45 protein-coding genes, 1 tRNA gene, 1 other RNA gene and 2 riboswitches are annotated in these 45,814 nt (G+C 52.5%); of the genes, 14 read left to right on the top strand and 33 right to left on the bottom strand.

Going from position 1 to position 45,814, the window contains the following annotated elements; translation table 11 throughout:
• Nucleotides 1-335 precede the first annotated feature (335 nt).
• The 14 genes from C173_RS09965 to rpoE all read right to left on the bottom strand — a co-directional run bounded on the left by C173_RS09965 (nucleotide 336) and on the right by rpoE (nucleotide 13,230).
• Complete coding sequence (locus tag C173_RS09965; RefSeq protein ID WP_036724463.1) at nucleotides 336-602, bottom strand: pro-sigmaK processing inhibitor BofA family protein; 267 nt, start codon at nucleotides 600-602, stop codon at nucleotides 336-338.
• Between the two features lie 28 nt (nucleotides 603-630).
• Nucleotides 631-897: a DUF2508 family protein gene (locus tag C173_RS09960; RefSeq protein WP_036724462.1), complete on the bottom strand. Its 267-nt coding sequence runs from the start codon at nucleotides 895-897 to the stop codon at nucleotides 631-633.
• Nucleotides 898-1,100: 203 nt separating this feature from the next.
• On the bottom strand, nucleotides 1,101-1,700 hold the full coding sequence (gene recR, locus C173_RS09955) for a recombination mediator RecR (protein ID WP_036698882.1): 600 nt from the start codon (nucleotides 1,698-1,700) through the stop codon (nucleotides 1,101-1,103).
• A gap of 36 nt (nucleotides 1,701-1,736) precedes the next feature.
• Nucleotides 1,737-2,048 carry a YbaB/EbfC family nucleoid-associated protein gene (locus C173_RS09950; RefSeq protein ID WP_036698884.1) on the bottom strand — a complete coding sequence of 104 codons (312 nt, stop codon included), beginning with the start codon at nucleotides 2,046-2,048 and terminating at the stop codon, nucleotides 1,737-1,739.
• A gap of 49 nt (nucleotides 2,049-2,097) precedes the next feature.
• Entirely contained in the window at nucleotides 2,098-3,867 is a 1,770-nt protein-coding gene (gene dnaX / locus C173_RS09945) for a DNA polymerase III subunit gamma/tau (protein ID WP_036724460.1), read from the bottom strand.
• Between the two features lie 214 nt (nucleotides 3,868-4,081).
• Nucleotides 4,082-4,350: signal recognition particle sRNA large type (gene ffs, locus C173_RS33350), an RNA gene on the bottom strand.
• 47 nt (nucleotides 4,351-4,397) lie between these two features.
• Nucleotides 4,398-4,595 carry a 50S ribosomal protein L31 gene (rpmE, locus tag C173_RS09940; protein ID WP_036724459.1) on the bottom strand — a complete coding sequence of 66 codons (198 nt, stop codon included), beginning with the start codon at nucleotides 4,593-4,595 and terminating at the stop codon, nucleotides 4,398-4,400.
• A 125-nt stretch (nucleotides 4,596-4,720) separates the two neighbouring features.
• Nucleotides 4,721-5,998, bottom strand: a complete 1,278-nt coding sequence (locus tag C173_RS09935; RefSeq protein ID WP_036724458.1) for a radical SAM protein — start codon at nucleotides 5,996-5,998, stop codon at nucleotides 4,721-4,723.
• A 25-nt stretch (nucleotides 5,999-6,023) separates the two neighbouring features.
• The gene (gene rho, locus C173_RS09930; protein ID WP_036724456.1) at nucleotides 6,024-7,382 is read right to left on the bottom strand and encodes a transcription termination factor Rho; all 1,359 of its coding nucleotides are present in this window, start codon (nucleotides 7,380-7,382) and stop codon (nucleotides 6,024-6,026) included.
• A 146-nt stretch (nucleotides 7,383-7,528) separates the two neighbouring features.
• Nucleotides 7,529-8,782, bottom strand: a complete 1,254-nt coding sequence (locus C173_RS09925; RefSeq protein ID WP_036724455.1) for a UDP-N-acetylglucosamine 1-carboxyvinyltransferase — start codon at nucleotides 8,780-8,782, stop codon at nucleotides 7,529-7,531.
• Nucleotides 8,783-8,976: 194 nt separating this feature from the next.
• On the bottom strand, nucleotides 8,977-9,831 hold the full coding sequence (gene fba / locus C173_RS09920) for a class II fructose-1,6-bisphosphate aldolase (RefSeq protein WP_036724454.1): 855 nt from the start codon (nucleotides 9,829-9,831) through the stop codon (nucleotides 8,977-8,979).
• A gap of 205 nt (nucleotides 9,832-10,036) precedes the next feature.
• The gene (locus C173_RS09915; RefSeq protein WP_036698896.1) at nucleotides 10,037-10,423 is read right to left on the bottom strand and encodes a response regulator; all 387 of its coding nucleotides are present in this window, start codon (nucleotides 10,421-10,423) and stop codon (nucleotides 10,037-10,039) included.
• A gap of 293 nt (nucleotides 10,424-10,716) precedes the next feature.
• Nucleotides 10,717-12,324 carry a CTP synthase gene (locus C173_RS09910; protein WP_036724451.1) on the bottom strand — a complete coding sequence of 536 codons (1,608 nt, stop codon included), beginning with the start codon at nucleotides 12,322-12,324 and terminating at the stop codon, nucleotides 10,717-10,719.
• A gap of 342 nt (nucleotides 12,325-12,666) precedes the next feature.
• Nucleotides 12,667-13,230: a DNA-directed RNA polymerase subunit delta gene (gene rpoE / locus C173_RS09905; RefSeq protein WP_036724449.1), complete on the bottom strand. Its 564-nt coding sequence runs from the start codon at nucleotides 13,228-13,230 to the stop codon at nucleotides 12,667-12,669.
• 445 nt (nucleotides 13,231-13,675) lie between these two features.
• On the opposite strand from rpoE, the gene C173_RS09900 reads away from it, so the two are divergent.
• Nucleotides 13,676-14,920 (top strand): S8 family peptidase, encoded by a 1,245-nt coding sequence (locus C173_RS09900; RefSeq protein ID WP_081751108.1) that lies wholly within the window; start codon nucleotides 13,676-13,678, stop codon nucleotides 14,918-14,920.
• Nucleotides 14,921-14,989: 69 nt separating this feature from the next.
• Here the strand turns inward: C173_RS09900 and argS are convergent, their stop codons facing one another.
• The 5 genes from argS to C173_RS09875 form a co-directional block, all read right to left on the bottom strand.
• Nucleotides 14,990-16,675 (bottom strand): arginine--tRNA ligase, encoded by a 1,686-nt coding sequence (argS, locus tag C173_RS09895; protein ID WP_036724447.1) that lies wholly within the window; start codon nucleotides 16,673-16,675, stop codon nucleotides 14,990-14,992.
• Complete coding sequence (locus tag C173_RS09890) at nucleotides 16,672-17,115, bottom strand: DUF1934 domain-containing protein (protein WP_036724444.1); 444 nt, start codon at nucleotides 17,113-17,115, stop codon at nucleotides 16,672-16,674. Before C173_RS09890 ends, argS begins: the two co-directional genes overlap by 4 nt.
• A gap of 115 nt (nucleotides 17,116-17,230) precedes the next feature.
• Nucleotides 17,231-17,899, bottom strand: a complete 669-nt coding sequence (locus C173_RS09885; protein WP_036724443.1) for a hypothetical protein — start codon at nucleotides 17,897-17,899, stop codon at nucleotides 17,231-17,233.
• Nucleotides 17,900-17,937: 38 nt separating this feature from the next.
• The gene (locus C173_RS09880) at nucleotides 17,938-18,606 is read right to left on the bottom strand and encodes a GNAT family N-acetyltransferase (protein ID WP_036724441.1); all 669 of its coding nucleotides are present in this window, start codon (nucleotides 18,604-18,606) and stop codon (nucleotides 17,938-17,940) included.
• Nucleotides 18,607-18,621: 15 nt separating this feature from the next.
• A complete protein-coding gene (locus tag C173_RS09875) occupies nucleotides 18,622-19,479 on the bottom strand; it encodes a carbon-nitrogen hydrolase family protein (protein WP_036724439.1) in 858 nt (285 codons plus the stop codon).
• A gap of 261 nt (nucleotides 19,480-19,740) precedes the next feature.
• On the opposite strand from C173_RS09875, the gene C173_RS09870 reads away from it, so the two are divergent.
• The 3 genes from C173_RS09870 to C173_RS09860 all read left to right on the top strand — a co-directional run bounded on the left by C173_RS09870 (nucleotide 19,741) and on the right by C173_RS09860 (nucleotide 23,340).
• Nucleotides 19,741-21,813, top strand: a complete 2,073-nt coding sequence (locus tag C173_RS09870; RefSeq protein WP_036724436.1) for a transglycosylase domain-containing protein — start codon at nucleotides 19,741-19,743, stop codon at nucleotides 21,811-21,813.
• Between the two features lie 98 nt (nucleotides 21,814-21,911).
• Nucleotides 21,912-22,589, top strand: coding sequence for a DNA-3-methyladenine glycosylase (locus C173_RS09865; RefSeq protein WP_036724434.1), 678 nt, complete (start codon nucleotides 21,912-21,914; stop codon nucleotides 22,587-22,589).
• 268 nt (nucleotides 22,590-22,857) lie between these two features.
• A complete protein-coding gene (locus C173_RS09860; protein WP_036724433.1) occupies nucleotides 22,858-23,340 on the top strand; it encodes an AbrB/MazE/SpoVT family DNA-binding domain-containing protein in 483 nt (160 codons plus the stop codon).
• Between the two features lie 94 nt (nucleotides 23,341-23,434).
• Here the strand turns inward: C173_RS09860 and C173_RS09855 are convergent, their stop codons facing one another.
• Nucleotides 23,435-23,941, bottom strand: a complete 507-nt coding sequence (locus C173_RS09855) for a YwhD family protein (RefSeq protein ID WP_036724431.1) — start codon at nucleotides 23,939-23,941, stop codon at nucleotides 23,435-23,437.
• A gap of 104 nt (nucleotides 23,942-24,045) precedes the next feature.
• Between C173_RS09855 and C173_RS09850 the strand changes: the two genes are divergently transcribed.
• The 6 genes from C173_RS09850 to C173_RS09825 all read left to right on the top strand — a co-directional run bounded on the left by C173_RS09850 (nucleotide 24,046) and on the right by C173_RS09825 (nucleotide 29,976).
• Nucleotides 24,046-26,061 carry a M1 family aminopeptidase gene (locus tag C173_RS09850; RefSeq protein WP_036724429.1) on the top strand — a complete coding sequence of 672 codons (2,016 nt, stop codon included), beginning with the start codon at nucleotides 24,046-24,048 and terminating at the stop codon, nucleotides 26,059-26,061.
• 9 nt (nucleotides 26,062-26,070) lie between these two features.
• A complete protein-coding gene (locus tag C173_RS09845) occupies nucleotides 26,071-26,904 on the top strand; it encodes a hypothetical protein (protein ID WP_051477953.1) in 834 nt (277 codons plus the stop codon).
• Between the two features lie 211 nt (nucleotides 26,905-27,115).
• A riboswitch (cyclic di-AMP (ydaO/yuaA leader) is annotated at nucleotides 27,116-27,254 on the top strand.
• Between the two features lie 57 nt (nucleotides 27,255-27,311).
• Nucleotides 27,312-27,740, top strand: coding sequence for a C40 family peptidase (locus C173_RS09840; protein WP_051477954.1), 429 nt, complete (start codon nucleotides 27,312-27,314; stop codon nucleotides 27,738-27,740).
• Nucleotides 27,741-28,128: 388 nt separating this feature from the next.
• Nucleotides 28,129-28,271, top strand: a riboswitch (cyclic di-AMP (ydaO/yuaA leader).
• A gap of 4 nt (nucleotides 28,272-28,275) precedes the next feature.
• The gene (locus C173_RS09835; protein WP_036724428.1) at nucleotides 28,276-28,767 is read left to right on the top strand and encodes a C40 family peptidase; all 492 of its coding nucleotides are present in this window, start codon (nucleotides 28,276-28,278) and stop codon (nucleotides 28,765-28,767) included.
• A 239-nt stretch (nucleotides 28,768-29,006) separates the two neighbouring features.
• Nucleotides 29,007-29,492: a GNAT family N-acetyltransferase gene (locus tag C173_RS09830; RefSeq protein ID WP_036724425.1), complete on the top strand. Its 486-nt coding sequence runs from the start codon at nucleotides 29,007-29,009 to the stop codon at nucleotides 29,490-29,492.
• A 127-nt stretch (nucleotides 29,493-29,619) separates the two neighbouring features.
• On the top strand, nucleotides 29,620-29,976 hold the full coding sequence (locus C173_RS09825) for a c-type cytochrome (protein ID WP_036724468.1): 357 nt from the start codon (nucleotides 29,620-29,622) through the stop codon (nucleotides 29,974-29,976).
• Nucleotides 29,977-30,107: 131 nt separating this feature from the next.
• On the opposite strand, the gene C173_RS09820 is transcribed toward C173_RS09825, so the two are convergent.
• Nucleotides 30,108-30,383 (bottom strand): 4a-hydroxytetrahydrobiopterin dehydratase, encoded by a 276-nt coding sequence (locus C173_RS09820; protein WP_036724424.1) that lies wholly within the window; start codon nucleotides 30,381-30,383, stop codon nucleotides 30,108-30,110.
• Nucleotides 30,384-30,594: 211 nt separating this feature from the next.
• On the bottom strand, nucleotides 30,595-30,888 hold the full coding sequence (locus C173_RS09815) for a hypothetical protein (protein WP_036698940.1): 294 nt from the start codon (nucleotides 30,886-30,888) through the stop codon (nucleotides 30,595-30,597).
• 203 nt (nucleotides 30,889-31,091) lie between these two features.
• Between C173_RS09815 and motA the strand changes: the two genes are divergently transcribed.
• Together motA and motB are read left to right on the top strand one after the other, a co-directional pair.
• Entirely contained in the window at nucleotides 31,092-31,892 is an 801-nt protein-coding gene (motA, locus tag C173_RS09810) for a flagellar motor stator protein MotA (RefSeq protein WP_036724422.1), read from the top strand.
• Nucleotides 31,876-32,697 carry a flagellar motor protein MotB gene (motB, locus tag C173_RS09805; RefSeq protein ID WP_036724421.1) on the top strand — a complete coding sequence of 274 codons (822 nt, stop codon included), beginning with the start codon at nucleotides 31,876-31,878 and terminating at the stop codon, nucleotides 32,695-32,697. Before motA ends, motB begins: the two co-directional genes overlap by 17 nt.
• Nucleotides 32,698-32,784: 87 nt before the next feature.
• Here the strand turns inward: motB and C173_RS09800 are convergent, their stop codons facing one another.
• Both C173_RS09800 and C173_RS09795 read right to left on the bottom strand, forming a co-directional pair.
• Nucleotides 32,785-33,486, bottom strand: coding sequence for a pseudouridine synthase (locus C173_RS09800; protein WP_036724419.1), 702 nt, complete (start codon nucleotides 33,484-33,486; stop codon nucleotides 32,785-32,787).
• Nucleotides 33,473-35,680 (bottom strand): ATP-binding protein, encoded by a 2,208-nt coding sequence (locus C173_RS09795; RefSeq protein ID WP_327196443.1) that lies wholly within the window; start codon nucleotides 35,678-35,680, stop codon nucleotides 33,473-33,475. Before C173_RS09795 ends, C173_RS09800 begins: the two co-directional genes overlap by 14 nt.
• 429 nt (nucleotides 35,681-36,109) lie before the next feature.
• Between C173_RS09795 and tadA the strand changes: the two genes are divergently transcribed.
• Together tadA and C173_RS09785 are read left to right on the top strand one after the other, a co-directional pair.
• Nucleotides 36,110-36,613, top strand: coding sequence for a tRNA adenosine(34) deaminase TadA (tadA, locus tag C173_RS09790; RefSeq protein ID WP_268748444.1), 504 nt, complete (start codon nucleotides 36,110-36,112; stop codon nucleotides 36,611-36,613).
• A gap of 44 nt (nucleotides 36,614-36,657) precedes the next feature.
• Nucleotides 36,658-37,233 (top strand): GNAT family N-acetyltransferase, encoded by a 576-nt coding sequence (locus tag C173_RS09785; RefSeq protein ID WP_036724414.1) that lies wholly within the window; start codon nucleotides 36,658-36,660, stop codon nucleotides 37,231-37,233.
• Nucleotides 37,234-37,308: 75 nt separating this feature from the next.
• Here C173_RS09785 and C173_RS09780 read toward each other — a convergent pair whose 3' ends face one another.
• From C173_RS09780 to guaB, 9 genes are all read right to left on the bottom strand, one after another.
• Nucleotides 37,309-38,403 (bottom strand): DUF6612 family protein, encoded by a 1,095-nt coding sequence (locus C173_RS09780; RefSeq protein WP_036724413.1) that lies wholly within the window; start codon nucleotides 38,401-38,403, stop codon nucleotides 37,309-37,311.
• Nucleotides 38,404-38,507: 104 nt separating this feature from the next.
• On the bottom strand, nucleotides 38,508-38,660 hold the full coding sequence (locus C173_RS09775; RefSeq protein ID WP_036698929.1) for a small acid-soluble spore protein P: 153 nt from the start codon (nucleotides 38,658-38,660) through the stop codon (nucleotides 38,508-38,510).
• A 12-nt stretch (nucleotides 38,661-38,672) separates the two neighbouring features.
• Nucleotides 38,673-39,014, bottom strand: coding sequence for a hypothetical protein (locus C173_RS09770; RefSeq protein WP_036724411.1), 342 nt, complete (start codon nucleotides 39,012-39,014; stop codon nucleotides 38,673-38,675).
• Between the two features lie 253 nt (nucleotides 39,015-39,267).
• Nucleotides 39,268-39,356 (bottom strand) — tRNA-Ser (locus C173_RS09765).
• Nucleotides 39,357-39,421: 65 nt separating this feature from the next.
• Nucleotides 39,422-40,711: a serine--tRNA ligase gene (serS, locus tag C173_RS09760; RefSeq protein WP_036724409.1), complete on the bottom strand. Its 1,290-nt coding sequence runs from the start codon at nucleotides 40,709-40,711 to the stop codon at nucleotides 39,422-39,424.
• Between the two features lie 90 nt (nucleotides 40,712-40,801).
• Nucleotides 40,802-41,386, bottom strand: a complete 585-nt coding sequence (gene pdxT / locus C173_RS09755; protein ID WP_036724408.1) for a pyridoxal 5'-phosphate synthase glutaminase subunit PdxT — start codon at nucleotides 41,384-41,386, stop codon at nucleotides 40,802-40,804.
• Nucleotides 41,387-41,404: 18 nt separating this feature from the next.
• A complete protein-coding gene (gene pdxS, locus C173_RS09750; protein WP_036724406.1) occupies nucleotides 41,405-42,286 on the bottom strand; it encodes a pyridoxal 5'-phosphate synthase lyase subunit PdxS in 882 nt (293 codons plus the stop codon).
• 119 nt (nucleotides 42,287-42,405) lie between these two features.
• Nucleotides 42,406-43,800, bottom strand: a complete 1,395-nt coding sequence (locus C173_RS09745; RefSeq protein ID WP_036724405.1) for a D-alanyl-D-alanine carboxypeptidase family protein — start codon at nucleotides 43,798-43,800, stop codon at nucleotides 42,406-42,408.
• 125 nt (nucleotides 43,801-43,925) lie between these two features.
• Nucleotides 43,926-45,383 carry an IMP dehydrogenase gene (gene guaB / locus C173_RS09740; RefSeq protein ID WP_036724466.1) on the bottom strand — a complete coding sequence of 486 codons (1,458 nt, stop codon included), beginning with the start codon at nucleotides 45,381-45,383 and terminating at the stop codon, nucleotides 43,926-43,928.
• Nucleotides 45,384-45,814 lie beyond the last annotated feature (431 nt).

Genomic DNA, 45,814 nt, shown 5'->3' with positions numbered 1-45,814 from the left:
GTCCTGAGCCAGGATCAAACTCTCCAAATTGGTATTTAGAAAGAGCGATTGCTCATTTTGAAACATCTGACGAGAATTGTTATATTCTCTAATTTGGATCTCACCGAAGTGATTTCCCACTCACTCGTTGTTCAGTTTTCAAAGATCAATGTCTCATCTTTTGTCGTTGATGTTTGTCTCAGCAGCGACCTTTATAATATATCACAGCACCCTTGTTTCAGTCAAGCGTTTTTTTAATTTCTTTTTTCGCTTTAGCTTCCAGCAAGTGATCCGAAGATCTCCTGTCCAAAGGGCCGAGACTTAATGTATCATGAATCAGGAGCCTTCGTCAACCTCTAAAATAAAGTTAATTTTAATCCCAATAACAGCGCCACTCCCGGCAGCCCAAGAATGGTTACAGCACCTATGGTTGTAGGGTTAAGCGGAATATGCAGATCGCTTACAGCTCCTGAGAAATTAACGATATAAATCCCGAGCGCCGCCAGTATAAGATGGGTTCCAAATACACTCAACCAAGCCAACCCCAGTCTTTTTCTGAATACAATCAGGACCAGCAGCGCTGAAGATATAATCAGCACACTTATTGCAACAGTTCTTAGCATTGTTCTCCTCCTCGCTGACTCAGTCTGTTCATACTTGCAGCTGGCTCCGGTTAAGCCCCAGCCGCTTGGCATCCTTAAGGTGTATCTGATATTTACGCTCAGCTGCCTCCAGGATATAGATTGCATAGTCAATCTGATCCTGGCCCAGAGCCTCATCAAACATCAGGTAAGCCCGCTCCCATTCAGACTGCGCTTTACGTACCTCCTGGTATACTGTCCCCCATTCCTCTTCCGTCTGCACTGCCTTTTCCTTATCCGTATTCCCTCTCAACCACTTGACACTCCACCAACCCATTGCAATCCCTCCTAAGATATATGAATAACTGCAGATGCAACCGGTGATTCACACCCGTTAATCTCATACATATCGGAATAGGGACAAACTTAGAACCGGGAGAAGGGGCTTAGCAGAACTTTTAGCAGAATATGAGCGGTTCTTCCGAAAATCAAAAAAGGAGCCCGAGGGCTCCCTACACTTATAATACAACAGCACAACACTCAGAACAGCTCACGACGGCCTTCCAGCGCCTTCGACAGGGTTACCTCGTCCGCATACTCAAGATCGCCGCCTACAGGCAAGCCATGGGCTATCCTGGTGATCTTGATCTCAAAGGGACGGACAAGACGCGAGATATACATGGCAGTGGCTTCCCCTTCAATGTTGGGGTTGGTAGCCATAATCAGCTCCTTCACCCGCTCATCGCTGAGTCTGGTCAGCAGCTCCTTCAGCCTTATATCATCCGGCCCTATGCCTTCCATCGGCGAAATTGCACCCTGGAGCACATGATAATAGCCGTCAAATTCCTTGGTTCGTTCGATAGCCACCAGATCCTTCGAGTCCTGAACCACACAGATTACCGAAGCATCGCGGGTTTTGTCCTGGCAGATCCGGCACGGGTCGGTATCCGTTATGTTGCAGCAGACCGAGCAATAATGAAGATTACGCTTGACGCTGACCAGGGCTTTGGCGAAATCAATCACCTCGTCCTCCTTCATGTTCAACACATGAAAGGCCAGCCGGGCAGCTGTCTTCGGGCCAATCCCGGGCAAACGTGTAAAAGCTTCTATTAGCTTGGCTAGCGGTTCTGGATAATACAAAGTATCGGTTCTCCTTTGGCAGGGAGTGGAGTAAGCCTAGAACAAGCCAGGAATCTTCATTCCGCCTGTGAATTTACCCATATCGTTGTTCGCCAACTCTTCTGCCTGGGTAAGAGCATCATTAACAGCAGTGATCACCAGATCCTGCAGCATTTCGATATCCTCCGGATCTACAACCTCCGGTTTGATCTGAATGGACAGCAATTTCTTGTGTCCGTTCACCTGAACGGTAACCACGCCGCCGCCGGAAGAACCTTCAATCGTCTTACTGCCCAGCTCTTCCTGGGCTTTGAGCATCTGCTCCTGCATTTTTTTAACCTGCTTCATCATTTGGTTCATATTATTCATAGATCATCTCTCCTTTGGGATGCGCATCTTCGCGCTGATAGCTGAATCCTTATTCTTTTATGACAACAAGGTCTTCTCCAAAGAGCTGGATCGCCTCATCAATCCATGGTTCGGACTTGCCTTCGCCGCTCTCGTGCTCATGCTCCAGACGCAGCTCCTCTGTTCCGGCCGAAGCCGCGGATTTCGTCGCAGCTTCATTCCAGTCACGCATCATCATAGTTACCAGCCGGAATGGCTTACCCAGCTTGGCATTCATTACGTTCTCGATGACCTGCCGGTTCGCAGGCTTCTCGGTAGTATCCCGGTGAATGGTATTCTTAAAAGCAACCAGCACGGCATCTTCCATCACCGCCACCGGCTCACCGTCCACAAACCACGCATGTACCGTGACCTTCTCTTCCTTCACACCCTGAAGAACAAGGCTCCACTGCTTATAGACCGCGCTAAAATCAGGACTGTCCTTACCCGCAATAAACTTATCCAGCTGCGGGGGAAGCTTAGAGGCCGAGGATACGCGCGGAGCGCTTGGCGGGGCAGTGCGCTGCGCTACCTGCTCACGCCCGCCGCCGGCAACTCCGCCGGCTTGAATAGCCTGCTCCAGCTTCTTCTCCAGCGCGGCAATCTGCGCTCTGAGCTGATCCAGCTCAACGGACTGTACCTGCGGAGAACCATTTGCAGCTGCAGGTGCCGCTGCATTCACTGCCGGATCGCCTACAGAGGGAGCAGCAGCATCCTGCGGACCGCTGCACAGCTTCATCAGCGCTACCTCGAATATGGTCTGCGGATGTGTAGCATACTTCATCTCCCCCAGATAACGGCTCAGCGTCTCCACAATCAGGAATAAGCGGTCGCGGGTAAAGGCCTTAGCCATATCGCGGAAATCTGCCGGATTCAGCACGCGGTCCGTTAGCTGATCCGCTCCAGGCACCATCTTGATCATCAGTAAATCGCGGAAATAATACAGAAGATTCTCCAAGCACTTATCTGCGCTCTTACCCTCATGCATCATCTGCTCCACAAGCTCCAGCAGCTGCCCCATGTCACTCTCAAGAATAGCATTCGCCAGACGCGCGAACTGCTCGGAGGGGATGCCCCCGGTCATTCCCAGCACCTGCTGATAGGTCACATCCCCATCTGTAAAGGATGAGATCTGATCCAGGATGCTGAGCGCATCCCGCATTCCCCCGTCAGACAGGCGGGCGATATACTGGAGCGCATCTGCATCTGCTGTAATGCCTTCCTTCTGGCAAATCTCGGTCAGGCGGCCCGTCTGTTCCTCCAGTGAGACCCGGCGGAAGTCAAACCGCTGGCAACGCGAGATAATCGTAGCCGGCAGCTTGTGCGGCTCGGTAGTCGCCAGTATAAACATCACATGCTGTGGAGGCTCTTCGAGCGTCTTCAGCAGGGCATTGAATGCCTCTGTTGTCAGCATATGCACTTCATCAATAATATACACTTTACGGCGTACTTCGGTAGGTGCATATTTCACCTTATCCCGCAGATCGCGAATCTCTTCAACGCCCCGGTTGGATGCCGCATCGATCTCCTGAACGTCCATGATGTTGCCTGCCGTAATCCGCAGGCAGGACGGACATTCATTGCAGGGCTCAGGACCCGGGCCCCGCTCGCAATTGACTGCCTTGGCCAATACCTTGGCCGCACTCGTCTTACCGGTCCCCCGCGGTCCGCTGAACAGATAGGCATGCGAAACCCGTTGTTCACGGATCGCATTCTGCAGCGTCTGGATAATATGCTGCTGCCCTACCATATCTTGAAACGACTGCGGCCGCCAGGCACGGTACAGCGCGATATGTTCCACTATGCATTACCCTCTCTCAGGCTGCCGCTTTCCGGCATTTGTCGCTAATTTATTATACTATATTCCCAAGTCTTTGACCAAGCAGAAGCGGCTCACCGTCCGAAAGGTAAGGATATTAGCCAGAGCGGGAATAATATCTCATAACCTAGGATACCTAGAAAAACAAAAAGCATCTTTGCTTGTAGCAAAGACGCTATCATCATCCTTATTTAAACCGTGCACCTGTTATTGATGGCTGCGATCCAAGCGGTAACCCTACAAAACTGCTCGGGCTAGGCCACCCTCCGGCACAAGAGCAAACTCGCTTATGGCTGCTTCCTTCCGGACCTGACCAGGTTCACAAGCACTCATTGCGGAGGACCCAACCGTCAACACAGCCCATAGGAACCAAGGCCTCACATCGACAGCACCTCTAACAGGAATTCAACCTCGCTACAGCGGATTGCGAGTTACAGGGCACCGCTACCTCCCCGTCTAGCACGGCGAAGATAAGTATAGCTTACGGACAGGCAAAAATCAACTATGCAATATTAGACACCGTATTTCTTCTTGAATCTGTCCACACGGCCGCCGGCATCCAGGAACTTCTGCTTACCGGTGAAGAACGGGTGACAGCTTGAGCAAATTTCGACGCGAAGCTCCTGTACTGTCGAGCCGGCTTCAAACGTGTTGCCGCAAGCGCAGGTTACCTTCGTTACATTGTACTTGGGTTGAATGGTTGTTTGCATATGAAATCTCACCTCTCACGCCCTAAGCCTCATGCGGGCCTAGAGTTATATGATCACGCAAGCTACATTCTAGCATGCAAGGCCCAGGCTCTGCAATAGGCCTGCCATTCTTAAAATAATAAGGCCTAAAGCTGCACTCTGCGCTGCTTGGCACGGGCCAGCTCAGCAGGGGGGACATGGGTAAAGGAACCAATCACAACCTCCGGGAGCTCCTCACGGAAGATCTCCAGCATGGTCTTCATGCCAAGGATCTCACCCCGTGCAGGGGGAATAAGCTCCAGATAGCTCTCCGGGTCAATATTGAGATTACGCATCTGAATGAGCTTAAGATCTGTACGTCTGACGAACTCCACCATCGCTTCAATCTCTTCCTCACGGTCTGTAACCCCCGGGAAAATCAAATAGTTAATGGAGGTGTATACGCCTTGTGAGGCAGCGTACTTCAGCGACTTCTCCACGTTAGCCAGCGTATACCCGCGAGGCTTGTAATAGGCGTTATAATGGTCATCCAGCGCACTGATGGTACTAACCCGCATCAGATCAAGACCGGCATCGACAATGCCGCGGATATGATCGCTTAAGCCGGCATTGGTGTTAATATTGATATAGCCCATATCCGTAATGGACCGGACTTCACGGATAGATTCAATAATCAGCTTCGCCTGCGTAGAAGGCTCACCTTCACAGCCCTGTCCAAAGCTGACAATGGATTCCGGCGTCTTCAGGTGCTCCAGCATCACTTGCGATACTTCGTTCACTGCCGGACGGAAGCTCATCCGTGTCTGCGGGGACACAAACCCGCTGTCATCGGGCTGTTCAGAGATACAACCGAAGCAGCCGGCGTTGCAGGAGTATGAGACCGGAACAGCGCCTTCCCAGCGGCCGAGGAAGGTATTGGACGAGGTTAAGCATTCATATTCCAGCGCGCAGTTGGACAAGTGATTATACAGACGGTTCTCCGGGTATTTGGCAGTCAGTTCGCCCACACCGTTCTTCACATCGTCCCGGTCGCAGTTAAGCGGGTTCCACTGCTCCGGATCATCCGTAAGATCAGCCGCCACATAGAATCCGCCGTCCTTCCATACTACAGCGGAATATCCGAAGAGCGGAAGCTTGTAGGTCTTGTCTGTCTTGACGTAACCGGGAAGGCACAGGCGGGTGTATCCCTGCGGCAGCAAGGCTCCGACAGCCTGCGAACCTGCCGGCAGGGGCAGCATCTCGCCGGTCTCCGGATTCATCCCAATCGCCCGGGTGCTCGGGAGCCCGACCAGCGTGGCCCCCTCAGGCAGCGGAACCAGCTCTTCCTCCAGTATCTCAACGATCATATCGCCACTGCGGGCCAGGGCATACAACTCGGGATGATCATATACGTTTCCTTGTTCGTCGGCATATACCAAATACATGTTATTCTCCTCTTGTTATCTATTCTCAGGTAGTCGGCACAGTAGGCGCCTTGGGACGCGTGGTGCGGCGGGCAGACGAGCCGCTGTTCGAGGTGCCGCCTTTGCTGGCCGTACCGCTTGCTGACGAGGAATCCTTGCCTCCAGCCACATCGAAGGAGGCCAGGAACTCCGCATTCGTCTTGCTGTCACGTAGCTTCTTCAGGAATCCTTCTACGAAGTCATAGGATTCATTCATATTTTTACGGATCGACCAGATGGTATCCAGCTCTTCCTTGCTAAGCAATACTTCTTCACGGCGCGTACCCGAACGGCGGATATCAATAGCCGGGAAGATCCGGCGTTCAGCCAGCTTGCGGTCCAGATGGAGCTCCATGTTCCCTGTACCCTTGAATTCCTCATAAATAATATCATCCATCCGTGAGCCGGTATCAATCAGTGCGGTGGCAAGAATAGTTAAGCTGCCGCCCTCCTCCACGTTACGTGCGGAACCGAAGAAACGCTTAGGCCGATGGAACGCGGCAGGATCGATCCCTCCGCTAAGTGTCCGGCCGGATGGCGGAACTACGAGATTGTAGGCACGGGCAAGACGGGTAATGCTGTCCAGCAGAATAACGACATCCTTCTTGTGCTCTACCAGACGCAGCGCGCGCTGAAGTACAAGCTCTGCCACTTTAATATGATTCTCCGGCAGCTCATCAAATGTCGATGCCACTACCTCACCTTTTACCGAACGCTGCATATCCGTTACTTCCTCGGGACGTTCATCGATCAGCAGAACAAACAGTGCAATCTCGGGATTATTCGTAGAGATACTGTTGGCAATTTCTTTGAGGAGGAGCGTCTTCCCTGCTTTGGGAGGTGCTACAATCAAACCGCGCTGCCCCAGACCTACAGGAGCAAGCAAATCCATGATACGGGTCGATAAATGAGTTGGGGATGTTTCGAGCGGCAGCTTATCTTGCGGATAAAGCGGCGTAAGCGCCGGAAAATGTAACCGTTCAGCTGCAGTTGCCGGGTTCTCGCCGTTGACGGCATTCACCTGCAAGAGTCCGAAATAGCGTTCGTTCTCCTTCGGCGTCCGGCATTTCCCGGAGACCAGGTCACCGCTTCTAAGGTCGAACTTGCGGATCTGCGATGCAGAGATATAGATATCCTCCGCACTCGGCAAGTAGTTAATCGGCCGAAGGAAGCCATAGCCTTCCGGCAGAATCTCAAGCACGCCTTCCATAAACATTAGACCGCTCTGCTCTGCCTGTGCTCTAAGAATAGCGAAGATTAACTCCCGCTTCTTAAGCGTTCCGTAATAAGGAATCTGGTATTTCTTGGCGAGCTTATACAGATCGGTAAGCTTCATTTCTTCCAGATCGGAAATTTGAAGATCCATGTGCTATAACCACCTATTCAATTTGTGTATGATGAGTTCCAAACTATGAGTCTATGAAAATGCTTATTAGGATAGGATTACCCGAATTGGAAGGAGATATGCATTTAAGCAGCCAATTTCTGCCCTTGCCAATCCGGGTATTCTCATTATTCGTTCTCGCGCCAGACATCGGCTCCCAGACTGCGAAGATTACTTACGAGGTTGTCATAACCGCGGTCAATATACTCTACACCTGTCACTTCGGTGATACCTTCTTCAACAGTAAGACCGGCAATCACCAGCGCTGCGCCTGCACGGAGGTCGGCAGCCTTCACCTTGGCTGCATTGAGCCGGCCGCCTTCAATGATAGCGGAACGTCCCTCTACACGAATCTTAGCGCCCATGCGGACCAATTCAGGAACATGCTTGAACCGGTTGCTGTAGACGAAATCGCTCAGGACGCTAACGCCTTCAGCCTGAGTCAGCATGCTCGTCATTGGAGATTGCAGGTCGGTCGCGAAACCGGGATAGATCAGCGCCTTGACATCCGCGTGCTGGTACTTGGCCTTGCCGATCACCCGGATACTCTCATCCAGTTCTTCTATGTCAACTCCCATTTCCAGCAGCTTGGCAGTGAGCGCCTCCAGATGCTTGGGAATCACGTTATCAATTAAGACATTGCCCCGCGTAGCCGCTGCGGCAATCATGTAAGTTCCAGCCTGAATACGGTCAGGAATAATCGAATGTCGGCAACCATGCATTTCGTCTACGCCTTCAATCCGGATTGTTTCGGTACCGGCGCCCTTAATAACAGCGCCCATGGAGTTGAGCAGGGTAGCTACATCTATAATCTCAGGCTCTTTAGCCGCATTTTCAATAATTGTAGAGCCTTTGGCACGGGAGGCCGCGAGCATAATGTTAATAGTGGCGCCGACACTGGATACATCCAGATAGATCTTGGCACCGCGCAGTTCTTTGGCATACAGGTGAATCGAGCCATGGTCATTGGTAACAGTCGCACCAAGCGCCTCAAAGCCTTTGATATGCTGGTCAATCGGACGGGGCTCAAAATTACAGCCGCCGGGTAATCCAATGGTCGCTTCCTTAAACCGGCCCAAAAGTGCGCCCATCATATAATAAGAGGCCCGGAGCTTTTTCACCGGTCCGTTAGGCATGGGAATGGATACGATACGGGAGGGATTAATTCTCATTTGGCTGCCTGTCCATGACACGCTCGCGCCAAGCTCCTCCAGAATCTCGGAGTAAACGGCAACATCACTAAGCGCAGGCAAATTATCCAGCACAACTTCAGACTCCGCCAAAATGGCTGCAGGAATAAGCGCAATGGCGCTATTCTTTGCTCCGCTGATGGTAACAACGCCCTCTAGCGGACGTCCGCCGCCAATCATTAATTTTTCCATAAATTTATCTGGTTCCCCCTACGTGTATTGCAGCTTGTTGTGGCAATACCAGTTGTGGCTTAAGGTGACATAAGGACTGCTTGTGATTGGTGATTAGAAGAAGAAACGGCTGCGCCGCCCTTACCTGAAGGACGGCACCCGTTTCTGAGGAAAACGAAATAGCTTGTGCGGAAAAACGTTATGCGGCAGGGTAATTAGGCTTTGTTGCTGGATCCGAATTCGCGGATTTTGCCGATAACAGTCTGCTTGATAGCATCGCGGCCCGGTGCGATGAATGTACGCGGATCGTAAGCATCCGGCTTAGCAGCAAGAACTTCGCGGACAACCTTAGCGAACGCGATTTGGTTCTCAGTGTTAACGTTGATCTTGGAAGTACCCAGAGAGATGGATTTCTGAATGTCATGTACCGGGATTCCAGTACCGCCGTGAAGTACAAGCGGAAGGTTAACTGCATCGCGGATTTCTTCCATTTCCTTGAATCCAAGGTTTGGTTCGCCCAGGTAAGGACCGTGTACGGAACCCAGTGCAGGAGCCAGAGTGTCGATGCCTGTTTCTTTAACAATGCGTACGCATTCGTTAAGGTCAGCGTATTGGATGCCGCCGATAACGTCATCTTCCTGTCCGCCTACAGTACCAACTTCTGCTTCTACAGAAACACCTTTAGCGTGAGCATAATCAACAACCTTCTTGGTCATCTCAATGTTATGATCAATCGGGTGGTGGGAGCCGTCGATCATTACGGAAGTAAATCCGGCATCGATAGCTTCTTTACATTTGTCAAAGCTTGAACCGTGGTCCAAGTGGATGGCTACAGGAACGGTGATTTTCATGTCATGAATAAGACCTTCAACCATCTTAACTACTGTGTAAAAGCCGCCCATGTGACGAGCTGCGCCTTCGGATACGCCAAGGATTACCGGTGACTTCTCTTCTTCTGCTGCACCAAGAATCGCTTGCGTCCACTCCAGGTTATTGATGTTGAACTGGCCAACTGCATATTTTCCTTCAAGTGCTTTGGTCAACATGTCTGTCATAGATACTAATGGCATGGTTTCAATCCTCCTAAAATATTGGGTTGCTTATATAAGCCGACATCACATACAGGCCTATTATAGCACATCCTGTGTTAAATACTAAATAGGATACACAAAAAAATGTCCCGGTGGGACGATATTCAGCCAACCCTTTGCCGGCGGACCATTTGCTCATTTTAGCGTATCCATAACAGGATGTCCCCAAACTATAATTTCTAAGCTAGCTGCATTGATCTACTGATTTGTTGTGCAGGTGCATATTGACGGCAACACGCATCTCATCGATATCAAACGGCTTGGTAAAATGCATCAGGGCTCCCAGTTTAGTCGCTTCCTTAATCATGTCCAGCTCTCCGTAGGCCGTCATCATAATGACCTTGATCGCCGGATTAAGCTCCTTCAGATGCTTGAGAATCTCGAGTCCGTCCATCCCCGGAATTTTCATATCCAGCAAAACCATATCCGGCGATTCGTTCCTGACAATGTCCAGCGCCAATTTCCCGTTAGCTGCCTGAAAGGTGGCATAACCTTCACTATTGAATACTTCCATGAGAAGAATCCGGATTCCATTCTGATCGTCGACGATTAACACTTTTTTCTTTTCCATACGTTACCCTCCCAGAGTTTAAGGCAGATTGTCCATACCGCGCCCTCTCAACAGCTAACGGCCCCGCTTCAACTTAGTCTATACGAAACCTATTATTCGTGCTTTGCAGCCAAAATCCTGCTAATTGGCTAAAATGCGTAAATCTATGCCATATAAAGGAGGAATTCCGGCGAAAAAGCGGGAATACAGTCCCCTTGCATTCCGGGAGCTATTGTGCAAAGGGTGTTTTGTCAAAAAGAAAGCCCCCGTACCGGGAGCTCCTCACAGGCCTGTCTGGCCTATTCATTCTATAGTTACATTTGCTCGGAATGTGTAAGCGAGGCTTTGACAAATTCACGGAACAGCGGCTGCGGACGATTCGGACGGGAAGTGAATTCCGGATGGAACTGCACGGACAGGAACCACGGATGACCCGGCAGCTCCACAATCTCCACCAGACGTCCGTCAGGCGAGGTTCCCGAAATAACCAGACCTGCCTTCTCCATCTCATCACGGTAAGCATTATTGAATTCATACCGGTGACGGTGACGTTCGTAGACCAGCTCATCGTCATAACAGGACATAGCCAGGGAATCCGGCAAAAGCTTGCAAGGATACAGGCCGAGGCGCATCGTGCCGCCCATATCTTCGATATCCTTCTGCTCTGGCAGAAGGTCAATCAGCGGATGCGGAGTCGCAGGATCGATCTCGGAGCTGTTCGCTCCTGCCAGTCCCAGCATGGAACGGCCGTACTCGATGACAGACACCTGCATTCCCAGGCAAATGCCGAAGAACGGAATGGACTGCTCCCGCGCATAGCGGATGGCCGAAATCTTACCTTCGATTCCCCGGTCACCGAAGCCGCCTGGAACCAGAATACCCCCGATGCCGCCCAGCAGCTCGTCCACATTCTCATCCGTCACCAGCTCTGCATCAACCCACCGGAGCTTCACTTCGGCATTGGAGGCAAACCCGGCATGGGACAAGGATTCAACCACGCTCAGGTAAGCATCGTGCAGCGCCACATACTTGCCGACGATGGCAATCTCAACAGTACGCTCCAGCTTCTGAATCCGCTCCAGCATGCTCTCCCATTCGCGCATATCCGGTGCAGGAGTGGTCAGCTTCAAATGATTGACGACAATCTCATCCAGACCTTCGTCGCGCAGATTCAGCGGCACTTCATAGAGCGTCGAGGCATCGCGGCATTCCACAACGGCGTTCGCATCAATATCACAGAACAGAGCCAGCTTGGCTTTCATATCGTCGGTGAGCGGATATTCCGTACGGCATACGATCACATTGGGCTGAATCCCGATGCTGCGCAGCTCCTTGACACTGTGCTGGGTCGGCTTTGTTTTCACTTCTCCGGCTGCTTTGATATAAGGAATCAGGGTTACGTGAATGTACATGACATTCTCCCGGCCGATGTCGCTCTTGATCTGACGGATGGCTTCCATGAACGGCAGACTCTCGATGTCGCCCACGGTGCCGCCGATTTCGGTAATGACTACATCGGAGCCGGTCTCACGGCCTGCACGGAAGACGCGTTCCTTGATTTCGTTCGTAATATGCGGGATAACCTGTACGGTTCCCCCTAAGTATTCCCCGCGGCGTTCTTTGCTGATGACTGAGGAATAGATTTTGCCTGTGGTTACGTTGCTGTTCTTGGACAGGTTAATGTCAATAAACCGCTCGTAATGCCCAAGGTCGAGGTCGGTCTCCGCGCCGTCATCGGTCACGAATACTTCCCCGTGCTGATAAGGACTCATTGTTCCCGGGTCCACGTTAATGTAAGGATCGAATTTCTGGATCGTTACCTTGAGCCCTCTGTTCTTGAGCAGTCTGCCCAGCGAAGCAGCGGTAATGCCTTTGCCAAGGGAAGACACAACGCCACCCGTTACGAAAATATACTTTGTCACTGTAAAACCCTCCTAAATAAAGTCCAGAAATTCAGGGGACGCTTGCCCCTTATCGTATCCCTTTTTTCCATCATCCAACCGGGGAACCCGAAAGTTGCTTCCACCCGCCAAAATTCAAGGCCGGCAGCCTGGAAATCGCGGAAAACCGCAGCTTCTTGGCATACAAATTAAGCGAAGCCTATTCCTTCTTATCTTGTAAAAAAACAAAAAAGTGACACCCGTAGACCCGGGGCACTTTTTATTTTAGAAAACAATATTAACTTTCATTATAAGCCCATGCAATAGTTTACTCTGAGCGTCCCGCCCCTGTCAAGGGAGGAATTGCGCGCTGCAAAGACTGTTCTAAAATTTATCTTCCTCGTCCTCATCGTCGGCATCGTCTTCTTCGCCGTCTTCGGAATCTTCATCATCCGATTCGTCTTCGTCAATGTCGTCTTCATCGATGACCACATCTTCGTCAACTTCCTCTTCGCTGTCGTCGTCAGAATAGAGGTCGTCGCGATCTTCGTCAATCGCATCGAAATCCTCTTCCTCGGCAGCATAATTCTCTTCTTCATCAGTGAAGTCGTCATCTTCCAGATCGTCGTCTTCGTCGTTGATAATCCGCACACGCTTGGTGTTGCCGACAGGGTCATCGGAGCGTTCGAGCGGGTACCAGCGCTTCAACCCCCACAGGTTGGTTCCGACACAGGCAAAACGTCCGTCAATATTAATCTCGGTATATAGCTGGGCGATCGTATCTTGGCTCTCTTGATCGGTCAACCCGCGCAGCTTGGCAACCTCCACCATCAGATCACGGTAGTAGTAAGGCGTATTGGCTGCCTTAAGCACCAGGAAGGCCAGGTCTACCATCGGCATTTCTTTTACTTTCTCAGGGTCCAGCTTTAAATTGAGTGGCGTACTCACTAAAGGACACTTCCTCTCACGCATTGTTCACATTCAATCATGCTTCATTCATGATATCCATTAACAAAACTAAGTAAAACCTATTTGCGGGTAAATTGCAAGTCTATTGCAGCAAGATCAGGGAAACAGATTCTGCGGTCCTGCCGCTGGAAGAAAGCTTGTCCGCCTGGACAGGGCAATAAATGGGATGAGCATGGACGGGCTTTTCATTCCAAAAAGGCGGAGGGGTTACCCCTCCGCGCATGACTGTATCCACGCCAAGGATCGGCTCCTTACGGGATGTTGCAGGGCGCCTCGCGGTTCCCTCTGTTTATTTTATGTAAACTCCAGCCTTTTGACACGATGGGCAGCCTATTTCGTTAAAAAAGGGCAAGTTCCCATTCGGACGCCATCCCCCTTTCATACAATATGGCAGCACGGCACCGAGGAGGGGACGGCGTAACCTATGGATTATTACGGATTTTGGCAGATGCTGCTTGAAGAAATGAAGGCTGCCTCCAAAAGTGCACCACGGCACATTGTGACCTTCAACGACCCCCGCATGTATGCCGGCGCCTTGTCGCAGTGGAAATCTCTGAAGAGTAAAAAGCCTGGCCTGCGGCAGGTTCAGGTCTCTACGCTGATCCGGGCTTTTTTCGTGCCCGCCGCCGGAGCAGAGCGGCTGATGGACCGTTATGCAGATTCCCTCAGTATAGAAGAAGACCACCGGATTAAGGTTCACTCGCCCCTGGCGGACAAAAGCGGTTCCGCCCTGATGCCCTGGGGGATCAGGGCCATCCGTGCTCCGCAGGCCTGGTCCAGATCGACTGGCGTCCATGTGAAGATCGGCGTCATCGATACGGGCGTCGATTTCCGCCACCCCGATCTCCGGCATTCTCTGGCCTCCGGGGTCAACCTGCTGAACCGCGGCATGATGCCGCTGGATGACAACGGCCACGGCACGCATATTGCCGGCACCCTGGCGGCGGCCGGGGGCGCGCGCAACATGATGGGCGTAGCCCCCCGGGCGCTGCTCTATCCGGTCAAGGCCTTCGACCACAACGGCTCCGCTTATGTGTCGGATATTGTCCTTGGCATCGATTGGTGCGTACAGAACAAAATCGATATCATTAACATGAGCTTCGGGATGAGGAACCGGAGCAAGGCTCTGCATGATGTGGTGATCAAGGCCTACCGGGCCGGGATTGCCATCATCGCTTCCGCCGGCAACGACGGCAAGCGCGGCGGGGATTACCCCGCGCGCTATCCGGAGACGATTGCCGTAGGCGCCCTTGACAGAAGGCAGCGCGTCGCAGCCTTCAGCAACCGCGGACCGTACATCGATGTGTACGGTCCGGGCGAGGGCATCCCCTCCTGCTGGCTGCGGGAGGGGTACAAGGAAATGAGCGGCACCTCCATGGCGACCTCGCATGTCACCGGTGCCGCGGCCCTGCTGCTCGCGCTGCGGCCGGGGCTGTCGCCCCGCGAGCTGAAGCTGCTCTTGCGCCGCACCGCCTCGCCGGTGCGGCTGCGTAAGGGCCAGCGCCGCGCATCGCTGGGAGGCGGCGCGGCCGATGCGCTGCGGCTGCTGCGCGTAGGCATCCGGGCCCGGCGCGGCAGCGGCAGCGCCGCTAGCGCCGCAGGCAGCGGAGCCGGTGGCAGCGGCGGAAGCGGCAGCGGAGCGAAGGCCGCTGCTGCGGCAAAGGCGTAAGGTACAGTGGCATAATGAGATCAAAAAGCGCCGCCCCCAGAAAATAGGGGCGGCGCTTTCCAAGTATAGTTACATCCGGTCCGGTGCGGTAACACCAACCAGCCGCAGGACATTGGCAATGGCCGTCCGTGCAGCGCCCAGCAGGGCAAGGCGGGCTACTGTCTGAGCGGCATCCTCAGTGATTACGCGCTCTGCCTTGTAGTAGCTGTGGAACAGCGAAGCCAGGTCGTATACATAGCGGACCAGGCGGTGCGGTGCATAGCCCTCGGCGGCAATGGTAATCTCCGCAGGCAGTTCACCGATTTTGCGGAGCAGATCATATTCATGTACGGCAGTCAGCTTGCTGTAATCAATCTGGGCTGCATCCGGCACTACAATCCCTTGCTCCTCCGCTTGGCGGAATATGCTGCAAATCCGCGCATGTGCGTATTGTACATAGAATACAGGGTTCTCATTGGATGTCGAAATCGCCAGATCCATGTCAAAGTCCAGATGCGAATCCATGCTGCGCATGGTGAAGAAGTAACGGATTGCGTCGATTCCGACTTCCTCCATCAGGTCTTCCATCGTCACGGCTTTGCCGGTACGCTTGGACATCTTGACCTTCTCGCCGTCCTGGAACAGGCTGACCATCTGGGCGATCAGCACTACGAGCTTCTCGGGATCATTGCCGAGCGCCGCCATGGCCGCCTTCATCCGTGGGATGTAGCCGTGGTGGTCGGCTCCCCAGATGTTGATCATCGTGTCGTAGCCGCGGCCGTATTTGTCGCTGTGATAGGCGATATCCGGTGTGAGGTACGTATACGTGCCATCGTTCTTGATCAGCACGCGGTCTTTATCATCGCCGTATTTGGTGGTCGCAAGCCAGGTGGCGCCTTCCTTCTCATAGACTTCTCCGCGCTCGCGGAGCTCATCCAGTGAACGTAGCACTTCTCCGTTCTCATAGAGGGAGGTTTCACTGAACCAGATATCGAAGTTAACCCGGAACCGGCTGAGGTCGCGTTTGATTTTGTCCAGCTCCTTGGCAAGCCCGTAGGTACGGAAGAATGCCGCCCGGTCGCCTGGTGTCATAGCCAGCAGGGAATCGCCCTTCTCCGCCACCAGCTCCTTGGCGAAGCCCTTGATGTCCTCTCCATGATAACCGTCCTCCGGCATCTCGGCCGGCTGGCCCAGCTCCTGCAGGTACCGGGTCTCGATGGATTTGCACAGATTGGCGACCTGGTTGCCGGCATCATTAATGTAGTATTCCCGGGTCACGTTGTAGCCGGCATAATCCAGCACGTTGCACAGGGCATCGCCGACCGCAGCCCCGCGGGCATGTCCCAGATGAAGGCTGCCGGTAGGGTTCGCGCTGACGAACTCCATTTCTACACGCTTGCCCTGGCCTATGTTCACACGGCCATAACCGTCACCCTGCTCGGCCACAAGTGCGATCACGGGGTAGAGATAGCTTTTGGACAAAGTGAAGTTAATGAAGCCCGGTCCGGCAATCTCCGCCTTCTCAATAGAAGCGCGGCCCGTATCCAGATGCTCTATAATCGCCTCGGCGATCTGCCGGGGGTTACGCTTAGCAATCTTGGTCAGCTGCATCGCAGCATTCGTAGCCATATCTCCATGGGCCTTGTCCTTCGGTACTTCCAGCACAATGGCCGGCAGCTCTTCGCGGGACACCAGACCTGCGGCTACTACCGCATCGGCGATGGCCTCCTTCACCCGTTCATGGGCAAGCTGGAGCGGATTTAAAGATTGTGTCATGATTGTGGTTCCTCCTGTATATTCAAACTTATAGCGAACTGTCCTGATATTTCCCCGTATACGTAGAGATCATATTCCCATGAAACGGCAAGCGATCTTCCTTCGCGCTTGATGTCCAGTGTCTTCGTGTCTGTGGTGAGATTGAACTGTGTATAAGGCGAGCGGTAGAATCCGGGCAGCGGTTGCCCCAGCTCAAAGGACTGCTCCGACTGGACAGCGCCATGGCGGATAAGCTTGATTCTGCCCTCTGAAATCTTCAGTGTGTTGCGTACCACAACTGCTGCGCCTTCGGGCGCGGTCTGCTGCTCTTCATAAATGATGTACAGCGCCTGCCCCTTGGCAATAGCCTCTCCTGCAGCATGTACCACACTACGCTCTGTGCCCTGCACACTCTCCAGCGTTACCGAAACGCCGTATTTGCCTTGCGGTCCTTCAGTCATCACATGTTCCCCGCTTATTCGTACTTGTAATCATAGAGGTCATATTCGCTTTCCCATTGTACACTATATCCAGATCAGGAGGGCATTTCAATCGCTTTTTCATCTGCCCTGGCCCTCACAGCGGCAATAATGCCACACTCTCCCTGCCGCGAAGCTGGCTGATCATCGATGTCCAGGCTTCCGGCTTGTCCTCCAGCACGGCGTAATAACGGGTCAGGAAATCGGCCACCAGCGGCGCCGCGAGGCTCTCCAGCTCCTCATCTCCGGGCATGAAGCAGAGGTCCAGACCGGACACGGCCTCGCCATCTCCCTGCCAGGAAGGGTGGACATAGGGAATATCTATTCTTTTATAGCCCAAATGCGACAGAACTTCACGGCGGACGTACGGGTCCATCGGCTTAATTCCGCCAAAATCATATCCCACACGGTACGGATCATAGATCTCAGCGAACATCCCCAGCAGCTCCGTGTGATTCTCAGCCGCCAGCTTCTCCAGGTCCTTCAAGCGTTGACGCGCCAGAAAACGGCCAATGCCCAGCCCTTCCCGGCCAATGATGGTGAAATCGGTCATCGCTACATTCCAGTCGGCATAGTAACGGTATTCCGTAGTGCCTACAACCTTCCCTTCATGCACCGCAGCGAACACGCGTATTCCCGGATCGGCAAGCGGCTCCTTCCACAAGCTGTACTCCAGCACTTCCTCGGGCGGAAATACATCCGACAGCAGCTGATGCACCTCTCTGAACAACGGGTCGGCAATATCTGTAATTCTTCTATAATCCATAGTCAAGGGATCTCCTCCAAGTGATAGGCTGTATTCATTTATTGAAAAGGATTCCGCCATTCCATCAGCGCTGCGTAATTCCCTGATTCCTCGTCCTCCAGATAACCTGCGACCACACGAACGGGAGACCGGCCGCACCGCAGCAGAAAAGTAATCACCGGATCAGACCAGCTTCCGGCGATAACCCCGGCCAGATACTCTTCCGCTGTCATCTGCCCGGCCACCCGGTGATAGCCCGGCATCCGGCCCGCTCCCAGCAGCCGCTCCAGCTTCTGCTGCACGACCACATGGTATAACGACTGGACCAGCTCCTTGCCCAGACCCAGCTTGCGGTACCCGGGACGGACACACAAATCCGCGATATACAGCGTGTTCCCGCCCGGCTGATGCGTAGTGAGATAACCGTCTGCCGTAACCTCTGACCACGTATGATGATGCGCCGGCGCCTCCGGGTCGAAATTCATCAGAAATCCGGTAACCGATCCGGCCAGCTCCCCGGCCACCTCTACACATAAGGCCCCTTCCGGAAAAAGTGTCACGTGATTCAGCAGCTGCTCCCGGTTCCACCACAGCTCCGCAGGATAAGGCGGCGGGAACGCCTCGGACTGAATCGTGATCAGCTCGGTGAAGTCAGCTTCCGTATAGGAACGGATCACCGCAGGCACCGGCGTCTTGCCGTCCAGAGCGTAGAACTTCTTATAATACATCCGTTTGTCTCCCCCTTACGTCCAGTCGGTGTACAGATCGGTGCGGCGGTCACGCCACGTGGTTACAGACCCGTGTTCCCGGACGCGGTACAGCAGCTCCAGATCCAGATCGGCGGTGATGATCATATCGTTGTTGATCTCTCCTTCGGCCAGCAGACCCTGCGGAGGGAACGGAATGTCATTGGGTGTGATAATCGCCGCCTGGCCGAAGTTGGCCCGCATCAGATCAACGGTAGGTAAGGAGCCTACGGTCCCGGTCAGCACCACGTAGACTTGATTCTCGATAGCCCGCGCGTGGCTTGTATACCGTACCCGGTGGAAGCCGTGGCGGTCATCCGTGCAGGACGGGCAGAAGATCACATCTGCGCCCTTGGCCCGGGCCATGCGTACAATCTCCGGGAATTCAATGTCATAGCAGGTCAGCATGGCAATGGTCCCATGATCTGTCTGGAATACCTGAAGCTCCTCACCCGCCCCCATATTCCAGCCCTCTACCTCAGCAGGGGTAATATGCAGCTTGGCCTGCTCGGCAATTCTTCCGTCCGGGTAAAAAAGATGGGCTACATTATACAGCTTGCCGCTGCGCCGCAGCACATGGGTCCCCCCAATAATGTGTACCGCATACTTCCTCGCGTACCCGGAGAACATCTCCAGGTAACGGTCCGTGAACTGCGGCAGATCCTCAATCCCCAGCGCCTCCCCGTCCTCGCCTCCTATCGACATCAGCTGTGTCGTAAGAAATTCAGGGAAGAGAATAAATTCGGCGCCGTACTCGCCGGCCGTCTTGATATAGTGCTCACACTCGGCAGCAAACTCCCCGAAGGAGGAGATGGTGTGCAGATGATATTGTACAGCAGATACGCGAAAAGCCATGGCGGCAGTCCTCCCGTGCATGATAGTTACATGCATTTTCATAAGTATCTAAAATTTTACCATAACCGTTCACAAGTAGAAACGGCTTTGCCGTCCTTTTAAAGGACACTCCCTAGTTCCCCGCCGGGTCGGGCAAGTTCCGCTTTCTCTGCCAATGGTGAATATCTCCTCTCATCCTTTCCCATAATGAGGAATACAAGCCGCAGCAGCCCTCACGGGGCCAGCCTGTGTCACTGCTTGAATTCGAAGGAGCCTGATACCATGACGCGCGATTCTGCCACACCCAAAGTCCGCAAACGCCGCTTCCGCCTGCTCTTTCGGCTGCTGGCCGTCTCCGCCCTGCTCTTCCTCCTGGCAGCCGGCGCTCTGCTTGGATACCTATATCAGAAGCCGCTCCCCCCGCTCGGGGATGATGTCCGCTCCAGACTGCTTGACGCACGGGGCAATGTGATGACCACCTTCACTACAGACGGCCGCAGCCGCGAGCCTGTTGAGCTTAACCGGATCTCCCCGCTGCTCATCAAGGCCACGCTGGCTGTGGAGGACCGGAAATTCTATAATCATATCGGCTTTGATCTGAAAGGCATGGGGAGAGCGGTGCTCGCCAATCTGGAGGCGGGCAGACGCACGCAAGGGGCCAGCACCTTAACCCAGCAGCTCGCGCGCAATCTGTACCTGACCCATGAGAAGACCTGGACCCGCAAGGCCAAGGAAGCGCTATACACTCTGCAGCTGGAAATGAAATACTCTAAGGATGAAATCCTGAATATGTATTTAAATGAAATCTACTACGGACACGGCGCTTACGGAATCGAGGCTGCGGCCCGGATGTATTTCGGTAAAGCTGCCGCAGATCTGGATCTGGCGGAGAGCGCCCTGCTGGCCGGAGTGCCCAAGGGACCCACCTATTATTCTCCTTATAATCATCTGGACAGCGCCTTGAAGCGTCAAGGCATTATCCTGGCCGCCATGGTCGAGACGGGGGTTATTACGGAGTCGCAGGCACAGGAGGCTGCCAAGGAGCAGCTGAAGCTGAGCCCACAGGGTCAAAAGGATACCACGGTGGCTGCACCCTATTTCCGCGATTATGTGCGCAGTCAGGTGATCGACAGCCTGCATATCAGCAGTGACGAGCTGGACCGGGGCGGGCTGAATGTCTATACAACGCTTGACCCGGATATGCAGCAGGCTGCGGAAGCGGCGGTGGATCAAGGCATGGACCACAGCAGCGAGCTGGAGACGGCCCTGGTGTCCGTTGATCCCCGCACCGGCTATGTGAAGGCTATGGTCGGGGGCACAAATTACCGGACCAGCTCCTTCAACCATGCGCTGGCAAAGACGCGCCAGCCCGGCTCTTCCTTTAAGCCGATTATGTATTTGGCGGCGCTGTCGACCAAAGAAATGACCGGCTTGTCCGTCTTCAACAGCCAGCCGACGCTGTTCCATTATGATAACAACCGCAAGACGTACCAGCCCCGGAATTTCGGGGATAAATATCTGGGAGAGATTAATATGCGGCAGGCCATTGCTGCGTCCGACAATATCTATGCAGTGAATACTATTATGAAGATCGGGGCAGATAAGGTCGCCGCCATGGCGGCCGCCATGGGGATTAACAGCCCGCTGCAGAGCGTTCCTTCTCTGGCGCTTGGAACCTCGCCTGTCAGCCCGCTGGAGATGGCCGCAGCCTTCGCAGTGATTGCGAATGGCGGAGTGAAGCAGCCGGTCACTGCGGTCCTGAAGATCACGGATGCGGGCGGACATCTTCTATATGAAGCTCCTCAGCCAGAGGGTCAGCCCGTGGTTGAGCCGGCAGCGGCTTACGTGTTAACCCGGCTGATGGAGGGGGTCTTTGAGAGCGGAGGCACCGGGAACCGGGTGGCCTCGATGATCAAGCGTCCGGTTGCCGGCAAGACCGGCACTACAGATACCGACGGATGGATGGTAGGCTTCACGCCTGAGCTCTCAACCGCCGTCTGGGTCGGATACGATAAGGGCCGCGATATTGCGACCACCGACGGCAGGCGGGCAGCACCGATCTTCGCCGGATTCACGGAAAAAGCACTGGAGAATGTGCCGCCGAAGATTTTTCCCATTCCCGATGGCGTGGTCAGCGTATATATCGATCCGCTGTCCGGCATGCTGGCTACAGCAGACTGTCCGGAGAAAAAGCTGGAGACCTTCATCAGCGGCACAGAGCCTACCGCATATTGTGACCAGCATAGCTCCGGTGAACCCGGTGCTTCCGGAAGCTCCGATCCTTCCGGCCCTGCCGATCCGGTCAAGGAAGAGCATTCCCTTTGGAATAATATCAAGCGCTGGTGGATGAATTAACCTGGGATTGCCGCTCCCCGCTGTCTGCGTTACGATGGGGAGACCGGCAGAGGCGTACGCCCGCCTAACTCCGCCGCAGGAAGGTGTGCCATCCATTCATGAAGCCGAATCACTCCGCTGGCCTTGAGCCGGACGCGCCACAGCTGCTGCAGCCTGAGCTCTACAAGCTCGCAGCAGTTGAAGCAGCGCCGCGCCTTCTTGGCCAGCATCTGGTCCGCCGCACGGAAGACGGGAACATCCGCTGCCGCATTGTGGAGACAGAGAGCTACGGAGGTGCCGAGGATAAAGGCAGCCATGCGTATGGCAGCCGCCGGACCGCCAGGACGGAGGTCATGTTTAGCGCCGGAGGCGCAGTGTATGTATACCTGATCTACGGCATGTACCATTGCCTGAATGTCGTAACTGCCGCTCAGGACGAGCCGCATGCCGTTCTGATCCGGGCAGTAGAGCCGCTTACGGAGAGGGATGCCGAGCTTATGGCGGCATATAGAGGAGTTGCCGTGAGGAAGCCCTCGGACCTCTCGGGCGGGCCGGGCAAGCTGTGCCGGGCGCTGCGGATTGACAAGAGTCTTAACAATACCAGGTTCGATCTGCCGGAAGGCCCGCTGAGCATCGAGCAGGGGGATGACCCGGAGTCCCTGGATATTGTCGAGGCCCCGCGCATCAATATTCCTTATGCGGAAGAGTATGCCGGGCGCCCCTGGCGCTTCTATCTGAAGGGCAATCCTTATGTCTCGGTCAGCGATCCGCAGGCACAGCCCCACAGGCTGGTCTAAAGGCCTATACCGCTGTTTCGGCTGTGGTATATTGGGTATTAATAAGAGAACCCTAATCAGCCTCTCCCTTGGAGCTTTCCAGGCGGAGAGGTTTTTCTTCTATATTTTGATCTCCGCACCCTTAGGCGCCAAAAAATGATAAACACTCCTATAAAATGACAATAAATCCCCCTATTTGTATACGCTTCCCCCGTTCTCTAAACTTACAATTACTGCTATAATCATATATATCTACAAAAAATATAAAGATGTAAATGAGGGACATGGGATGAAAGATACAGGCATGATCCGAAGCTTAGACAGTCTCGGAAGAATTGTGGTTCCCGTAGAAATCCGCATGACACGTAATATTGACATTGGGGATCCTATCGAATTTTTTATACTGGATGAGGATATCATCGTCCTCCGAAAGTACACCTCCACAGAATGCACCTTTTGCAGAAGTCTTGATCATGTGACCTACTATAAGGATCAGTTCATTTGCAACACCTGTCTGAAGGAGCTTAGTGACCCCGACCGCGGATCAGAACCCATCCATGCCTCCCCTAGTTCAGCAGAAGAGCATCCCGAGCCAGCCCGCGGGGGACGGAGAAGCAAGACCGAAGAAATGAGTCTGCGTCTTATGAAAGCGATCGAAGATCATCCCTATGCCAACCAGAAGGAGCTTGCCGAGGTTCTCGGCATCAGCCAAGCCAGAGTCAGCCAACTCAAGCGCAAGCTGAACACTCCCGGCAGAACAGATCCGCAGTAACCGTTATCCATTCATCCCTGCTTAGACATCAGATAAGGCTTGGCCCCGTTGGGGCCAAGCCTTAATTTTTGGGCGAAGCATATAACCTGATCTTCTATTCCGATAGCGCAGCTTTCAGCTCCTCAGGCGAAGCGGCCCACCACTCTTCATTATGGGCCATCAGCAGGGATTTCAGCGCTGCCCGCTCAGCACTTCCAAGTCCATCCAGAATAAGCTTGCGCTTCAAGGCCGCATCCAGCTTATTTACATGATCCGCAAGAATCTTCCAGCCGCGCCGCGCTTCGGTGTCAATCCACATCTCACAGGCGGTAATTCCGCCGTAGAACTGTCCCTCCGGGGTACGGTCAACGGCGACCCATACGACCCAAACCTGTCTTCCCGCCGGAACATCCTCACGGTTCATAGAGAATTTAATTCCCTTCTCCACTTTGCTCTTGGCATGCATGGCACCTATATCAATAACGGCGATGCCCTGATCAATAATGACAGGCGATACATTGTTCAGATCAATCGAGCCTGCACCGAAGCCTTTATGCTTGGCTCTGGCGTTCACAATATTCAAGGCAATTTGTTTTTTGCCCTCCGGTTGTACGTTATCCACATGTGCACATCCTTTCCATTCACTAATTATTTAATTTTAGCTAATAATGCGGCGATTGCAAACATATACATCCCGTAGATGCTTGTCACGGGAGGAATCATAGTATGAAGCCACATTCATTAAGGTATACCCTCATCTTCGCAGTCCTGGCTGTCCTCACCTTGCTTGGAGGCGGAATATGGTTTCTGTCAGGGCATAGCCCTGCCGTATGGACTGCCTCTGTTCCAAAAGAGGCCAAGTCCCCCGCCATTATCCCCCGGCAGCAGCCCGTGCAGTCCGATCTTTCAGATACGATCTACACATCGGAGACAGAGGCTTTAAGCCAGCGCGTGGTTGAATATCACATGGATGTGGAGCTCCTGCCTGATAAGGAGACCCTGGTCGCCTCCGAGACGCTGACCTGGACCCATCCGGGCGCAAAGCCGGTCCAGGAGCTCTACTTTCATCTGTATCCCAATGCATTCTCATCCGCCGGCACCACCTTCATGAAGGAGTCCGGGGGCACGCTTCGCGGTGACACCATGCCTGCTGGGGGTTACGGGAGCATTACCCTGACAGATTTGCGGACCTCCGAGGGCATTTCGCTGATGCAGCGCACCCAATATGTGCAGCCGGACGACGGCAATGTCAATGACAGAACACTGCTCAAGGTCCATCTGCCGCAGCCGGTGAACGGCGGCGAGAGCGTTACGGTAAGGCTTAAATTCGAGGTCAAGCTGCCGAAAATTTTCGCCCGGATGGGAACCGCTGGCGACTTCGTGATGGCCGGCCAGTGGTTTCCGAAGCTTAGCGTCTATGAGCCTGCCGGCAGAAGAGGACTCAAGGAAGAGGGCTGGAACCTGCATCAATACCACGGCAACTCCGAGTTCTACAGTGATTTTGGAATTTACAATGTATCGATTTCTGTCCCGCCCGAGTATAAGGTCGCCGCAACCGGGTTTCCGGTGAGAGACGCCAAGGTGGTGAAGGGGCGCAAGATCTATCAGTTCTATGCAGATGACGTCCACGACTTCGCCTGGGCGGCATCGCCTGATTTCGTGGTTGCCGAGAAGGCCTTCTCCGCGCCGCAGGTGCCCGGGGTGAAGATTAAGCTCTATCTGGACCCGCTGCATAAGCATCTCCAGGAGCGTTACTTTCAGGCGGCTGAGGCTGCACTGATGGCATTCAGCAAGTGGTACGGCCCTTATCCCTACTCTACCTTATCGATTGTCGTCCCGCCGGAGTCCGGCAACGGGGCCGGAGGAATGGAGTATCCGACCCTGATTACCGCCTTCGGCGCCACGGACACTTCACCGGGCACCTCCCTGGAGCGCACGATCATCCATGAGATCGGGCACCAATATTTCTACGGTCTGGTGGCCAGCAATGAATTCGAAGAAGCCTGGCTGGATGAGAGCTTCACCTCTTATGCCGAAGACCGGCTGATGGAACAGGAATACGGTGTGGTCTCAAGCCTCCCGCTGCAGTCCAGCCTGGTCTCCTCTTCACAGCCGCTTAAGCTGGAGACCTGGAAATACACCGGTGATGACGCCTACACGCGCAATGTATACATCCGGGGCAAGCTGGTGCTGAAGGATATCGAACGCATCGCCGGGACCAAGAATATGGACGCCATCCTCGCCGCCTATGCCCGCAAATACCGCTTCCAGCATCCGACCACCGCCGACTTCCAGAAGGTTGTGGAGAAAGTGACCAAGCAATCCTGGCAGACGTATTTTGAGCGGTATGTCTATAGCGGGGGGGCACCCGACTTCGCAGTTGACGATATCAGGCTCACCGTCAGACGGGACAACAGTGACGGCGGGGGGAGCCGCTATAGCGCTGTGGTTGATGTAAGCAATAAGGGCAGCCTGTACCCCGATGTTCCCGTGAAATTCACCTTCGCAGACGGGTACACGGTGCAGCAATACTGGAATGGCGAGGGTAAGGCTACTTCCTTTGAGTTAGCGTATAAAGCGCCGCTGGTCTCCGCAGAGATCGATCCGGGGCATTCCATTCTGCTGGAGAGCAGGCATCTTAATAATTTCAGAATGGCGGAGCTTGAGCCGCGTACACTCTCCCGCTGGACGCTTAGTGCATCAACTCTGCTTGAAACCCTGCTCGGAACTCTTGTCTGGTGAGGTGAAGGAATGGTGAAAAGTTCAATTGCCCGCGGTTGGATCAGCATGAAAGAGCAATTCTATATATTGATTCTGCTATTTATCTACCGGCTGTTCTGGGGATATTTCCTGTACAAATTCATTAAAAGCGCGGTTGTCCCCGTCCTGCTCCGCTACCCGGATGCGAATGCCGGCGGCAGCGGAATAGGCAGGCTGCTGTATTATATCGAGGGGCAGACCGCGCTGCGCACCGACCCCGCCGTCCAGCACTGGCTGTGGATGCTGCTTGCGCTGACAGTGCTAAGGCTGCTGGTGACTCCCTTTATCCGTGCAGGGCTGCTGCACGAGCTTCACCAGGAGCGCGACGGAGCGCGGGGACTGTTCTTTTTTCCCGGAATGAGAAAATATGGGCTGCCGGTGCTGGTGTTCAGCCTCATCGAATGGGCGCTAACCCTCCTGCCGCTCTATTGGCTGCTTCCGCGTATGTACCGTCATCTGCTCAGCGGCGTTCTCGATGTCCAGCTTCTGCTGAAGCTGGTGCCTTATGTGCTGGGCTGGCTGCTCTATCTCTTCCTTGTCCGCAAGCTTCTGCTCTATATGCAATTCGGCTATACCGCCGGTACCGGCATGTTCTCCTCACTGCTGATCTGCCTGAAGATGCTGATGCCTTCGATCGGTATATCCATCGTTCTGGGGGCGGGAAGCCTGGCCGTAATTCTGCTCTGCAGCGCCTCTGCTCTGTTCTATCCCGGATTGCCGGCCCTTATGCTCCGCCAGGCAGCTCCGCTGCCCTCCACGCTGTTCGATATGTGGGGAATCGCTGCCCAGTACCACCTTTGGTCCAGTAAATCATTTCCACAATAATAAGCTGCTGAAGCGGCATACTAAAGAGAGTCACAGCCCCTTATCAGGGAGCAGGACTCTTTTTTGCTTGAACAGAGGACAAAAGCATTTGCAAAAGGGGAAATCCTCTGATACAATGATGGCTGTACCAGTAGTAACAAAGTTGTAATCTTTCAAGCAAAATATTCCGTAACTCTTGCAATTTAAGCAATACCGATAAGTCACTGTTCTGGTGCATAAAACGCCGAATTCCCTGCACCGGGAAGTGGGGGAACCATATTTTGGGTGAATTGATCTCGCTTTAGAGGGGTCATAGGGGAACCTTCTACCGAATCCTTAAGCTAACCTCGCAGGCCCTGGAAGGAGTACATCTTTTGATTAGTCAGAATTTCAAGAAAAAATGCACCGCAGCAGCGCTGGGTCTTGTGATGGTATTCACACTCGGAGCGGGCAGTGCCTTCGCAGATTCCAAAATGGATACTGTGATTTCAAAAACCATTGGAACGTCGTATAAAACCGGGGGTACAACCACCAGCGGCTTCGACTGTTCCGGATTTACCAAGTATGTGTTCAAGAATGTCGGGCTTACCTTGCCCCGTACCTCCAAAGCACAGTTCAAAGTTGGAACAAGTGTATCCAAGAGCAATCTGCGTTCCGGTGATCTCGTGTTCTTCAATACCCTGGGTAACGGAGTGTCCCATGTCGGTATTTATGTTGGAAACGGGAAGTTCGCACAGTCCTCAAGTTCACGTGGTGTAACCATCAGTTCGATGAGCCAGTCCTACTGGGCCAACCGCTACGTTGGCGCCAAACGAGTAATGAGCACAACAGCCTACCAAGCTGTCGCTTACGATTGACCCCTTGAAGCATACCCCGAATATTTCAGCCTCTAACAACTAAATGTAACTTATACGAGCCCGGGATGATTATTGCCGTAATCATTTCCGGGTTTTTCCTTTTCCTTATTCTACCTTTTACACCGAATTCGCAGCCTTGAAACAGCATTTTTTTGCAAAAACAAAGAAATAATCATATAAATTAACCCCTGCGCATAGATATGAGTCTTTGGAAAGGGCTATAACTCTAAAAAACAGCAAAAAAGATGCATTAATATGTTATAAGTGATTGCCAAGTGCCGAAGTCTTTGTTACAATTATCGCAGTGAGTTTTTAGTAACATTTTTGTAATTATTGAATCGCTTTTAACAAAGGTTTTGTCATGTATTGAATGAACCGCTAATCCTAATCAACAGTCGTGCCGAGTTCCCTAATGAATTAGGGAAACGGGGGAACCACTTTGGGTGAATTGACCTCCTATTCTAAGAGGGGTCATAGGGGACCTTCAACCGAACCCTTAAGCTAACCTCGTAGGCATTGGAAGGGGTATTTACTTTTGAAGAAGAAGCTAGCAGCCGCAGTACTAAGCTTGTCCATTATCTTCACCATCGGAGCAGGAAGCGCTTTCGCGGATTCCAAAATGGATAAAGTGATCGACAAAGCCATCGGAACCAAATACGTGTCCGGCGGTACATCAACTAACGGGTTTGATTGCTCCGGATTTACAATGTATGTTTTTGATAAGATCGGCATTAACCTGCCCCATCAATCCGGCTCCCAGTATCAGATGGGCACTGCCGTGTCCCGTGACGAGATGAGACCAGGCGACCTTGTATTCTTCAATACAAGCGGTAAGGGCATATCCCATGTAGGTATTTATGTTGGTGACGGCGAATTCGCCCATGCCTCTTCCTCACGTGGTGTAACCATCAGTTCGCTGAGTGACAGCTATTACGTCAACCGCTACGTTGGCGCCAAGCGAATCATGAGTACAGATGCCTACAAGACTGTAGCTTCGGATTCCCAAGACAACGATGATGTACAATAATCCTTTGTAACCTAACGCTCTTTTCCGAGATTTTTGCCGAAATCTTGGAGAAGGGCTTTTTTTGTCTATAAAATTACTTACCCCTCTCTATATTTGTAAAACACTGATTCTGCGCTTTCGGAAAATATATTTTGGCGTTTGTCAAGTTCCTGCATTTCCGCAAGGAAATTGCGTCGAAACTCGCTGTTTTTGTATATAATTATATTGAATTTATTTCCCCTGGAAGGAGGCCTCGCCTAATGATTAGCTCCCCGCTAACCTTTTACGTGGTGCCTATGGAGCCGCAGCATGCCGCTGAGATCTGTGAGTGGAGCTACAAGCCGCCGTATAATATTTACGGCTGGATGTCCTGGGAGCAGATGCAGGCGCTGGGCGTGGAGTTCGGAGACCCGCAGCTGCGAAGTAGGCAATATGTATCGGTTGTGAATGGAGAGGGGGATCTGTGCGGCTTCGCCCAGCTCTTTCCGATGGAGGGGGTAGTCCGGCTTGGTGTCGGAATGCGGCCCGAGCTGTGCGGCCATGGAATGGGGCATCTGTTCATGAAGGCTATTGTGCAGGCAGCACGGTCGCGTTACCCGGAATGTGAGATCGACCTGGAGGTGCTGACCTGGAACCAGCGCGCCATCCGCGCCTACCAGAAATGCGGGTTCACCATAACGGATACCTATGAACGCCGCACTCCGACCGGTAATAAGCCTTTTTATTGCATGGTCTATGAGGAATAGCACCGGAGACAAGAGAGTTTTGCAAAAAATGGATCATTTGTGTTCATTTTTTTGACACACATACTATGATAACGCTTCACCATCCGCTATAATGGAGACAGCAGCTTACATGGAGGGACGGATGCAGATGCAGAAATGGATCATGAGCGGTTTGTTTTTTGCCGCCTGTGCCTTTGCAGTAATCTTAATGTTTACCCTACCCGGTAAATCCGAGGTGGCGGAGCAGAACAAGCCGACCATGCCGGAGGTTGTGCTGGACGCTGCGGGCGCAGAAGCCACAGTGAAGGCCAATTGTATCTCCTGCCACGGAGACCAGCTTCAGGGCGGGGCGGGACCCAGCCTGCAGCAGGAAGGCGCTTCGCATGACGCAGCTCAGATCTTCAGCATAGTCACCAAGGGCCGCGGACAGATGCCTCCCTTCAAAGACAGGCTGGCCCCTGAAGAGATTGCGAATGTAGCCCTATGGCTGGCCGAGAAGAAATAATCCGCAACCTGTACTCACACCATGCTCCTCATTTTAAATGTATAATGCCCGTGACGAGGATAACGAACGATCCTTGCACGGGCATTTCTATTAATTAGATATTCCTGTTGTCTCCATAGGGGCCTTGTCCTCTAGCGGGTCTTCTCGAATGCCTCATTAAATTCATGCGCCTGGCGGAGATCAAGCTTCTCCACATCTGCAGCCAGCCGCAGAACAACCGTCTTGTAATCAATGGTGATATGCGGGTGATGGTCAAAGGCCTCCGAAATTGTCGCTACCTCATCCACAAAGGCAATTCCCTTCATATATTCACTGAACATATATTTGCGCACCAGCCTATCCCTCTCCAGCTTCCAGCCCTCAAGCTTGCCGATCTGCTCCTGCAGTTGTTCCTCAGTTAATTGCAATTCGTTTCCTCCCTTGCTAAGTTAACGGTTCCTTCAGCCTGCTCTTCTCCTTCAAATAAAACATCCCTCAGCTTCTGAAAGTCCAAGGGATGTGCCAGGCCAAAGATTTTTGATTAAATGTATTCTGACATCCCGGCAATTAGTACTCCACTTCCAATTTTAACATGGCCGGATGCCCGGGACAAACCCGCTGCCGCATTTTTCCCCTGCTTTATACAAGAACGACCGAAGCCAGATCCTCATCGCCCAGCAGAATATTAATGCGGTGTGTTTCTTTATCGTACATCACAACTCCGCTGCCCACCTGAATGACCGGCTCGTTGCCCAGCGCGTAGAACAGGTCTTCCGCAAGCGCCTCCCAGACCTCCTGCCTCGATTCCTCCGGCAGATTCGTCCACTCTTCAGGCTCCATTTCAAAAAAAATGTACCCGTCTGCAATCCGTCCAACGGCTCCTGTCAGTTCAACCAGAATTTCACCGTAATCCCTGCCATGCTTAACTCCCACATCAATCACTCCGTTTTCTTCGCTGATGAATAATAACCTACCTTATCTATTATAGCCGAAAAAATCACTTCACAAAAAAGGGAATGATGTCGATAAAGAAGAATATACGTGATTTGGTTACGAACAGAGTGTTCTCCCGCGGTTCAAGGACGAATTACGCGGTTAGTCGATCACTTCTTAATTCTCATGGACGAGGTGCATAAATGGAAATCTCAACAATTCTAGGCCTGGTGTTTGGTCTGATCGCAGTAATCTGGGGGATGATACTCAAGCATGCTCCACTTGCAAGCTTGAACAACCCCGCTGCCTATGTCATTATTTTTCTTGGCACGGCTGCCTCCATCTTCATGGCCTTTCCGATGTCGGAAGTCAAGAATTTCCCTAAGCTGTTGAAGATCCTGTTTACAAAGAAAAAGATGGTCGGTAAGCCCGAACTGATTACCATGTTCATGGAATGGGCATCCATTACCCGCCGCGAAGGGCTGCTGGCTCTGGAGTCCAATGTCGATGAAATTGAAGATAACTTCCTCCGAAACGGCATGCGGATGATTATTGACGGCAATGATCAGGAGTTCGTCCGTGATGTATTAATGGAAGATATTCATGCCACTGAAGACAGACATAAAGCCGGAGCCTTGATCTTCTCCCAGGCCGGGATGTATGCCCCTACACTAGGGGTACTCGGGGCTGTTATCGGGCTGATTGCCGCCTTGGGTGATATGAGTAATATGGACGTCCTGGCCCACGCGATTGCCGGTGCCTTCATTGCAACCCTGCTCGGGATATTCACCGGTTATGTCATGTGGCACCCTATGGCCAACAAGCTGAAGCGGATATCCAAACGCGAGATTGAAGTCCGCCTGATGATGGTGGAGGGTCTGCTCTCCATCCAGTCCGGGGTGTCTACCATAGCTATTAACCAGAAGCTGTCCGTCTTCCTGACTCCGTCCGAGCGTGCCAAGCTGAGCGAGAAGGAGGGGGCTTCCAGTGAGCAAAAAGACTAGGCATGAGGAACATGAAGAGCATGCCGATGAATCCTGGCTGCTTCCCTATTCCGATCTGATGACCTTGCTGGTTGCTCTGTTCCTTGTTATGTACGCCATGAGCGCTACGGACGCCGTGAAGTTCCAGCAAATGGCTGAAGCCTTCAATTCAGCGCTCAGCGGCGGCGGCGGCGTCCTGGAGTACCGGTCGGATTCTCCGACCAGCACCCAGCTGGACCAGGGCAAGCAGGATAAAATGAACAATGTGATTGCCAAGAACACCGGCACCTCCGATCTGTCCAAGCTCCGTGCCAAGGAGCAGGAGGATCTGGAGAAGCTGAAGAAGCAGTTCGACCAGTACATCAAGAACAACGGAATGACCGATTTGCTTAGCACCAAGCTGAATCAGTCCCAGCTGATGATCACGATTAGCGACAATGCCCTCTTCGCTTCGGGACAGGCTGTAGTGAAAGATGAATCCCGCCAGTTGGCTAAGTCGATCTCAACTATGCTGCAGCAATTCCCTGATTATGAAGTATTGGTGCAGGGGCATACCGATAATGTTCCGATCTCCAACAGCACGTACTCCTCGAACTGGGATCTTAGTGTAGATCGTGCCCTTGAGTTCATGAAGATTCTGCTGCTGAATCCCAACCTGGACCCGACGAAGTTCAGCCCGACCGGCTCTGGCGAATATCATCCCATCGCTAGCAATGCTACGGCTGCCGGGCGGGCCAAGAACCGCCGGGTAGAAGTATCCATCCTGCGTAAATATAAGGACGCTGCTGCGGAGACAACGGATGTCTCTAATGTAACAGCTCCCTGATAGTAAGGAAACAAATAAGAGCTGCTTCGAACGGCCCTACCAGGGTCTATCGGAGCAGCTCTTATTATAGGTATGGGCATTATAATCTTATTGCAGCTGATAGTTCAACATAGCCCCCAGCTCTTGCTTCTCTTCCTGGGACAGCTCCCGCCATTCTCCAGTCTTCAGTGCGCCAAGGCGGATATTCATTACCCGGATGCGCTGCAGCCGCCGGACTTCATAACCGAAGGCACTGCACATGCGGCGGATTTGACGGTTCTTGCCCTCAGTCAGCACGATACGGAATACCCGCTCACTAATACGCGTAATTTCACAGGGAAGTGTCTTACTGCCCAGAATTTTCACGCCGGTGGACATACCGGTCAGAAAAGAAGGCGTGACGGGTCGATCTACAGTGACCACATATTCCTTCTCATGCTTGCCTTCTGCGCGTAAAATTTTGTTAACAATGTCACCGTCATTGGTCAGCAGAATCAATCCCTCTGAATCCTTGTCGAGCCGCCCGATCGGGAAAATCCGCTCCTCATGCCCTATGAAATCGACAATATTGCCTTGAATATGTGCTTCTGTAGTAGAGGTAATGCCAACCGGCTTATAAAGCGCGATATACACGATCCTGCTGCCCGTCTGAAGCGGCTGTCCGTCAATCAGGACAATATCCCCGGCCTCGGCTTGGCTGCCCAGCATAGCGGGCTCCCCGTTGATGGTGACCCGCCCTCCCTCGACCAGCTTGTCTGCTTCACGGCGTGAACAATAGCCTGTCTCACTGATGAATTTATTGATTCTCATGTTCGTCTTCACTCCGTTCTATATTCATAACGGCCGGAGGTACTGGCTCCTTCGCTTCAGGCAGCTTGATAATTACCTGTGCCCCCCGGCCATACTCGCTTCTAATCTCCAGGCTGCCCTTATGGGCCTGAATGATCCGCTGGCTGACCATCAAGCCGAGACCGGTTCCGGACTCTTTGTTCGTAAAGAACGGTTCTCCCAGCTTGGGCAGCATATCCTCAGGGACGCCTCCGCCCTCATCCGTGATCACAACAACCACAGAATCATCCTGCTCCTGCTGCTCCACGGTAATCGTTCCTCCGTCCGGCATCGCTTCGATCGCATTTTTGATTACATTGATAAATACCTGCTTCAGCTGATTCTCCTCACAGTGCACCATGGCGGGTACTCCCGAGAAATGTGTGGTGAATTCAATGCCGAACAGGTGGGCCTGACTGTCCAGCAGGGAGATGACATCGCCGACAATATGCCGCAGATCCCTTTGCTGGAAATGAACAGCCTGCGGCTTCGCCAGAATCAGGAACTCACTGACAATCATATTGATCCGGTCCAGCTCCGAGAGCATCAGATCTATATGCAGCGGAACGAGAACCTTCTTCTCCTGCTGAAGCTGCAGGAAGCCCCGCAGGGTGGTCAAGGGATTACGGATCTCATGGGCAACGCCTGCGGCAAGCTGGCCGACTGTAGTCAGCTTCTCCGAGCGTCTGAGCAGCTCCTCGATCCGGTTGCGCTCGGTCATGTCACGGGATACATGGACAACCGACTGCGGCTGGCCCTCTTCATCCCGGATAACCGAGCTGCTGACGCTGACCTCTACCAGGGAACCGTCACGCTTCAGCCTGACGGTCTCCACAGGCGGCAGAGATGCCCCGTCCTTAAGCTGCTGCAATCGTATACTCTCCTGCTGCTGCACAGTGGCAGGAACCAGGTAAGGGGGCTTGACCAGAGCATCCGCAGCGCCCCATCCATAGAGATCCTCGAACGCTCTGTTCGTACTGATGATCCGCCCTTCCATATCCACCGTGTGGATGGCATCCGAAGTGCCGTTAATGACCGACTCCAGATGCTCCTTAACCGCACGGTTCTCCTCCAGTGTCTGCCCCAGCCGGTTCGTGTGCTGCAGCAGATGTGAGGTCATCGCATTGATGCGCTGGGCCAGCTGTCCAAGCTCATCGCGGCTGGATACATTAAGCGGGGGCTCGAACTTGCCCTTGGCCACATCATTGACCTTAGCCAGTATATCCTGAATCGGGCGTGTAACAACACCGGCCAGGACATAACTCGCCAAGAGAAAGATAATAAGCAGCAGGACCGAGGTGGTGATATTATTGAACAGCTGCTCGCGGATGACTGAGGAGATCGCCTGGTAGTCCATGACTACACTGATCACATAATCCGCCGCTCCCGGCCGCTCAATCGGAATGAAGCTTTTGAGCACTCTTTTACCCAATGCCTTCGTATCCAGCGTTACCGGCTCGCCCTTGTTCAATGCTTCACGGATTGCCGCCTTGTCCTCTGCAATATTGCCGTAGGAATAGGTTCCGTACTGAATAGGGCGGTTCCGCAGCTTCGTGTTCTTGGGATCTGTACCATCAGGCAGCATGCTTGAGGCCCCGAAGGTCTTCGGATTGATTCCCGTAATCTCCAGAATTCCGGGATTTACAGCTTTGGATTCCTGGATGATCTCATCGGGACTCATAATTTTGACATAATCGCTTACCGCTGTGCTCCGGACGAACGGATCTATGATATAATTGCGTGCCCCGTCATAATAATAACCCCATTTATCAATATACTCCGGATTGGAGGTTGAATATTCAAACGGCCCGGACCAGAAATTCTCCAGGGATTGCCCCTGATCGACAGATACCCGCTGGCCTGCAAACAGCTCCAGAAAAGCCACATACCAAAAACCCATGCCTCTGGTCGAAAGTCCAATCTCTGCAGGATCTGAAGATTTGGCTACGATAATATCATCCGCAGTCTTCACCAGCAGCGAGATATTCGACACCCCCAGCTTGGTGGATAGCGCCTTCAATTGTTGATTGGTAATATTCCTGATATCCGGGTCCAGCTCATAGGACGCCAGAATGGCGGTCAAGCGCAGGTTCTGGGCAATTTTATCCTGCACGTAATTCGAGCTGTAGCCGCTCTGCTCCACCGATACGGCAACCTGCTTCGCAGTGATCTTCATGTTGCTTACACTCTCATTACGCAGATTATTCCGGGCAGCATAAAGATTGAGCGAAAGATTAAGCATCAAGATTAAGAGCACCGAGCCAAATATAATCGCTGATAATTTCGTTTTTATGGACAAGCGTATTGTTCACCTCTTATCCGCTGGTAAATCCTAGCGGGCATTCAACATAATCATACCTTTTGCCCTCCCATTTGAAAAGGCCTTTCCCCACAGCCGGGTGCTGGCAGATATTGAATTATCGGGGCAGTTTCACTACAATAGGTAAGAAACCATCCACAGGTTATGCACATATAAACATTTTGCCAAATCGCGATGTGCACAATTTTGTGTATAAGTCGGCCGTTATCCACAGAGTTGTCCACAATTTGTTAAGAACGAATATTTGTTCGTTGTACAATGGGCATAGAAGAAGGGAAGATGCATTTGAATACCAGGCTTGAAGAACTGCCGGCGGAGGAGCGGGCCATTCATGAACATTGGATGACAGAAGCGATAGGAGAAGCCCGCAAGGCCGAGGCCTTGGGCGAAGTGCCGATTGGTGCCGTGGTCGTCCACGAAGGCCAAATTATAGGCCGCGGATATAATCTGCGTGAGACGACGCTTGACTCCACTGCCCATGCGGAGATGGTAGCGATCCGGGAAGCCAGTACAGCCCTGGGCTCCTGGCGTTTGCTCGATTGCCAGCTCTATGTTACCCTGGAGCCTTGTCCTATGTGTGCAGGAGCGATGGTGCAGTCCAGGGTGCCACTCACCGTGTATGGCACTCCAGACCCCAAAGCCGGCTGTGCAGGGACCTTGATGAACCTGCTGGAGGAATCTCGCTTTAATCACCGTACAGAGGTCATCCAGGGCGTGCTGCAGGAGGAATGCGCGGAGCTGCTGACCTCCTTCTTCCGCAAGCTGCGGAAGCGGCCTGCGAAGCTCTAGAACGCCCATTAACACTTATATTATGCTCATAAGGAGAATGCCAGATGTCGTACAAGCTGTATAACAATGCACAGGGGATCTATCTCTCGCTGCTGGAGCTTACGGATGCCGAAGAGCTGCTTAGCCTCCGTCTGCGTAACCGAACCGCACACCAGCAATTTGAGCCCCTGCGCAGTGAAGACTACTTCACCCTGGAGAGCCAGCGGCAGCTGATTAACCAGCGTATCCTGGATGCGCAGCAGGACAGCGCGTATATGTTCGGGATTTATCTGCTCAGCGGCGAGCTGATCGGCCAGATTACGATCTCCAATGTAGTGCGGGGAGTCGGTCAATTCTGCGATATCGGCTATCTGATCGATCATGAGCAGCAGGGGCAAGGCTATACCAGTGCCGCCGTACACCTGATCCTCGGGTATGCCTTCCGCTCTCTGGGGCTTCACCGGGTACAGGCTGCCATCCTGCCCCATAATACCGGTTCACGCAGAGTGCTGGAGAAGAACGGCTTCCAGGCCGAAGGACTCGCGCGCCGCTTCATCCGGATCAACGGCGAATGGCAGGATCACCGCACCTACGCCATTCTGGCTGAGGAATTCCTGCCAGAGGGACAGGAATCCCCTTAACCTTCATATGTCCACACAAAAACCCGTATGAGCGCAATTTGCTCATACGGGTTTTTGGCGTGCGGAACTATGGTATTAATAAGTACCCGTACCCATGCCTCCGAATTGCTGCTGCAGCTCTTCCAGAGTAATGACATCATCGCCTTGCGGAATGCCAATCTTGAAGGTCTGCTTCTCATTGATCTTACTGTATTGGTTGCTTGCATTCATAGATAAGGTAACGTTCTCACCCTTGTCAGGATCATTAACCTTGATGTCCATGAGCATATCCTGGTATACCGGATAGTCATCTTTATTAACCGCAGTGTTCAGGTGGAACTGGTTAATGGTAAGATATTTATTCAGATCAGCCAGGCTCTTATCAAACTCGGCACGTGCTTCGCTGGATTGCAGCTCTTCCTTGGCTTTGGCCAGATCAGCGGAGTCAACCTGCAGCAGATCTTTATATTCATCCTTACTCAAAATATCCATGATCTTAGGCAATGCGTTGTTCACGAGGATCGTAAGCGCCTCTTTGACATTATCATTGGTTACCTGGAACTGAACCACCTGCTTGGCATCTACGCCTTCAGGCAGGCCGGCATCCTTAGGTTTGATATTGTTGAAGTATTTCGCTTCATCGTACTCGCCCAGCAGCGTATTCATCACTTCATTCGACAGCTTCTGCACTTTCTGTGCATCCATCTGCGCAGGATTGAATTCTGTTCCCTGCTCTTCGGCCAGCTTCTTCAGATCCACCTCTACGAATTTATTGACAATCGTCTCAGGAATCGGCAGGAACGGAATCGAAGGCACTTTGACGTACAGCTTCTGTCCGGACATAACCATCGGAACCGTGAAGGACATAGCCATATCCCCCTTCAGATTCAGAACCGTTGTAAGCTCTGTCTGCATCGGCTCAGCCTGATAGACTCCATCAATCGTAAGCTCTGCATTCTTAAGCATGCTTAGAATCTGACCCGTCGAAGCGTCAGCCTCATTAGTACCGGTGTCTATCGTCAAATCGTTAATGACCACCTTACTCTTCATTTCGTAAGATGTCATAGCTGTAGCTTTGGCTGCAGCTGAAGTCAGAGCCTCCTTCGGCTCCTCTTTCTTTGCACATCCCGGCAGAATTACTGCAGCAGTTAACAGTAACGCGGCAGCGGATAACCCCCACTTTTTGTTCATTATTTTTCTCCTCTCCCATGTAAAAAAATTCTTTCCCCTCCCTAATGATAAACCATTTGGCAATTATGAGAAACATTTCTCTTCAATTTCATTGTAAAGTGTGTTTAACCCTGCGGATTATTATGGTCCACATGGTTGGCCTGCTTCACCTTTTTAGACCCGGATAACGGCGCTGGGCCTGAAGAATGGTGCTCCTTGCGGGGCCCCTGGTTGTCCTGCTGTACGCCGGGTACAGGCATGCTCTTGGGTTTGCTCACTTCGATTACCTCCTATGGATTAGTTAAGCCCTGAAGGGCCTGTGCGCACTCATGAATCTGTCTCGTATACTGCTGCGCCAAAAGCTGAACAGCATCCAGCTGCTCATCCGCGTGTACCCCGGCCTGTTCGGCGTCAAGCAAATCTACAGCAACCTCGCGGCTATCCACATAGGTGCAGCGGAAATCCAGAGAATACCCCTGCCGTCCCGCTGCATTGAAATGGATGAGCAGACTGTTCTGGTTCGCCGCATCCCCCTGCACACTGAAGCTGTCCCCACTCTCCATCAGTTCCGGCAGCCGCTCCTGCCAGGCAGACACCAGACTCTGCTGATCTACTTGCAATTGTCGGTCCATCTTTATTATCAGCCTCCTTCTCTAATACATTGCGGAGAAAGACGGCTTTTTATTCCCGTTGGAACCGCTTCTGTGAAAAAGAGGCCTTGGCAAGTGGAAACGGCATTGCCGTCCTTTTAAAGGACGGTACCGTTTTGGCGAGAAATAGAAGGATAATTTATAGCGTGAAAAATATAAATTCTTATATTTCAAACAAAAAAACCGTCCTCCTGAGAGAACGGCTTCTATCTGCACTTATTTAGATGTAAAGGAATGGCGGAGAGGATGGGATTCGAACCCATGTGGGCTTGCACCCTAACGGTTTTCAAGACCGCCCCGTTATGACCGCTTCGGTACCTCTCCAATGCACTGAAATTTCACATGCATTAGGAATTATACCACGCCCCGCAAATAATATGCAACTATTATTATTGAGCTGTTTTTGCAGAAATGGATTTCACATTACGCATATACGGCTGCAGGCATTCCGGAATCAGCACACTTCCGTCCTCCTGCTGGTAATTCTCCAGAATAGCTGCTACCGTACGCCCTACAGCCAGCGCAGAGCCATTCAGCGTATGCACGAATTCAGGCTTCGCCTTCGGCTCCTTGCGGTAACGGATATTGGCCCGGCGCGCCTGGAAGTCCTCGGTATTGGAGCATGAGGAGATCTCGCGGTACATGCCGCTCTCAGGCAGCCACACCTCAAGGTCATACGTCTTGGCAGAGGTGAAGCCCATATCTGCCGTACAGAGCAGCAGGACGCGGTAGGGCAGTCCCAGAAGCTGCAGGACGCGCTCAGCATCGGCTGTCATCTTCTCCAGCTCCTCATAGGAGCTCTCCGGGCTGGCCAGCTTCACCAATTCCACCTTGTTGAACTGATGCTGACGGATTAGACCACGGGTATCGCGTCCCGCAGAACCGGCTTCCGAGCGGAAGCAAGAGCTATAGGCCACATGATACTTCGGCAGATCGCCAGCTGTCATAATCTCTTCACGGTAATAGTTCGTCACAGGCACTTCCGCCGTAGGAATCAGATAATACTCTGTATCCCGCAGTTTGAACAGATCCTCTTCGAATTTCGGCAGCTGTCCCGTTCCATAGAGGCTGTCCTTATTAACAATATAAGGCGGCAGCATCTCTTCATAGTTATGTTCCCCGCTGTGCAGGTCCATCATGAAATTGATCAGGGCACGTTCCAGTCTGGCTCCCAGTCCTTTATAGAAGACAAACCGGGAACCCGTAACCTTCGCCGCTGCCTCAAAATCAATGATATCCAGCTGCTGCGCCAGCTCCCAGTGGGATTTCGGCGTGAAGTCAAGCTCTGTAGGCTCTGACCAGCGGCGCACTTCGACATTGTCTGCCTCGGAGGTACCTACCGGCACCGATTCATGCGGAATATTCGGGATGCTCATCGTCAGCTCGTCAATTTTGACCTCAAGCTCACGCACCTCATCATCTAATTCCTTAATCCGGTCAGATACCGTACGCATTTCTGCGATCAGATCATCAGCCGGTTCCTTGTTCTTCTTCTTCTTGGCTACGTCTCCGGATACAGTGTTCCGGCGGTTCTTGAGCCCTTCTGTCTCCTGAAGCAGCTCACGGCGGCGCTGATCCAGAGCCGGGAAGCCGGCAATCAAATCCAGCGACTTTCCTCTTTTATTCAGTGCCTCTTCTACTCTTGCATAATCGCTGCGCAATACTTTAACATCTAACACAAAGTTTCCCTCCTGAAAACAGCCCAAACTCTTTCAAAATGCTGTTTTGTTTGCAGCTTTGAAAGAGTCAAAGTGTCCTTATATGCGGTTCTATAGATTGGCTGCAATACGGTCCTCTACCATGTCGGCAAAATATTGATGCAGCCTGTAATCATCAGTCAATTCCGGGTGAAACGAGCAGGCCAGCAGATTGCCCTGGCGCGCGGTTACAATCTCATCCTTATAGAGCGTAAGCACCTCAACATCAGGACCCACCTCTTCAATAAGCGGAGCGCGGATAAATACCGCCCGCACAGGCTCAGCAATCCCCTTAACCTCGAGATCACATTCAAAGCTTTCCCGCTGGCGGCCAAAGGCATTCCTGGCCACGGTAATATCCATCAGCTCCAGATGACCGGCCTCGTCTCCGGCAATCCGCTTCGCCAGCACGATCATCCCGGCGCATGTGCCGAAAATAGGCTTCCCTTGACCCGCGAACTCACGAACAGCCTCAATAAAGCCATATTTGCGCATCAATTTGCCAATCGTCGTACTCTCACCGCCGGGAATAATCAGACCATCTACCCCGTCTAACTCCTCTACACGCTTAATAGGCAGGCCCTGCGCGCCGGTCTTCTCAATACTGACAATATGCTCTGTAACAGCGCCTTGAAGCGCTAACACTCCAATTCTCATCCGGAAGCCTTCTCTCTATTATCGGCCGCGTTCCGACATGCGTTCAGCCGGGGACAACGTGGCGATATCAATCCCCTTCATCGGAGCGCCCAGATTCTTGGATACTTCAGCAATCAGCTTGTAGTCCGTGAAGTGGGTTGTCGCTTCGACGATGGCACGGGCGAACTTCTCAGGATTGTCCGATTTGAAAATCCCGGAGCCGACAAACACCCCATCAGCACCCAGATGCATCATGAGCGCGGCATCGGCAGGCGTAGCTACACCACCGGCAGCGAAATTAACGACAGGCAGCTTGCCCAGCTCGTGAACCTCCAGCAGCAGCTCATACGGAACACCCAGCGTCTTAGCTTCATGATATAGCTCATCAAGCGAGAGGCCGGTCACCTTGCGGATCTGGCTGTTGATATGGCGCATATGGCGGACAGCTTCCACGATGTTGCCGGTTCCCGGCTCACCCTTGGTGCGGATCATGGAGGCCCCTTCGCTAATCCGGCGCAGTGCTTCTCCAAGATCCTTGGCTCCGCATACAAAAGGAACCGTGAATTCGCGTTTGTTGATATGGAACACTTCATCGGCAGGAGTTAGCACTTCACTCTCATCGAGATAGTCTACACCCAGAGATTCGAGAACCTTGGCTTCCACATAGTGACCGATCCGCGCTTTGGCCATTACAGGGATACTCACTACCTTAATAACCTCTTCTACAATAGTAGGATCGGCCATACGTGCGACACCACCCGCAGCGCGGATATCAGAAGGTACACGCTCCAGGGCCATTACGGCTACTGCGCCTGCGGCCTCGGCAATTTTCGCCTGCTCTGCATTCATGACGTCCATAATGACGCCGCCTTTTTGCATTTCTGCCATGCCTCTTTTAACTCGCGAAGTTCCTGTTTCCATATCTACGCCTCCCGTTAGATCTAACCTAATCTAACATGTTATTTTACCGCAAGGCTGTAATATATACAACCTATTTACTGGGATTTTGTCGTGATGTCGAGGCCAGCGCCCCTTTGAGGCTAGAACAGGTTTTTAATTCCTTTGAACAGATCACCGAAAAAATCACCTATGGCTCTCAGCAGCAGCTTGAACCAGCCCGCCTTTTCCGCTTCCTCGGCAGTAATCAGGTTCACCGTCTTCTCTTGCGTCTGATTCATTCCTTCAATCTTATAAGAGTACGTGACCTTACCTACCTTGCTGGCTCCGGCAATCGGTGCGACCAGCGTAGCCGGATCATTCGTGACCACAGTGGTCTTGATCTGCGGCGATACAGTACCCTTAGGGACCATGAACGTCACACCAGCATCCGTTACTACGGATACCTCTTTATTCTTGCCCTTCAGCACAGGCACAGTCTCAGTGCCGGCAATCACAGCCTTAGGCGCAACTACCTGCTTAATCTCGAAATTATTGAAGCCAAAATCCAGCACCTTCTTCGTTTCGGTGAAACGGTGGGCCTCAGAGTCCGCTCCCATAACTACGCTGATTAGACGCATGCCGTCACGCACCGCAGTACCCGTGAAGCAATTACCGGCGTTAGTGGTATGTCCTGTCTTCAGTCCGTCCAGGCCCGGATAAGCGTATGCCTTGAAATTGGGGATATTCTTGTTGGCTTCCAGCATCCAGTTGTAGTTAATCATCGGCTTCGAATCACGCTCGCGGAATTTATACGATTGAATTGTCGTAAAATCTGTAAACTCCGGATGATCGGTGACAATATATTTGGCCAGAATCGCTGCATCCATCGCAGACATTACCGTCTCACGGTCCTCTTCAGGCCGGTATTTAGCAGGCATGTCCTTCCGGTCCAGACCGGTGGAATTAATGAAATAAGCCGTCTTCATGCCCATCTTCTGTGCGGTCTCATTCATCTGGGTCACAAACTGCTGCTCCGAGCCAGCTACCAGTTCAGCCAAAGCAACTGTAGCATCATTGGCAGAGCCTACCGCCATCGCTATGTAGAGTTCTTTAACCGTATGTTCATCGCCCGCTGCCAGAAAAATCCGAGACCCGATCTGCTTGGACGCATTCTCCTGTATAATGACCTTTTGATCCCAGGAAATCTTGCCGCTATTCACCGCTTCAGTTACAAGGTATTCTGTCATCATCTTCGTCATACTCGCCGGAGGCATAGGCTGATCCGCATTAAGCGAGAGCAGAACCTCACCCGTTGTAGGCTCAATCAATACTGCCGATTTCAGCTTCAGTCCGAGAGACTCCACGGTTGGGATTTTGGCTACTGCTGTCTTGGCAGGGGTAGCCGCCGCTTTGGTTCCCGCCTCGGTTGTAGCCGGTTTATTTACTGCCTCCGCCATTGCAGAAGCCGCAGGAAATGCCAACATATTTAAAAGCAGACCTACTGTCGCTGTCTTAATCACAATTTGCTTACTGCTTAGTTTTCGCTTGGCCTTCAATGATTAACTCTCCTTTAATCCTCAAATCAGTGCTTGTTCTATTCTAACACAGGGGTATCTGCAAAAAAAGACAGGCAGGACTAAATTAGTCCTGCCTGTCAACAAAATAGGCGATTCTTCCCGGCTTATAGAGAATAGTTCGGAGCTTCCTTGGTGATCTGTACATCATGAGGATGACTCTCACGCAGGCCTGCTCCAGTGATACGGATGAACGAGGTATCATTGCGCAGCTCTTCTAATGTCTTCGTTCCGCAATAGCCCATACCGGAACGCAGTCCGCCAATCAATTGATGAACCGTGTCAGACAATGGCCCTTTAAAAGCGACTCGGCCCTCAATGCCTTCCGGTACCAGCTTCTTATCATCATCCTGGAAGTAACGGTCTTTACTGCCCTGCTTCATGGCGCTCATGCTGCCCATGCCGCGGTATACCTTGTATTTACGTCCCTGGTAGATTTCAGACTCTCCCGGGCTCTCTTCCGTACCGGCGAACAGGCTTCCCATCATGACTGCAGCAGCACCGGCAGCGATGGCCTTGGTAATCTCTCCAGAGTACTTAATTCCTCCGTCTGCAATCACCGGAATGCCGTATTCACGGGCTACTGTCGCACAATCGTAGATCGCGGTAACCTGTGGAACACCTATACCGGCAATTACGCGGGTAGTACAGATAGAGCCTGGACCAATACCCACCTTGATTACGGAGGCTCCTGCTTCAATCAATTCCCGGGTAGCTTCGCCTGTAGCCACATTACCGGCTACGATGGTTAGGTCAGGATAAGTCTCGCGCAGCTTACGCACTGCATCGATAATATTGATGTGATGGCCATGTGCGGAATCCACGGTAATCAGGTCCACGCCGGCTTTTACCAGTGCTTCAGTCCGTTCCAGCGTGTCCTTGGAAATCCCGATTGCCGCTCCAACCAGCAGACGTCCGTGAGCATCCTTGGCACCGTTGGGGAACTGGATAGCTTTCTCTATATCTTTAATAGTAATGAGACCTTTAAGAATATTATGCTCGTCTACCAGCGGCAGCTTCTCAATCTTGTGGCGCTGCAGAATGCCTTTCGCTTCCTGAAGAGTGGTTCCTACAGCAGCTGTAACGAGATTCTCATGAGTCATCACTTCTTTGATCTGAATATTGAAATCATGGATGAAACGCAAGTCGCGGTTCGTCAGAATACCGACAAGCTTGCCCTGTTCATCTACGATAGGCACACCCGAAATGCGGTATTTGCCCATCAGAACTTCAGCATCGGATACCCAGTGGTCCGGCGTAAGTGAGAATGGATTGGTAATAACCCCGCTCTCTGAGCGCTTCACACGGTCCACCTCTTCTGCCTGCTGCTCCACGGACATATTCTTATGAATGATGCCGATCCCGCCCTCACGGGCGATAGCAATCGCCATAGCGGCTTCTGTGACTGTGTCCATACCTGCACTCATCAAAGGGATATTCAGCTTCACATTCTTGCTGAGTACAGTGGTTAAGTCCACTTCCTTAGGCAATACCTCGGATTTACGCGGAACCAGCAGCACATCATCAAAAGTGAATCCCTCTTTACCAAACTTATCTTCCCACACCTGGGTCATTCCTCCTCTAAATTCTTTTCTCTACCCGCCCGCCAACTTATGAATAAAGAAACTCCTGCGTCAAGTCCATACCCGATAGACAGCAGTAGAGGCCTGGGAGTTATACATAATTGTGTCTTCTGTTAAGGTTTGAGAGGCTTGTCCAAAAATATATTATTGTCCATCTTAGCAAAGGGCATTTGGCCTGTCAAGAATATTACACCGCTCTGTGAAGGGATTAGGCAATCCGCCCTCCGGTAAGCGAATTCTTGGACTAAAGTCCGTCTCCAGTGGACAATAGAACAAATTTCGGCGGCATCCCCGGATATACAAAAAGACCACTGTTGAGAAATCAACAGTGGTCTTGTGTGCTTGGCAACGTCCTACTCTCCCAGGACCCTTCGGTCCAAGTACCATCGGCGCTGGAGGGCTTAACGGTCGTG

The organism is Paenibacillus sp. FSL R7-277 (genome assembly GCF_000517965.1).
GTDB classification, from domain to species: domain Bacteria; phylum Bacillota; class Bacilli; order Paenibacillales; family Paenibacillaceae; genus Paenibacillus_AQ; species Paenibacillus_AQ silagei.
This window is presented reverse-complemented; position numbering and strand designations above follow the sequence as displayed.

Excerpts from the sequence above, each read along its gene's own strand:
- C173_RS09785 (WP_036724414.1), top strand. The coding sequence starts at position 36,658 with ATGTCGTACAAGCTGTATAACAATGCACAGGGGATCTATCTCTCGCTG.
- C173_RS09780 (WP_036724413.1), bottom strand. The coding sequence starts at position 38,403 with ATGAACAAAAAGTGGGGGTTATCCGCTGCCGCGTTACTGTTAACTGCT.
- C173_RS09950 (WP_036698884.1), bottom strand. The coding sequence starts at position 2,048 with ATGAATAATATGAACCAAATGATGAAGCAGGTTAAAAAAATGCAGGAG.
- C173_RS09925 (WP_036724455.1), bottom strand. The coding sequence starts at position 8,782 with ATGGAAAAATTAATGATTGGCGGCGGACGTCCGCTAGAGGGCGTTGTT.
- C173_RS09850 (WP_036724429.1), top strand. The coding sequence starts at position 24,046 with ATGAAGCCACATTCATTAAGGTATACCCTCATCTTCGCAGTCCTGGCT.
- C173_RS09825 (WP_036724468.1), top strand. The coding sequence starts at position 29,620 with ATGCAGAAATGGATCATGAGCGGTTTGTTTTTTGCCGCCTGTGCCTTT.
- C173_RS09870 (WP_036724436.1), top strand. The coding sequence starts at position 19,741 with ATGACGCGCGATTCTGCCACACCCAAAGTCCGCAAACGCCGCTTCCGC.
- C173_RS09880 (WP_036724441.1), bottom strand. The coding sequence starts at position 18,606 with ATGTATTATAAGAAGTTCTACGCTCTGGACGGCAAGACGCCGGTGCCT.
- rho (WP_036724456.1), bottom strand. The coding sequence starts at position 7,382 with ATGGATCTTCAAATTTCCGATCTGGAAGAAATGAAGCTTACCGATCTG.
- C173_RS09915 (WP_036698896.1), bottom strand. The coding sequence starts at position 10,423 with ATGGAAAAGAAAAAAGTGTTAATCGTCGACGATCAGAATGGAATCCGG.
- rpmE (WP_036724459.1), bottom strand. The coding sequence starts at position 4,595 with ATGCAAACAACCATTCAACCCAAGTACAATGTAACGAAGGTAACCTGC.
- C173_RS09830 (WP_036724425.1), top strand. The coding sequence starts at position 29,007 with ATGATTAGCTCCCCGCTAACCTTTTACGTGGTGCCTATGGAGCCGCAG.
- C173_RS09865 (WP_036724434.1), top strand. The coding sequence starts at position 21,912 with ATGAAGCCGAATCACTCCGCTGGCCTTGAGCCGGACGCGCCACAGCTG.
- C173_RS09795 (WP_327196443.1), bottom strand. The coding sequence starts at position 35,680 with ATGAAGATCACTGCGAAGCAGGTTGCCGTATCGGTGGAGCAGAGCGGC.
- pdxT (WP_036724408.1), bottom strand. The coding sequence starts at position 41,386 with ATGAGAATTGGAGTGTTAGCGCTTCAAGGCGCTGTTACAGAGCATATT.
- C173_RS09845 (WP_051477953.1), top strand. The coding sequence starts at position 26,071 with ATGGTGAAAAGTTCAATTGCCCGCGGTTGGATCAGCATGAAAGAGCAA.
- C173_RS09935 (WP_036724458.1), bottom strand. The coding sequence starts at position 5,998 with ATGTATTTGGTATATGCCGACGAACAAGGAAACGTATATGATCATCCC.
- C173_RS09770 (WP_036724411.1), bottom strand. The coding sequence starts at position 39,014 with ATGGACCGACAATTGCAAGTAGATCAGCAGAGTCTGGTGTCTGCCTGG.
- pdxS (WP_036724406.1), bottom strand. The coding sequence starts at position 42,286 with ATGGAAACAGGAACTTCGCGAGTTAAAAGAGGCATGGCAGAAATGCAA.
- C173_RS09890 (WP_036724444.1), bottom strand. The coding sequence starts at position 17,115 with ATGACTGAAGGACCGCAAGGCAAATACGGCGTTTCGGTAACGCTGGAG.
- C173_RS09860 (WP_036724433.1), top strand. The coding sequence starts at position 22,858 with ATGAAAGATACAGGCATGATCCGAAGCTTAGACAGTCTCGGAAGAATT.
- C173_RS09900 (WP_081751108.1), top strand. The coding sequence starts at position 13,676 with ATGGATTATTACGGATTTTGGCAGATGCTGCTTGAAGAAATGAAGGCT.
- motA (WP_036724422.1), top strand. The coding sequence starts at position 31,092 with ATGGAAATCTCAACAATTCTAGGCCTGGTGTTTGGTCTGATCGCAGTA.
- fba (WP_036724454.1), bottom strand. The coding sequence starts at position 9,831 with ATGCCATTAGTATCTATGACAGACATGTTGACCAAAGCACTTGAAGGA.
- C173_RS09960 (WP_036724462.1), bottom strand. The coding sequence starts at position 897 with ATGGGTTGGTGGAGTGTCAAGTGGTTGAGAGGGAATACGGATAAGGAA.
- C173_RS09965 (WP_036724463.1), bottom strand. The coding sequence starts at position 602 with ATGCTAAGAACTGTTGCAATAAGTGTGCTGATTATATCTTCAGCGCTG.
- C173_RS09875 (WP_036724439.1), bottom strand. The coding sequence starts at position 19,479 with ATGGCTTTTCGCGTATCTGCTGTACAATATCATCTGCACACCATCTCC.
- C173_RS09885 (WP_036724443.1), bottom strand. The coding sequence starts at position 17,899 with ATGGATTATAGAAGAATTACAGATATTGCCGACCCGTTGTTCAGAGAG.
- C173_RS09840 (WP_051477954.1), top strand. The coding sequence starts at position 27,312 with ATGGTATTCACACTCGGAGCGGGCAGTGCCTTCGCAGATTCCAAAATG.
- C173_RS09800 (WP_036724419.1), bottom strand. The coding sequence starts at position 33,486 with ATGAGAATCAATAAATTCATCAGTGAGACAGGCTATTGTTCACGCCGT.
- argS (WP_036724447.1), bottom strand. The coding sequence starts at position 16,675 with ATGACACAATCTTTAAATCCGCTCCAGCTTGCCCATGAACGGGTGAAG.